This is a genomic window from Paenibacillus polymyxa M1 (assembly GCF_000237325.1).
Taxonomy (GTDB): Bacteria; Bacillota; Bacilli; order Paenibacillales; family Paenibacillaceae; genus Paenibacillus; species Paenibacillus polymyxa_C.
On the sequence record NC_017542.1, the window covers coordinates 1,341,199 to 1,398,869 of the forward strand.

Annotated in this window: 54 protein-coding genes and 1 riboswitch (1 of these 55 running past the window's edge); of the genes, 45 read left to right on the top strand and 9 right to left on the bottom strand. The window is 47.7% G+C overall.

The window, feature by feature from the left end:
• The 17 genes from PPM_RS05790 to PPM_RS05870 all read left to right on the top strand — a co-directional run.
• Positions 1-510, top strand: partial view of a CpsD/CapB family tyrosine-protein kinase gene (locus tag PPM_RS05790; RefSeq protein ID WP_013369813.1) — the 3' portion only. The gene continues 129 nt to the left of window position 1, outside the view; the window shows 510 of its 639 coding nt (coding positions 130-639); the start codon falls outside the window, past its left edge; it ends in the stop codon at positions 508-510.
• Between the two features lie 41 nt (positions 511-551).
• A complete protein-coding gene (gene galU / locus PPM_RS05795; protein WP_170973153.1) occupies positions 552-1,442 on the top strand; it encodes a UTP--glucose-1-phosphate uridylyltransferase GalU in 891 nt (296 codons plus the stop codon).
• A gap of 16 nt (positions 1,443-1,458) precedes the next feature.
• Positions 1,459-2,157, top strand: coding sequence for a sugar transferase (locus PPM_RS05800; protein ID WP_013369815.1), 699 nt, complete (start codon positions 1,459-1,461; stop codon positions 2,155-2,157).
• A complete protein-coding gene (locus PPM_RS05805; protein WP_013369816.1) occupies positions 2,157-3,092 on the top strand; it encodes a glycosyltransferase in 936 nt (311 codons plus the stop codon). Before PPM_RS05800 ends, PPM_RS05805 begins: the two co-directional genes overlap by 1 nt.
• Positions 3,093-3,102: 10 nt before the next feature.
• Positions 3,103-4,440 carry an O-antigen ligase family protein gene (locus tag PPM_RS05810; RefSeq protein ID WP_013369817.1) on the top strand — a complete coding sequence of 446 codons (1,338 nt, stop codon included), beginning with the start codon at positions 3,103-3,105 and terminating at the stop codon, positions 4,438-4,440.
• 4 nt (positions 4,441-4,444) lie between these two features.
• Positions 4,445-5,215: a WecB/TagA/CpsF family glycosyltransferase gene (locus tag PPM_RS05815; RefSeq protein ID WP_014599532.1), complete on the top strand. Its 771-nt coding sequence runs from the start codon at positions 4,445-4,447 to the stop codon at positions 5,213-5,215.
• Between the two features lie 5 nt (positions 5,216-5,220).
• Positions 5,221-6,663, top strand: a complete 1,443-nt coding sequence (locus PPM_RS05820) for an O-antigen ligase family protein (protein ID WP_013369819.1) — start codon at positions 5,221-5,223, stop codon at positions 6,661-6,663.
• A gap of 5 nt (positions 6,664-6,668) precedes the next feature.
• A complete protein-coding gene (locus tag PPM_RS05825; protein ID WP_014599533.1) occupies positions 6,669-8,048 on the top strand; it encodes a lipopolysaccharide biosynthesis protein in 1,380 nt (459 codons plus the stop codon).
• Positions 8,049-8,070: 22 nt separating this feature from the next.
• Positions 8,071-8,910 (top strand): glycosyltransferase family 2 protein, encoded by an 840-nt coding sequence (locus tag PPM_RS05830; protein ID WP_013369821.1) that lies wholly within the window; start codon positions 8,071-8,073, stop codon positions 8,908-8,910.
• Positions 8,897-10,084, top strand: a complete 1,188-nt coding sequence (locus tag PPM_RS05835) for a glycosyltransferase family 4 protein (RefSeq protein WP_013369822.1) — start codon at positions 8,897-8,899, stop codon at positions 10,082-10,084. The genes PPM_RS05830 and PPM_RS05835 overlap by 14 nt, the downstream gene beginning before the upstream one ends.
• Complete coding sequence (locus tag PPM_RS05840) at positions 10,081-11,229, top strand: glycosyltransferase family 4 protein (protein ID WP_013369823.1); 1,149 nt, start codon at positions 10,081-10,083, stop codon at positions 11,227-11,229. Before PPM_RS05835 ends, PPM_RS05840 begins: the two co-directional genes overlap by 4 nt.
• Before the next feature lie 28 nt (positions 11,230-11,257).
• Positions 11,258-12,358, top strand: coding sequence for a glycosyltransferase (locus PPM_RS05845; protein WP_013369824.1), 1,101 nt, complete (start codon positions 11,258-11,260; stop codon positions 12,356-12,358).
• 5 nt (positions 12,359-12,363) lie between these two features.
• Complete coding sequence (locus PPM_RS05850) at positions 12,364-13,692, top strand: UDP-glucose dehydrogenase family protein (protein WP_013369825.1); 1,329 nt, start codon at positions 12,364-12,366, stop codon at positions 13,690-13,692.
• A gap of 665 nt (positions 13,693-14,357) precedes the next feature.
• A complete protein-coding gene (locus tag PPM_RS05855; RefSeq protein WP_013369826.1) occupies positions 14,358-15,734 on the top strand; it encodes a sugar phosphate nucleotidyltransferase in 1,377 nt (458 codons plus the stop codon).
• A gap of 155 nt (positions 15,735-15,889) precedes the next feature.
• Positions 15,890-15,971, top strand: a riboswitch (cyclic di-GMP riboswitch).
• 13 nt (positions 15,972-15,984) lie between these two features.
• Entirely contained in the window at positions 15,985-17,586 is a 1,602-nt protein-coding gene (locus PPM_RS05860; protein WP_013369827.1) for a glycosyl hydrolase, read from the top strand.
• Positions 17,587-17,634: 48 nt separating this feature from the next.
• Positions 17,635-19,929, top strand: a complete 2,295-nt coding sequence (locus tag PPM_RS05865) for a hypothetical protein (protein WP_014599535.1) — start codon at positions 17,635-17,637, stop codon at positions 19,927-19,929.
• Positions 19,930-20,238: 309 nt separating this feature from the next.
• Positions 20,239-20,421, top strand: coding sequence for a hypothetical protein (locus PPM_RS05870; RefSeq protein ID WP_013369830.1), 183 nt, complete (start codon positions 20,239-20,241; stop codon positions 20,419-20,421).
• Positions 20,422-20,472: 51 nt separating this feature from the next.
• Here PPM_RS05870 and PPM_RS05875 read toward each other — a convergent pair whose 3' ends face one another.
• The gene (locus PPM_RS05875; RefSeq protein ID WP_013369831.1) at positions 20,473-20,841 is read right to left on the bottom strand and encodes a helix-turn-helix domain-containing protein; all 369 of its coding nucleotides are present in this window, start codon (positions 20,839-20,841) and stop codon (positions 20,473-20,475) included.
• A 328-nt stretch (positions 20,842-21,169) separates the two neighbouring features.
• Between PPM_RS05875 and PPM_RS05880 the strand changes: the two genes are divergently transcribed.
• The 16 genes from PPM_RS05880 to PPM_RS05955 all read left to right on the top strand — a co-directional run bounded on the left by PPM_RS05880 (position 21,170) and on the right by PPM_RS05955 (position 38,165).
• Positions 21,170-21,919, top strand: a complete 750-nt coding sequence (locus PPM_RS05880) for a YveK family protein (protein WP_013369832.1) — start codon at positions 21,170-21,172, stop codon at positions 21,917-21,919.
• Positions 21,900-22,577 (top strand): CpsD/CapB family tyrosine-protein kinase, encoded by a 678-nt coding sequence (locus PPM_RS05885; protein WP_013369833.1) that lies wholly within the window; start codon positions 21,900-21,902, stop codon positions 22,575-22,577. Before PPM_RS05880 ends, PPM_RS05885 begins: the two co-directional genes overlap by 20 nt.
• A gap of 84 nt (positions 22,578-22,661) precedes the next feature.
• Positions 22,662-23,360, top strand: coding sequence for a sugar transferase (locus tag PPM_RS05890; protein ID WP_013369834.1), 699 nt, complete (start codon positions 22,662-22,664; stop codon positions 23,358-23,360).
• A 33-nt stretch (positions 23,361-23,393) separates the two neighbouring features.
• On the top strand, positions 23,394-24,332 hold the full coding sequence (locus PPM_RS05895) for a GDP-L-fucose synthase family protein (RefSeq protein ID WP_013369835.1): 939 nt from the start codon (positions 23,394-23,396) through the stop codon (positions 24,330-24,332).
• Between the two features lie 20 nt (positions 24,333-24,352).
• Positions 24,353-25,342, top strand: coding sequence for a GDP-mannose 4,6-dehydratase (gene gmd, locus PPM_RS05900; protein ID WP_013369836.1), 990 nt, complete (start codon positions 24,353-24,355; stop codon positions 25,340-25,342).
• A 122-nt stretch (positions 25,343-25,464) separates the two neighbouring features.
• Positions 25,465-26,808, top strand: a complete 1,344-nt coding sequence (locus PPM_RS05905) for a flippase (RefSeq protein ID WP_013369837.1) — start codon at positions 25,465-25,467, stop codon at positions 26,806-26,808.
• Entirely contained in the window at positions 26,795-28,063 is a 1,269-nt protein-coding gene (locus tag PPM_RS05910; protein ID WP_014599536.1) for a hypothetical protein, read from the top strand. The genes PPM_RS05905 and PPM_RS05910 overlap by 14 nt, the downstream gene beginning before the upstream one ends.
• A 746-nt stretch (positions 28,064-28,809) precedes the next feature.
• Positions 28,810-30,024 (top strand): glycosyltransferase family 4 protein, encoded by a 1,215-nt coding sequence (locus PPM_RS05915; RefSeq protein ID WP_013369839.1) that lies wholly within the window; start codon positions 28,810-28,812, stop codon positions 30,022-30,024.
• Positions 30,021-31,262, top strand: a complete 1,242-nt coding sequence (locus tag PPM_RS05920; protein ID WP_014599539.1) for a glycosyltransferase family 4 protein — start codon at positions 30,021-30,023, stop codon at positions 31,260-31,262. Before PPM_RS05915 ends, PPM_RS05920 begins: the two co-directional genes overlap by 4 nt.
• On the top strand, positions 31,237-32,049 hold the full coding sequence (locus PPM_RS05925) for a WecB/TagA/CpsF family glycosyltransferase (RefSeq protein ID WP_013369841.1): 813 nt from the start codon (positions 31,237-31,239) through the stop codon (positions 32,047-32,049). Before PPM_RS05920 ends, PPM_RS05925 begins: the two co-directional genes overlap by 26 nt.
• Before the next feature lie 53 nt (positions 32,050-32,102).
• Positions 32,103-33,443: a UDP-glucose dehydrogenase family protein gene (locus tag PPM_RS05930; protein WP_013369842.1), complete on the top strand. Its 1,341-nt coding sequence runs from the start codon at positions 32,103-32,105 to the stop codon at positions 33,441-33,443.
• Positions 33,444-33,456: 13 nt separating this feature from the next.
• On the top strand, positions 33,457-34,434 hold the full coding sequence (locus tag PPM_RS05935; protein WP_013369843.1) for an LCP family protein: 978 nt from the start codon (positions 33,457-33,459) through the stop codon (positions 34,432-34,434).
• Between the two features lie 118 nt (positions 34,435-34,552).
• Entirely contained in the window at positions 34,553-35,050 is a 498-nt protein-coding gene (locus PPM_RS05940) for a hypothetical protein (RefSeq protein WP_013369844.1), read from the top strand.
• 115 nt (positions 35,051-35,165) lie between these two features.
• Positions 35,166-36,086 carry an ABC transporter ATP-binding protein gene (locus PPM_RS05945; RefSeq protein ID WP_013369845.1) on the top strand — a complete coding sequence of 307 codons (921 nt, stop codon included), beginning with the start codon at positions 35,166-35,168 and terminating at the stop codon, positions 36,084-36,086.
• Positions 36,079-36,861 (top strand): ABC transporter permease, encoded by a 783-nt coding sequence (locus PPM_RS05950; protein ID WP_013369846.1) that lies wholly within the window; start codon positions 36,079-36,081, stop codon positions 36,859-36,861. Before PPM_RS05945 ends, PPM_RS05950 begins: the two co-directional genes overlap by 8 nt.
• A gap of 218 nt (positions 36,862-37,079) precedes the next feature.
• Positions 37,080-38,165 (top strand): AI-2E family transporter, encoded by a 1,086-nt coding sequence (locus PPM_RS05955; RefSeq protein ID WP_013369847.1) that lies wholly within the window; start codon positions 37,080-37,082, stop codon positions 38,163-38,165.
• Between the two features lie 39 nt (positions 38,166-38,204).
• On the opposite strand, the gene PPM_RS05960 is transcribed toward PPM_RS05955, so the two are convergent.
• Positions 38,205-38,666: a bactofilin family protein gene (locus tag PPM_RS05960; RefSeq protein ID WP_013369848.1), complete on the bottom strand. Its 462-nt coding sequence runs from the start codon at positions 38,664-38,666 to the stop codon at positions 38,205-38,207.
• 45 nt (positions 38,667-38,711) lie between these two features.
• Complete coding sequence (locus tag PPM_RS05965) at positions 38,712-39,743, bottom strand: M23 family metallopeptidase (protein ID WP_014599540.1); 1,032 nt, start codon at positions 39,741-39,743, stop codon at positions 38,712-38,714.
• Between the two features lie 122 nt (positions 39,744-39,865).
• On the opposite strand from PPM_RS05965, the gene cls reads away from it, so the two are divergent.
• A complete protein-coding gene (cls, locus tag PPM_RS05970) occupies positions 39,866-41,296 on the top strand; it encodes a cardiolipin synthase (protein ID WP_013369851.1) in 1,431 nt (476 codons plus the stop codon).
• A gap of 194 nt (positions 41,297-41,490) precedes the next feature.
• Positions 41,491-42,435 (top strand): YitT family protein, encoded by a 945-nt coding sequence (locus tag PPM_RS05975; RefSeq protein ID WP_013369852.1) that lies wholly within the window; start codon positions 41,491-41,493, stop codon positions 42,433-42,435.
• Between the two features lie 68 nt (positions 42,436-42,503).
• On the opposite strand, the gene ligD is transcribed toward PPM_RS05975, so the two are convergent.
• Positions 42,504-43,406 carry a non-homologous end-joining DNA ligase gene (gene ligD, locus PPM_RS05980; protein WP_013369853.1) on the bottom strand — a complete coding sequence of 301 codons (903 nt, stop codon included), beginning with the start codon at positions 43,404-43,406 and terminating at the stop codon, positions 42,504-42,506.
• 206 nt (positions 43,407-43,612) lie between these two features.
• Here ligD and PPM_RS05985 point away from each other — a divergent pair, with 206 nt between their 5' ends.
• From PPM_RS05985 to PPM_RS06015, 8 genes are all read left to right on the top strand, one after another.
• On the top strand, positions 43,613-44,884 hold the full coding sequence (locus PPM_RS05985; RefSeq protein ID WP_014599541.1) for a sulfotransferase family protein: 1,272 nt from the start codon (positions 43,613-43,615) through the stop codon (positions 44,882-44,884).
• Positions 44,881-46,806 (top strand): asparagine synthase-related protein, encoded by a 1,926-nt coding sequence (locus tag PPM_RS05990; protein ID WP_013369855.1) that lies wholly within the window; start codon positions 44,881-44,883, stop codon positions 46,804-46,806. The genes PPM_RS05985 and PPM_RS05990 overlap by 4 nt, the downstream gene beginning before the upstream one ends.
• 52 nt (positions 46,807-46,858) lie before the next feature.
• Positions 46,859-46,987: a paeninodin family lasso peptide gene (locus tag PPM_RS29155; protein WP_013369856.1), complete on the top strand. Its 129-nt coding sequence runs from the start codon at positions 46,859-46,861 to the stop codon at positions 46,985-46,987.
• A 137-nt stretch (positions 46,988-47,124) separates the two neighbouring features.
• Positions 47,125-48,168 carry an HPr kinase gene (locus PPM_RS05995; RefSeq protein WP_013369857.1) on the top strand — a complete coding sequence of 348 codons (1,044 nt, stop codon included), beginning with the start codon at positions 47,125-47,127 and terminating at the stop codon, positions 48,166-48,168.
• Positions 48,155-48,457, top strand: a complete 303-nt coding sequence (locus PPM_RS06000; RefSeq protein WP_013369858.1) for a lasso peptide biosynthesis PqqD family chaperone — start codon at positions 48,155-48,157, stop codon at positions 48,455-48,457. Before PPM_RS05995 ends, PPM_RS06000 begins: the two co-directional genes overlap by 14 nt.
• A 1-nt stretch (position 48,458) precedes the next feature.
• On the top strand, positions 48,459-48,944 hold the full coding sequence (locus PPM_RS06005; protein ID WP_013369859.1) for a lasso peptide biosynthesis B2 protein: 486 nt from the start codon (positions 48,459-48,461) through the stop codon (positions 48,942-48,944).
• A gap of 44 nt (positions 48,945-48,988) precedes the next feature.
• Positions 48,989-50,515 (top strand): nucleotidyltransferase family protein, encoded by a 1,527-nt coding sequence (locus PPM_RS06010; protein WP_013369860.1) that lies wholly within the window; start codon positions 48,989-48,991, stop codon positions 50,513-50,515.
• A 20-nt stretch (positions 50,516-50,535) separates the two neighbouring features.
• Positions 50,536-52,395: an ABC transporter ATP-binding protein gene (locus PPM_RS06015; RefSeq protein ID WP_013369861.1), complete on the top strand. Its 1,860-nt coding sequence runs from the start codon at positions 50,536-50,538 to the stop codon at positions 52,393-52,395.
• A gap of 19 nt (positions 52,396-52,414) precedes the next feature.
• Here PPM_RS06015 and PPM_RS06020 read toward each other — a convergent pair whose 3' ends face one another.
• Positions 52,415-53,329: a Ku protein gene (locus PPM_RS06020; RefSeq protein WP_013369862.1), complete on the bottom strand. Its 915-nt coding sequence runs from the start codon at positions 53,327-53,329 to the stop codon at positions 52,415-52,417.
• A gap of 209 nt (positions 53,330-53,538) precedes the next feature.
• Between PPM_RS06020 and PPM_RS06025 the strand changes: the two genes are divergently transcribed.
• Both PPM_RS06025 and PPM_RS06030 read left to right on the top strand, forming a co-directional pair.
• Entirely contained in the window at positions 53,539-53,778 is a 240-nt protein-coding gene (locus PPM_RS06025) for a hypothetical protein (RefSeq protein WP_013369863.1), read from the top strand.
• A 51-nt stretch (positions 53,779-53,829) separates the two neighbouring features.
• Positions 53,830-54,009, top strand: coding sequence for an H-type small acid-soluble spore protein (locus tag PPM_RS06030; protein ID WP_013369864.1), 180 nt, complete (start codon positions 53,830-53,832; stop codon positions 54,007-54,009).
• Positions 54,010-54,141: 132 nt separating this feature from the next.
• Here the strand turns inward: PPM_RS06030 and PPM_RS06035 are convergent, their stop codons facing one another.
• The 4 genes from PPM_RS06035 to PPM_RS06050 are packed head-to-tail and all read right to left on the bottom strand — an operon-like array spanning position 54,142 to position 57,475.
• Positions 54,142-54,798, bottom strand: coding sequence for a 3-oxoacid CoA-transferase subunit B (locus PPM_RS06035; protein WP_013369865.1), 657 nt, complete (start codon positions 54,796-54,798; stop codon positions 54,142-54,144).
• The gene (locus PPM_RS06040) at positions 54,791-55,459 is read right to left on the bottom strand and encodes a CoA transferase subunit A (protein ID WP_013369866.1); all 669 of its coding nucleotides are present in this window, start codon (positions 55,457-55,459) and stop codon (positions 54,791-54,793) included. The genes PPM_RS06035 and PPM_RS06040 overlap by 8 nt, the downstream gene beginning before the upstream one ends.
• A gap of 37 nt (positions 55,460-55,496) precedes the next feature.
• Positions 55,497-56,237, bottom strand: a complete 741-nt coding sequence (locus PPM_RS06045) for an acetoacetate decarboxylase (protein WP_013369867.1) — start codon at positions 56,235-56,237, stop codon at positions 55,497-55,499.
• Between the two features lie 53 nt (positions 56,238-56,290).
• Positions 56,291-57,475, bottom strand: a complete 1,185-nt coding sequence (locus PPM_RS06050; protein WP_013369868.1) for an acetyl-CoA C-acetyltransferase — start codon at positions 57,473-57,475, stop codon at positions 56,291-56,293.
• Positions 57,476-57,671: the final 196 nt, after the last annotated feature.

A 57,671-nucleotide genomic window follows, 5' to 3' on the forward strand; every position in this document is an offset into this window, starting at 1 on the left:
TTGTTAACCTCGCCGGAAAGCGGAGCGGGAAAAACAACAATGATCGCCAACATCGGAGTTTCCTTTGCTCAAGAAGGCAAGAAGGTGGCTCTGGTGGATTGCAATCTGCATAGACCAGCGCTGCACGAGATATTCGGTATGGAGAATACCGGAGGTCTATCGGCTTATTTGCGCGGTGGGGCTTCTTCCAAATCTATCGTTAGGCATGGTGGACTGGAGCTATCGGTTGTTCCTGGTGGGGACAGTCTGTATAACGCAGCAGATTTACTCGGTAGCGAACGTATGGCAGAGCTGATGGAAGAGCTTAAACGTGAATATGACATCATCTTACTTGATTCGGCGCCAGCGCTGAATTATACGGATGCTCGTCTGATTGCAGGCTTGACGGATGGTGTGATTCTCGTTGCCAAGCATGGCCGGACCAAACGGGAAGATCTACGCAAAACAAAGCAACTCATGGAGCAGGCTAGCGCGACGCTGGTTGGAATTGTGATGAATCAGGTGAAGTAAGCAACACCAAATTCGATGAAGCAAGGAGAATGAGTGCGATGATGAAAAAAGTGAAAAAGGCCATTATTCCAGCAGCAGGATTGGGAACGCGCTTCCTCCCTGCTACCAAAGCAATGCCTAAGGAAATGCTTCCGATTATCAATAAGCCTACGATTCAATATATCGTGGAAGAAGCGATTGCTTCTGGTATCGAGGACATTATTATCGTTACGGGTAAAGGTAAACGTGCCATTGAGGACCACTTTGACAACGCATTTGAGTTGGAATCAAAGCTGCTCGAGGACGGTAAGCTGAAGCTTCTGGAGGAAGTACAGCGTTCTTCGGGAGTGGAAATCCATTACATTCGCCAGAAAGAACCGAAAGGTCTGGGACATGCGGTGTGGTGCGCAAGACGCTTTATCGGGGACGAGCCATTTGGTGTGCTGTTGGGCGACGATATCGTAACAGGTCAAAAACCTTGTCTGCGCCAGCTGATGGATCAATATGAGGAAACACAAAATTCTGTGATCGGCGTGCAGCGGGTACCACAGGAATTCACGAACCGGTATGGCATCATTGAACCGGACCAACAGGACGGACGATTGTACCGAGTGAATAATTTTATTGAAAAACCGGCTCCAGGCACAGCCCCATCCGATCTGGCTATTATGGGTCGTTATGTGTTCTCACCGAAAATTTTCAAATATCTTGATCTTCAGGAAAAAGGAGCTGGCGGCGAAATTCAGTTGACGGATGCGATCCAAAAGCTGAATCAGAGTGAACGCGTATACGCCTATGACTTTGAAGGCACGCGTTATGACGTAGGTGAACGTCTTGGATATATTTTAACCACTCTTGAATTTGCACTTGCCAGCGATGATTTGAAGTATCCGGTTATGGAGGCCATGAATGAATGGCTGAAAAAGACCGAGAAAGCAACCACAGTGGGTTGAGAGGAGGTACGTCAGCATGAGCATGGAAAATTTACCGGAGGATGGCGAGGCTGTCATGTCAGGTAAAGCGTTTTACATGCCATACGGAAATACACAAATTCAGGATAAAACGTCCTACCTGGTCACAAAACGCCTCCTTGATATGCTGCTGTCTTTCGTGGGCTTAATCGTCTTGCTCCCGCTGTTTGCAGTGGTGGCCATTCTGATTAAGCTCGAAGACCCAAAGGGAAGTGTGTTTTTCAAGCAAACTCGGGTGGGCAAGAATGAGAAGTTATTCGATATGTATAAATTCCGTTCAATGGTGTCCAATGCCGAGGAACTGAAAAAGGACTTGATGGAGCTGAATGAAGTGAGCGGCGCCATGTTCAAAATTAAAAACGATCCTCGGATCACGAAAATTGGCAGTTTTCTACGCAAGACGAGTATTGATGAGATTCCGCAGCTGTGGAATGTGTTGGTTGGAGATATGACTTTAGTCGGTCCGCGCCCGCCGTTGCCCAGCGAGGTTGAGCAATACTCCGATTATGACAAGCAGCGTCTGATTGTAACGCCGGGATGTACGGGTTACTGGCAGGTGAGCGCACGTAACAGTGTAGGCTTCGAAGAAATGGTGCAAATGGATTTGAAGTATATTCATGTTCGCAATACGTGGCTCGATCTGAAAATTATCATGAAAACAGGCGTTAAGATGCTGTTCTCCAAGGATGCTTACTGATGGATGCATTTAAGCGATGTCCCGCAGTGTCCGTCGTTATTTGCACCTATAACCGGGCGGACCTGCTGGAGAAAACGTTAATGTCTCTGCTGAAGCTGGAAGACCTTGCACTGGCTGAGATCATTGTGGTCGATAATCGATCTACCGATCATACAGCAGCAACGATCAAAAGATTTACCGTTGCACATGGCCAAGACATTCATCTTCGGTATCATTATGAGCGCGAACAAGGACTGTCTGCCGCTCGTAATGCCGGCATTACGTTATCAAAAGCAGACGTCATTGCTTTTCTGGATGATGATGCAATTCCGTGTGTTACATGGCTGCAAACGATTATGTCGGCCTTTGGGAACAATCCCGAGCTGACGGCTATGGGTGGGAAAATTGATCCTAAGTTTGAAACGGAACGGCCGAACTGGTTGACAGGGCCACTTGAACTGCCTTACACGATTATTGATTTGGGGAAATCCGTTCGTGAATATCCGGCGGGACTGAATCCATTTGGAGCGAATATGGCTATGCGCAAAACGGCTTTCGCCGCCGTCATGTTCCCGCTTCACTTGGGCAGAAAGGGAGATATCCTACTATCTGGTGAAGAATCGTGGGTATTCGAGCAAATCCGTAAAAATGGTGGAACGATTATGTATCATCCACACATGGCTGTAGAACATTTTGTTCCGGCTTCACGCTTAACGAGAGAATGGATTATGAATCGCTACTATTGTCAGGGTATGTCTAATGCTGCTCAGGCTGCAGGTCTGCGCGGCAACGCGATGCTGATGGCAAAAGTGGCAGCCAAAGTGTTATACATCACGGTGGATTCCCTGCTGGCACGTACTGAGGGCAGGAAGCTGTTGAACCGGTGCAGGCTTGAAAATATCCGCGGAACGCTGGATACACTGCGCAACCGGAAAAGCGAGTCAGCTGCGGGGTGAAAGATTGAACATGAGTAACTATCCTTGGACTTCCAGAATAAACACCATACAGCATGTTTTTATTTTTCTACTAGGCGCTCTTGCTGTAGGAATTGCAGCTACCTATCAACCTGTGGTCAGTATTGCAGCGGTATGCTTACTGCTTTTGTTGGCTGTCTCTATCCATCATCCAGAGCGCATCAGCTATGCAGTTTTGCTAAGCACAGCGGTCTCGGTCGATTCTCTGTATCAGGGTGGCGTGTTCGGCATTGAGATATTGTCATTGTACAAATTGGGCATCTTGGCTCTGCTAGTGCCTTGCATGCTCGTATATGGCATTCGTCTCAAGTTCAGCTATCCAGTCTGGGCATTGGTGATCATGCTGGGGATTACATTTGGATTTTCAGCATGGCTGCCTTTGTTAACGACCTCGATTGCCGTCAAGGCGTTCGTGGGACTATCACTGCCCTTCTTTTTTTTACTGATCCAGTGGAAAAAGGATGTGGCGGAAAAGCATATTCGGTTGATCAGCCTGTTGCCGATTATTAGTGTGGTCATTGGATTAGGCTTGCAGGTTTTAGGGTTGCATTCATTTACGGATGTGGAATTTACGGGCGCAGTCAGAGTACAAGGAGCGAATATACCGCCGCATTTGGCAATGCTCTCCTTTCTCGGAATTGCCGTCTCGCTGATTGAGGTCAAGCGCAAACCTAGGCAAGCTGCCTTTTATTACACGGTGTTGGCACTGAACTTTTTAATCCTGATCGCCACCGGTACACGTGGGCCGATTCTGGCATTGTTATTAATGTTTGCTGTGTATCTGTTTGATATTGCCCGTCAATACCTCAAGGGAAAAGTCAATTATTTGCTACCGCTGGCCGGATCGTTTTTGGTTGCTCTGGGGGCGGTGGCCCTGCAATGGAACAATTTAAAAAAACGCTCCTTCGAACGGGAGACCGACACAGGCATTGACCTATCGGGACGCTCGGAGGCATGGGAATATTTTTTGAACAGAGTACATGATTACCCTTGGTCAGGCAGAGGACTTGGCGCGGTAACGGTTGCGAACGACGGGACTTTATTCAATGGTTTTGTTGTACCGCATAACGAGTATATACGCTTTTATTTTGATACCGGATATATCGGTTGCGGGCTCTTAATGCTTTCATTACTGATTGTGTTCGCTCTTATTTACCGGTCACTTGCCAAGTCTATTAAACCTTATTTTGCAACTTTAATTGCAGGTTTTTTGATCTACTCGTTTTCAGATAATACGTTGTCGACGGTTCAGATGATTATTCCGTTTTGCTGGTATTTGAATGCATTATACCAAACATCTACTCAAACCGATTTTCGCAAAGAGAAGTGATACGATGAGCAGAGTGAACATGTTCGATGTCAACTTTGATAATTACGATTTTAATGATCTACTCGAATTTATAGATACTTCTATTGAGCATCAGCGTCATTCCTACATTTTGACCTGTAATGTCGATCATGTGATCAAGCTTCGCAAGGATGATGAATTCCGCAAGGTATATTCGGATGCCGGAGCTGTAGTGGCTGATGGAATGCCTATCATTTGGGCGTCTAAGTTACTGAAAAAGCCCCTCAAACAAAAGGTGTCAGGCTCCGATTTGTTCACCCGGCTGGGAGAGGCATTTGAGGATCGAGGCTATCGTTTATTTTTTCTGGGTGCAGCTGACGGTATTCCTGAGAAGGCTATGCTTAATCTCCAGGAATCCTATCCAAACATGAATGTGGTGGGCTGCTATTCTCCTTCTTATGGCTTTGAGAAAAACGAAGAGGAGAACAGATACATTATCCAGTTGCTCCAAGAGGCTCGCCCAGACATCGTTTTTGTAGGTGTAGGAGCACCAAAGCAGGAAAAATGGATTTACAGATATTATGAGACTTACCGCGCTCCAGTTTCGATTGGGGTGGGAGCGACCTTTGATTTCCTGTCGGGGAATGTAAAGAGAGCACCGGAGCTGATGCAGAAGACAGGATTTGAATGGTTTTGGAGGTTGTCTCAGGAGCCTAAACGATTGTGGAAAAGATATTTGATTGAGGATTCCCAGTTCCTCGTTCTGCTGTTTAAAGAGATGTTCAAGCGGAAGCGGATGAAGGGAGGCCAGGGGTGAGAAACATGAGTCGGTTGGCAGATCAGCAGATTTCCTTCTGGCTAGGAAGTCGGCGTGGAATCGGCATGATTGGTATGGGGGTGCTGGCTTGTATGCTGCCACTCGCCATCGGATTTGTCAGCGCCAAGATGAATCCCACCACGAGCCAGCAGGGAGCCATATTGCTGGCGATCGTTTTTCCGGCCTTCCTGCTGGCGATCTTGCAATCACGGCTACTGATTTCTTACACACTGGTGGTGTGGGCAGTAGGCCCGGAAATCCGCCGCATTGCAGATTGGTTGGAGGGAACGTATCACTCGGTTTCCTTGTTGAGCGTGGCGCCGCTGCTGGTAAGCAGCATGCTGATCATTCCTGTGCTGCGGGGTATTCATCTGGCGGAAAAGCCATTAACCCGAATTGCTGTATTTTTCGGCATAGAATTGGCCTACGGAAGTGTGGTCGGGTTATTCAAAAATGGTATTGTTTTTGCTTATGATTTGGCCAATTATGTGGTTCCATTGCTTCTATTGCCTTATCTTGCGATTAAGCCAATGAAAGCAAAGGAGCTGGACCGACTGCTGTATTCATACGCCAACATTGCTGTTCTTGTAGCGATATACGGCATTATTCAGTACTTGACGGTGCCTCCTTGGGATGCATTTTGGATGAATCATGTGGAAATGAATTCCATTGGGATGCCAGAACCGCTTCAAATCAGAGTGTTTTCTTCCATGAACTCGCCCGGCCCATGCGCTATTTTCCTGGCAATGGCACTTGTACCGATGCTGATGGAGAAACGGTGGCGAGGCACTTTGGGATGGATTGGAGTCCTGCTAACAGTTGTTTGTCTTTTGGTCACGCTCGTACGTTCAGCCTGGCTGATTGCATTCGTCATGTTGCTGGCTTACATTCTCAGCTCATCCTCCAAAGGAAAGTGGAAGACTCTGTTTCAACTTGCTATCGTCGGCCTTCTTCTCTACATCATCGTTCCAAAACTTCCGGGGGCAGAAGGTTTGGTGGCTCGCATGCAGACGTTGACAGATATTCAACAGGATCATTCGTACAATGAACGTTTGGATCTACTGCATACAATGCTTCCGGCGATTACTAGCAATCCGGTCGGGCAGGGGATCGGGAGTGTAGGAATCGGAACCAAGCTTGATAACGGCGGCGATCTCGGTGAACTTGGGATTATGGATAATGGATATATTGCCATTTTCCTCACCTTCGGTATTTGCGGAGCATTCTTTTTCTTCGGTGGTCTGATCGTTATCATCAAGCGCCTTCTCGTCCGTATTGCCGAACGGAATTCCAGTCAGCCTTATATCAGACTGGCGTTGGCTACATGGGCCGGAGCTGTAGCCAGTCTCATATCGGATAATGGTTTCCCCGGTATGCGCGGCTATTTGATCTGGATGATGATCGGAATAGGACTATGGGCAAAAGATGTCATCGCGGAAAGAAGGTAAAGGCTGTGCAAAACTTACAAGCATTATCCGCACCTGTCCGGACACTATGGTCCACGGTGATTCGGTTTGCCAAAAGCAAGGATAACAGCTCTGCAGCAGTAAAAACGATGATATTCAGTATGCTGATTCTCGTTGTGAATATGCTGACTGGTGTGCTGACGGCACGATTCTTGGGTCCTACTGGACGCGGAGAACAGACAGCGATGGTGAACTGGTCCCAATTTCTTGCCTTCTGCATGAGCTTCGGTGTTCCATCTGCATTGATTTACAATGCCAAAAGGAAGCCTGAGGAAACGGGTAAGCTGTATGGTCTGGCCTTGCTGCTGGCTACGGTGTTCGGGGGGATGGCGACACTCATCGGAGTATTTCTAATTCCTTATTGGCTGCGCTCTTTTTCTTCATCGGTCATACTTTTCGCGCAGTGCTCCATGATGATGTGTCCGCTCATAGCGATTTCACAGATCAATAATGCATTGCTTCAAGTTCGCTCGGAATATAAACAGTACAATTTATTTCGGTATCTGGTACCACTAAGTACGCTGCTTGGACTGGCGATTCTGATCCTGACGGGGACGATGAATCCGTACACCTCAGCATTGGCCTACTTACTGCCAGGCTTGCCGATCTATATCGGTGTCACGATACGAATGATTCGGCTGTACAAACCAAAGGTGAAGAACAGCTGGACGCAATTTAAAAATCTCTTTACCTACGGTATGGGTTCATACGGGAATGATCTCATGGGGCAGGTTTCCACTTACATTGACCAGATTTTGATTGCGGGTCTGCTCAGACCCGCTGATCTCGGTTTATATGCGGTAGCGGTCAGCCTGGCCCGGATGGTAAATGTATTTTCAACCTCGATCATTGTTGTGCTGTTTCCCAAAGCCTCCGGGCTGGATAAGGAAGAGGCGGTGGCCATAACATTTCGGGCATTTCGAGTGACTTCAACGGCAACCTTTTTGGCTGCAGTGATGTTAATGCTGGTTGCTCCGTTCGTATTCACATTGTTATATGGTCAAGAGTTTAAACAAGCGCTTACGGTATTCCGGTTTCTGGTGCTTGAGGTTGCTATCAGTGGAGGTACCATGGTGCTGGCACAACAATTTATGGCGTTGGGTAAGCCCAAACTGGTTACCATTCTACAGGGTGTCGGATTGGCGCTCGTCATTCCATTGCTGTCCATACTCGTGCCGAGATATGGATTGACGGGTGCAGGGATAGCAATGCTGTCTTCGGGGATTTTACGGTTCGTTTTCATTTTATGTAATGTTAAGTTCGTTCTGAAAATGAAAATTCCAAGACTGGTTATTTCCAAACAAGATTTTCAATGGCTCCGATCAACGATGTCACACTACATCCGGAAAAAGCCAGTTAACGGTTAGATAAAGAAGGAGGCACCCGCTAATGAACCACATGTCTAGCGTTCCCGCGGACAACCGGATATCCGTAGTTATTATCGCTCAGGATGATGGCATTCGAATTACTGCTGCCATTAAATCCTGCCAGCCCTTTGCGGACGATATCGTCGTCATTGACGGAGGGAGCAAGGACAATACGATTCAGGTAGCTGAATCATTGGGCTGTCGGGTGTTTTCCAACCCATGGCCCGGTTATGCCAAACAGCGCATGTTTGGTGTTGATAAAGCGGAATTTGATTGGATTTTCCTGATTGATACAGACGAAGTAGTGGATGCAGAGTTGCTTGGTGACTTATTGAAAGTAAAGGAAACGCTCCACGATCCGGCCAAAGCCTATTCCGTATTTCGCATTGGCGATTTTCTCGGCAAATGGATGAACAAAGGCGAGTATTTGGTTCGTTTGTACAATCGGCGAATTTATGGCATTACGAATAGTCTTGTTCATGAAATGCCAGATGTAGCCTCTTCCCAGATCATCAATCTGGAGGGCGTGTTATGGCACTATGGATTCCGCAGCATCAGTGATCATATGACCCGTTTTAACAAATATACAGATCTGGAAGCAGAGACGGCATTTAACAAAGGAAGATCCTTTCGGATTACCAGACTGTTGTGGAGACCTCCCGCCCGCTTTGTACAGAAGTATTTTGTTCAAGGCTTATACCGTAAGGGGTTGGCGGGTTTTGCCGTAGCTGTTTTCTGGGTGATGTATGAGTTTCTCGTCTGTTTCAAGCATTATGAGTTAACCAAGCGGCGAAAAAAGATAGAAGTCGTGGATGGCGGACAGACCGAGCAGAAAGGAGAAACCAGCTATGTCGTACAATAACGGATTTCGTATCGCGGCAACGGGATTGAGCTGGCCGTCCTTACAGCCAGGAGGTCTCAACACATATTTCAAATCCATCTGTGAGCAGCTTACGCTAGAGCGCAATACGCTGGATGCTCTAATTTGTAGTGATGAGCAGCCTCAGGCGCCTGAACGTATTCGTATTCATTCGATTGGCAGCAAGCAGCAATCCATCTGGAAGCGCCGAGAGCTGATGCAAAAATATGCAGCAGAACTGTTCGACAAGCAACCGATCGATGTGCTGTATTCCCATTTTGCTCCCTATAGTGTCGGACCGGCACTGGAGGCGAAAAAAAGAGGAATCCCTGTCGTTACCACCTTCCACGGACCGTGGACGGAAGAAATGAAGATTGAAGGACAGGGAATTAAGCATTTTCTTAAAACGACGTTGGCCAAATCCATTGAAATGAAAGCTTATGGTCTGGCGGATAAATTTATAGTGCTAAGCGAGACTTTTCGGGATATTTTGCACGAGCACTATAAAGTACCACTTAGCAAAATTCATATTATTCCTGGTGCGGCGAATGTAGAAAGATTCCATCCGGCAGAGGATCAGGAGGCCGTACGTAAGCGGCTGAATTTGCCGCAAAATGCGACGATTGTGCTAACCGTTCGTCGTCTTGTTAATCGCATGGGACTGCTACAGCTACTCGAAGCATGGCGACGAGTAACCGAGCGACACCCTGATCATCTGCTGCTGATTGGTGGAAAGGGTCCCTTGATGGAGGAATTGGCTTCCAAGGTGGCGGAATACAATCTTCATAACCATGTAAGGTTGCTTGGTTATGTGTCGGATGAGGAGCTACCCCTGTACCATCAAGCCTCGAACTTGTTTGTTGTGCCAACACAGGCACTAGAGGGTTTCGGTCTGATCACAGTTGAGGCGATGGCCTCGGGCCTACCGGTGTTGGCCACTCCTGTAGGCGGCAACAAGGAAATCTTAAGAGGATTCCGTCCTGAGCTATTGTTCCAAGGGACCGACAGTGAAGCTATTGCTGCAGGGTTGTTGCGTGTGCTGGATCATCGTGAACTTCTACCGAATGCACGGGAATGCCGGGACCATGTCCTGAGCAGATATACATGGGGACATGTAGCGGAACAGGTAGAAGAGGTGTTCCGACAGGTCCTTGACAGAAAGGCGGCGGCGAAATGATGAGAGTAGCTTATATTGACCATACGGCAAGATGGAGCGGCGGCGAAGTTGCTTTGTATAACATACTGACGAATATCGGGGAACATATCGACCCGCTCGTTATTTTGGCGGAGGAGGGCGATTTGGCGGATCGGCTTCGGCAGCGTGATATTGATGTGCGCATTGTTCCACTAGATGATTCGATTCGTAATCGGGGACGAAATGCCGTCAATCTGGGTGCGCCTGCAGCAGCCTTTCGTTTGCTAGCTTACGGCAGGAAACTCGCGCCATTGTTGCGCGAGGAAAAAGTCGTGTGTGTGCACACGAACTCACTCAAATCTGCACTGTATGGTGCAGTAGCCGCCAAATCGGCGAAGCTACCGTTGATATGGCATATCCGTGACCACATCGGTCCGCCGTATCTGAAGCCGATTGTAGCCAAAGGGATTCGGCTCATGTCCCGCTTTTTGCCTAACGGTGTGATTGCCAATTCCAAATCCACGCTGAGTGCATTGGAATTACCCCCGGACAAAAAGACGCTCGTCGTCTACTCCGCTTTTGCCAAAGCGATTACGGCTCGTGATTCGGCTGCGCAATTGCGTGGCGATGACTCGTTTAACGTCGTGTTGGTCGGCAGATTGGCGGAATGGAAAGGACAACATATTTTACTGGAAGCGGCACGTTCTTTTTTACCAGATCAGCGTGTGAAATTCTGGCTGGCTGGAGATGCGTTGTTCGGAGAAGAGGAATATAAACAACGATTGGAATCCACGATGCGCGAATATGGGTTGACCAACGTCAATCTGATGGGACACGTCGATGACATTCAGGGTCTGATGCAGCGCTGTGATCTGCTAATTCATACCTCCATTACACCGGAGCCATTCGGTCAGGTCATTATTGAGGGCATGGCTGCAGGTTTGCCAGTAATCGCTTCAAACGAAGGTGGTCCCAAGGAAACGGTGGTACCCAATGAAACCGGGCTGCTCATTGAACCGGGAGACCCTGCCAAGCTGGAAGAAGCCATCCGCTGGATGCTGGAGCATCCACAGGAACGTCAGCAGATGGGTGAGAGAGGAATGGAACGGGTCAAGAAGCATTTTGTCATCGAGAACACTGTTAAGGATATAGTTCATTACTATAAGGGTTTGTTGGCAGGAGTCTGACCGACATTCGCGTTAAAGGATGATTCAGATGAAAATAGCGATAGCACATGATTACTTAATCCAAATGGGCGGAGCGGAAAGGGTAGTAGAGGTATTCCATGATATGTATCCGGAGGCTCCCATCTTCACAACGGTGTTCAGCGACGAGCGTCTGTCGCGCAACTTGAAGGATGCGGATATTAGAGCCACTTGGCTACAAAACATCCCAGGAGTGAAGGCCAACTTCAAAGGAGTGCTGCCGCTGTATCCCATCGCTATCCGTGATTTTGATTTTAGGGATTTCGACATTGTTTTAAGCTCTAGCAGCGCATTTATGAAAAGCATCCAGGTACCCAAACATACGTTTCACATTTGTTACTGTCACACACCGATGCGGTTTGCCTGGGATTACGATACATATATGGCCCGGCAGTCCAAATCCAACCTGCTCAAAAATATGCTAAAGCTGTACATGAACAGGCTGAAAACATGGGATGCCAAAACTTCTCGCAACGTAGACCAGTTTGTCGCCAATTCTTCCGTCGTTAAGCGGAGAATTCTGCACTATTACCAACGGGAGGCAGATGTTATTTTCCCTCCTATCAATACATCCCGTTTTAAACGTGCTACAAGCATCGGTGACTATTATCTGATCGTATCTCGTTTGGTGTCCTACAAGCGCATTGATCTCGCGATTGAGGCATTCAAACGTAACGGTCTTAAGCTACGCATCGTTGGCGAAGGACCGGATCGTAAACGACTCGAAGCCATGGCTGCCCCGAACATTGAGTTCCTCGGCAGGCTTGAAGACGAAGAGGTTAACAAGCTGATGGCCGAATGCCGGGCACTTGTCTTTCCGGGGGAAGAGGACTTCGGTATTACGCCTTTGGAGGCGAATGCGGCCGGACGGCCCGTTATCGCTTTTCAGGGTGGGGGAGCGCTGGATACGATTGTTCCTCATGTGAACGGCGTATTTTTCCGCAAGCATCAAGTAGACGATGTGTTGGAGGCCGTCGCAAAGGTTGAGCAACATGCATGGAATGTGGACGATATCATTACCCATGCCCGCAAATTTGATGAAGATAACTTCAAGGATCAATTGAAAAAGTATGTAGAACAAGCCTATGTGAACTTTCTAAAAGGAGGATGAACGGAATGAAACTGGCTGTAATCGGTACTGGATACGTTGGACTCGTCTCAGGTGTATGTTTTGCGCAAAAAGGTAATGAGGTAATTTGTGTCGATCTGGAGCAGTACAAAATCGATATGTTGAACCGTGCGGAATCTCCGATTTATGAACCAGGTATTGAGGAATTGATCGCGTTGAATCTGGAAGCTGGCCGTTTAGAGTTCACCTCGGATTTGGCCGATGCGGTACGTCGCTCGGATATCGTCATTTTAGCAGTAGGTACGCCTTCACTGGCTAACGGCGAGGCGAATTTGTCCTACATTGAACAGGCGGCCGCCGATGTCGGGAAAGCCATGAACGGGTACAAGATTATTATGACTAAGAGTACCGTACCTGTCGGAACGAACGAAAAGATTAAGGACGTAGTGGCTCGTCATACGAGTTTGTCTTTTGATATTGTATCCGCGCCGGAGTTCCTGAGAGAAGGCTCAGCCATCAATGATACGCTTCATCCAGATCGCGTCATTATTGGTTTGGACAATACAGGTTTGCGTGAAACAATGGTCACTCTGCATCAGGTATTCACGGATAAAATCTATGTGACGGATATCCGCAGTGCTGAAATGATCAAATATGCCTCCAATGCGTTCCTGGCAACTAAAATTTCGTTTATTAACGAGATTGCTAATATTTGTGAAAAGGTTGGCGCGGACGTTACCTGTGTGGCTGAAGGTATGGGCATGGACAAACGGATTGGTTCCTCTTTCCTGCAAGCAGGGATCGGATACGGGGGCTCTTGCTTCCCGAAAGATACGAATGCGCTCATCCAAATTGCGGGTAATGTAGACTATGAATTTAAGTTGTTAAAATCGGTGGTAGAGGTAAATACCGACCAGCGCTTTATGATTGTATCCAAGCTGCGTGAATCGCTGGGTCAGCTAAACGGCGTATCGATTGGCATTTGGGGCCTCGCCTTCAAGCCCAATACAGATGATATCCGCGAAGCTCCAGCACTGGAAATCGTAGAAACGCTCATTCAGGCAGGTGCTATTGTCAAGCTGTATGATCCCATTGCGATGGATAAATTCAAGGAGCGCGTAGATCACCCGAATATTATATGGTGCTCCTCCCCGCAGCAAGCCGCCGAAAGAAGCGATGCTGTGTGCCTGCTGACGGATTGGGAAGAGTTCAAAGAAGTTGATCTCGTGCAATTGGGCTCCATTCTACACAAGCCAGTTCTGATTGACGGTCGCAACGTATTCACCGAGGAACAGATCCAAGGCTCCGGGCTGGAATACTACTCCGTGGGTCGTCCGCGGATGAGTGGGTGGAACAGAGATAAAGTGGAAGTTTAAAAGTGACAGATTAAAAAGTGACTGTGGTGATGTGGGAGGCGCTGAAGGCGCTGCGCGTGCAGATTGTTCTTCCGATTGCTGTTATTCCCGGATTTTCTAGATTGTATAAAACATTCAAAGGTTAAAATCCGGGGATAAAGGCAAACGCTGACGCTTCTTCAGAACAATTCTGTCCGCTCCGCTGCTTTTGCCGCACCAAGTCACGATGTTTAATCTCCCACCTTATGGGATGGGAGTAGAAGGGCGTATCGGAAGGAGCGGCATAGTTGAGCCGCTCCTTCCGATTAAGACGCCATTGCGGTTGTCGCAGCAATCTTGGCAAGGCGTTACGAAACCTCGATTACTAGAAGCTTGCAAGCACAGCGGGCAAGCGCCGAAAGCGTGAAATTTTTACAGGCTGACCGGACTTAATAATGTCCGGTCGTGCCTTTTGCACCACAAGGTATGATCGATATGATGCATTTTTTGAGTAGCGCAGGAATGGATTTGAATCTGGAGAAGCGATAGCGTTCGCCTTTGGACCGGGATTCAAACCTTGATACGATTTTATACAATCGAATGAATCCCGATCCAACAGCGATCGAAAGATCAAATCGAGCCCGTAGCGGGTCACTCAACCTTGCCCCATTCGATCACCAACCAATATAGAGAGGAAGTGGAGATTTATGAAGCTCGTACTTTTGTCTGGTGGTTCCGGTAAAAGATTATGGCCGTTATCCAACGATTCCCGTTCCAAACAATTTTTGAAGGTACTGGAGAGCCCGGAAGGGATTTCGGAATCCATGGTACAGCGGGTATGGAGACAATTGGGAGACAACGGATTATCCGAATCCTCGTTTATTGCGACAGGGAGAGCGCAGGTCGAAATGATCCAGAGTCAAATCGGATCGAATACGCGCATCATTGTTGAGCCGGAACGCAGAGATACCTTTCCTGCGATTGCGCTGACAGCGACTTATCTATATTCCATTGCGGGTGTTTCGCCTGATGAAATTATAGCTATATTGCCTGTAGATCCTTATGTAGAGGATGCTTTCTTTGCTTCCGTAGCCCAACTCGAACATACACTTCAGGAGAGTGAAGGAAAGCTTGCACTAATCGGGGTTGTCCCTTCCTATCCTTCAGAGAAATACGGTTATATTATTCCGAAAAACGATGCCACTCAAGGTAGCACAGGCTACCGCGAAGTGAGCCATTTTCAAGAGAAACCCGACCGGGAGCAGGCGGAGCGTCTAATGGAACGCAATGCTCTATGGAACTGCGGGGTTTTTGCATTCAAATTAAGCTATTTGCTGGATATTTTGGCATCCAAGGGCCTGCCGCTGAATTATGAAGAAATGCAAAAACAATATGCGTCTCTGGAAAAAATCAGCTTTGACTACGAAGTAGTCGAGAAGGAAAAAGACATCGTGGTGCTTCCGTACGATGGTTTTTGGAAGGATCTAGGAACCTGGAATACACTCACAGAAGAGATGTCTCATCAGCAAGTGGGTAGAGGGGTAGTAACGGAAGATTGCGTCAATACGAGTCTTATTAATGAGTTGGACATTCCTGTGGCGATCATTGGAACGAATGATCTGATTGTAGCCGCTAGCCCAGATGGCATTCTTGTGACCAATAAGGCAGAAAGTCCACGCATCAAGGAAGTGCTCAAGGCTCATGATCAGCGTCCAATGTATGAAGAACGTCGTTGGGGACAGTATCGGGTTGTAGACTATGTAAAGTATGACGAGGGTAATGAGGTACTGACCAAACGAATCCGCGTACACAAAGGTAAAAATATCAGCTACCAGCTTCACTTCAAACGAAGTGAAATCTGGACCATTATTAGCGGCGAAGCGGAAATTATTTTGAATGAGAAGCTGCATAAAGTAAAGGCCGGTGACGTAGTTCGCATCCCTGAAGGGACGAAGCATAGCATTTTGGCTGTAACCGATGTGGATTTGATTGAAGTTCAGACTGGCTCTGAGTTGGTTGAAGAGGATATTGTACGCTTTTGTATGGATTGGAATGAAATTTCTCGTCATCAATTTATCTCGTAATTATTTGCGTAAAAACGTAAAAAAGAAGATTTGATGAAAAATAATGTCCCAAACTGTCGAAATTGGGCGAAAACCTGTAAATTCATGAACATGACCTATTAAATTTTGGTAAAAAAAAGTCGATACTTAGGGTAAGAAGGAATCCAAACTCCTTCCAACGATAAACGCAGCCCTGTCGAAAGACTGGTACGCAAAGCTAAAGGGCCTTCCCGTAAGGATGGCAGCCTGGCTACCGAAAGGAAGAGCTAAAGTGAGATTCAATTTTATTCCTCTGTATCGACTGATACGTCATGTACTCCCCGTTGTTATACTTTTTTCTTTGTTTCCCGTCGGCTTTGGTGATTCTCTGTCTGTGGTGAATGCCGCTTCATTACAACCTGTTAATTCGGACGCTTCTACTCAGGCCCGTGAACTATACAATTATTTACTCAGCATCTCTGGAAAGAAAACAGTCACTGGTCAGCATGATTATTTGGAAAGTCCAGATGAATTAAGCAACAAGGTCCAAAAAATCAGCCAGGCGTATGTGGGTCTGCACGGCTATGAGATGGGAGCCATCTCTGGTCAATCCGACACTACAGAAGCAGCACAACGTAAAAATGTTGTCGATAGCGCTATTCGTTGGAGCAGAGCTGGTGGCATTGTGACGATGACTTTTCATGAAGCGTTGCCGGGTAGACCGCTGACTTGGGCCAATGTGCAGGCGAAAGTAAGTCAGGCGGAGTTCAATAAATACGTGACACCAGGCACTACGCAGTATAACCTCTTCATTGCCGATCTGGATAAGGTCGCTGTATCGTTAAAGCAGCTTCGTGATGCAGGTGTTCCAGTATTGTGGAGACCTTATCATGAAATGAATGGTGACTGGTTCTGGTGGGGAAACAAAAACAATTTCAATCAGCTATGGAATATCATGTACGACCGTTTTGTAAACACGCATCAGTTGAACAATCTGCTGTGGGTGTGGAGTCCCAATGCTCCCAATTCCTACACTGTCCCGTATACCCCGAAATATCCGGGGGATGACAAAGTGGATATTTTGGCAGTAGACATCTACAACAATGATTTTAAGCAAAGTCATTATGAAGGACTGCTCGGGTTGGCACGGAATAAGCCGATTGCCATTGGCGAGCATGGTGAGATGCCTAGCTCTGAGGTGTTGCAGGCACAGCCCAAATGGGTGTATTCCATGACTTGGGGCAAGATGCTGACTGAGAATAACACAACCAATCAAATACAGGATTATATGAACGATTCGAGGAGTTTGACACGGGATGATGTGAAAAATGGGCTGGCAGCAATCCAACAACCTGGGGCAGATGTGCCGACTTTACCGGATGAGGGACAAAGTGAGCCTATCCCGGTTCCGCCAGTAGTAATCGTACCTCCAGCTCCGACTCCTCCTTCTGTTCCTGATGTAGTATATGTGAACGGGCTGCGGGGCGAATATTTTAACAATATGAATGTGAACGGCAGTCCTGTTTTGATCCGTACAGACAGCAAGCTGGATTATAACTGGCGCGCCGTTGCTGCTGATCCCAAGGTAAATGCCGACCAGTTCTCGGTTCGCTGGACAGGTAAAATCAAACCACAATACAGCGAGACCTATACATTTACAACGATATCCGATGATGGTATTCGCGTATGGGTAGACGGCAAGCTGGTGATTGACAGTTGGTTCAAACAAAGCTGGACAGAGCGTAAAGGCAGTATTGCTTTGGAAGCAGGTAAAATGGTAGATCTAAAAGTGGAATACTATGATGAAAAAGGCGATGCGATGGCTCGTCTGATGTGGGAAAGTCAGCATGAAGCGAAAGCGGTGGTTCCCGGAAACGCTTTGTTTCTTCCTTGATAGATACTCTTTCCCGGTCATAAATTTTGAGGAGAGAGGGTGTATCATATGATGAAAAAATGGTTGACCCATAGGTATACGGTCGTATTATCCGGATTACTAGGTGTCGCAGCTCTAACCATGATCGCTTGGTTTATATACACGCCTTCAAAAAGTGCAGAATTGCAGACGGATAAGGTAGCGGCGGCCAGTCCAGTATGGAAGCTGGGCCAGAGGGATGACTCTTCAGCTGAATTTAAAGGAGTGGTCGGTAGGGATAATATCGAAATTTCTGGAGCAGCAGCTTCTACTGAATCCTCTGCTAAAGGAACATTCTCGGCGTTGTCGGAAGCAGAGAGTACAACAGTTCCGGTATTGCTCAGCAGTGGAGATATTCCTCCAGGTTTGAATGCATCCACGAATCCAGAACTGTCACTTCAGTATAAACTGAATCAGGTTCCTCCCAATGGTATGATATTCCGTGTTCGGATTTTGGATGCGGGCAAAGCGGTGCCGCAGATGGCTGTCTTTTCAAATCACCAGCTGTCTGGAATTATTCAGATTGCCGGGGTATCCGGTACTGGGAGTACCTATAACTTCAAAAATAACTACGAGCTGTATATCCCCAAAGAACAATTGCAAAGCGGTGTTAACGTACTCAAGCTAAAGACAGCGCGCTGCCTATACTGCTCCTCTGCAGAAGATAAAAATGTGTGGTGGACTTGGGATGACTTGAGCTTGGAGACGTTAGCTTCCCCTGCGGCCGAACCAGTACATGGGAAATATATACTGACCGGTACGAATGTGAATAATAAAGAATTTTATTATGATCAGGGTGCAGTTAAGCATCTACCTTACGTTCTCAAATGGCTGGGAATTGCTTATAGTGGCAACGTCATGAGGGTAACTTGTGCCAGTAATGTAGGCAAGGCATGCACAGATGTGGATGATTACTATCAAACGTTAAAGCAGTATAATATGCAATCGTCTGCTTTGTATCTATACACAGGTGATATCAAGCTGCAAAAAGACGGTGCTCTGCCAGAGACGGCCAAGCAAAAGTTGCGTGATTATGTAAAAAAATACGGTTCATACCTTCAATATTATGAAGTAGATAACGAACCTGGATTGTTTAACCGTTCCAAGGCGGTAGACCTGGCTGTGGCTAAGTGGTTGAATACGGAAGGCAAGCAATTGGCACCGCATCTCAAAACCGTAGCGCCGGGTTGGGCCTACTGGCCGACATACTCTACCAAGGCGTGCAAAAATCAAACCGGAGGTACGCAAAAATGCGGTGATCCGGATGGATGGGAACGGGACCCGGCGCAGCGTAAACAGCTGGAAGAAGTCACCGACCTGACCAACGGACATGCCTACGGTGAATCGTATAATGAAGAGGGCGGGGGCAGCTTCGTTCAGAATTTGAAAACCTTCGGTGGTTCGAGCAACGGACTGGCGAAAAAGATGCTAAACACGGAGTTTGGTACTAACGATACGCATCGAGACAATCCTGATTACGGGGCTAGTCAGCCACAAGCAGCTGCATTCGATCGGATTATGCGATCGCAAATCGGGTTTGCCGATATGTTTATCCAGCACGCTGCTTTTTATAAGGATTATACGCTGTTTAAAACGGGCTTTGATCTGCAAAGTCACAACCCGGCTAACACGGAAATTTATCCGTTTGGGCAAGGACAGGACACTCGCGTTAAGATCATGAGACGCTTGAGTCTAGCGTATGCTACGCATGGTAAACCGCTGACTTATACCATACTGAATCCAGAGGAGACGAAGGATAAGATGGTCTATGTTCGCGCGGTGGATACATCCAAGCTTAAACCACTGTCAGGTAGCGGCGCTACCTCGAACAAATTGCTGGTGAACCTAGTGAATTTTGAATCCACAACGCAGACCGTTCGTGTGCGGGTAACGATGCCGAAAGCTGGCTTGTACACGGGGGAACGTTTCGGAGCGGGTTCCACCTACTCTCAGGCGCAGCGATCCATATCAGGTCTCAAGGCTTCTCCTGCCCTTGATTTCGAAGAAAAGCTGGGTCCTGGCGAATCGGTACAATATATTTTGGAACTAAAAAGTACAGATCAAACCACGGCCTCTGCCCCAACAGAGGTAAAAGCAGCCTCAATTCAGGATGGGGCGGTAAAGATTAATTGGCTTCAAGCAGAAGGCATATCATCCTATGATGTGCTGCGTGCTGACCGTACAGACGGTGCCTATCAGGTGATTGCCTCGCAAGTAGAAGGAAGCACGTATACGGACCGCACCGTAAAAGCTGGAAGTCATTATGTCTACAAAGTCCGAGCGACCGGAGGTACTCAGGTTTCTCAGGCAGCCGAGGTTGCTTAGTTACACCGGAATGCATATAGGACCTTACCTCATGAATATCTAACATCATTCCGAAAGAAAGCAAAAAAGAACCTATCAGGAGAAAATAGGACCTGACAGGTTCTTTTTTATTTGTAAATCGTTCTGAATTGCCAATACTTTACGTATAATGGAGAAAAAAATAAGAAAATCCTTTTATATTCTCGTCATAAGACGACAACATTGCAGGTATGTATTCATATATAATAGTTTTGTTCATGACTATACATACATGGTTTGTAGGGAATTTCTTTCCGGTGACCAAGACTAATAAAGTGAGGTTAGTGCTGAATGAACAAGGAAACAGAATTAGGGGGGAATGGCCCTCTTCTTCGAGACAACGCACGGAAAGCAGGCAAAGCAGCCATCCACTTGGACATCCGGAACATTTTGCTCCAATGTGGGATCACGACACCAGAATGGCTGGAGGGCGATGCTGATAGAACGAAGTACCGGAAAGACAAGCGCGTGTAATTTTCAGTTGCTGGTCCTACTTGAGCAAAACATCAAGCAGCGGCGCGTTCCTTATTCCATCATTCGTTCCATTCGAACAAACGCGATAAAACGTTTGGCTTCTTCCTCAGACAAGGTGCGTCCGTCAATCGTCAGGTTAAAACGTTGCAGGATATTCTCGTCGGACAGTTCAAGCTGATCCACAAATTCCCTCACATCTGAATCCAATATTGCTGTCGGGTGGCTCGTACGTCCCACCAAATAATCGATGGTTACCTCGAAAATATCAGCGAGCTTGGTCAGGGTCTCAAAGTCTGGCTTGCGTCTATTTTTTTCATAGTGAGAAAGAGCCGCCCGCGTAATTCCGAGGGATTGCGCTAATTCCTCTTGTTTTAGTCCCTTATGTTCTCGTAATTCAGCGATGCGGGTTCCATAATTCATCTGTTTTTCCTCCTGAAGGCAAGGTTAAGAGAGGTAAGAAAAGCAATTTTGCGCTTGACAAGATACAATTTGTATCATAAATTAATTATGTAAGTTACATAACGTATCTGTATTTCATAGTTTTCACTGATATCTTCATTTATATACCCTTAAGAGGCCAACGATGATTGAGCATTTTGTGCTTATTCGCTGGCTAGACCTTCTATGCGCTATTATACAACATTTTACTATAGATTAGAGGGTCATGCATCGTTCTTTTCCCCGTCATGCAGAGGATCAGTACAAGCGTTATTCATCGAAAACAAGTCAAGCAGGGAGGACTGGTCTTGTGCAGTTGAAAGAGTACATCCGTTTGATCCGCAAAAGAATGTGGTTGATTGGTAGCATTGTACTGCTGGTGTGTACTGTAGTAGGCATAAAAAATGTATATTTTACCCCGCAGGTTTATGAAGCTACCGCCAAGCTCATTATTAATCAGACGCCACGACCGGACCGTGCAGGTGTCGTCGATTACAGTGTGGTGCAAACCAACATAGCCTTAACGAACTCCTATAAGCAAATTATGATCTCCTCGGCGATTATGGACCAGGTGGTCGCCAGCTTCCCCGATCTTAAGGTTACTCCGTCAGCTTTGGCGCAAAAATTGAGAGTGAACACCGCAGGTGACTCACAGGTCATGGATGTAACAGTCCGCGACTTGTCGTATACAAAGGCTGTGAAAACCGTCAATGCGGTAGCCAAAGTATTCAAACGGCAAATCCCCTCTATCATGAAAATGGACAATGTCACCATCCTAAGCGAAGCCAGCCTGAATGATCCAGCAGTTCCCGTGAACAATAATCCCGCTATACAGATTTTTATTGCTTTTGCCATTTCTTTATTGCTGGGAATAGGCTTGGCGTTTTTGCTGGAGGTATTGGATGATACATTTAAAAATGAGGAAGATATTGAAAAAGAACTTGGTCTGCCTACCCTATCCCTGATTACAAAAATGAAAAAAGAAGATAGACGCTCTGACAGCTCTACTACAACTCCTAAACAGGTAGGTGAGGGACAATATGCCGCGATTAATCAATAATCAGCTCGTTACATCCTTGCATGCTCAGTCTTCCGTGTCGGAGGAGTACCGCATGCTCCGCACTAACATCCAGTTTTCTTCTATAGACGAGCCGATTGAGGTGATGATGGTGGCGTCCGCTCAGGCGGGTGAAGGCAGAACAGTCACGATTAGCAATTTAGCTGTAACCTATGCACAAGAAGGAAAAAAGGTGCTGGTTATGGACATGGATTTGCGTCGGTCCTCCTTGCATCATATGTTTGGTTTGCGCAATCATACAGGGCTTACACGGGTACTTGCCAATCAACAGACATGGCAGGATGTGGTTCAGGAAACCGGGATTGATCATCTGCATGCGATCACGGCTGGACCGAATCCACCCAATCCGTCCGAGATGCTCAGTTCCCGTAGAATGAAGGCTCTACTAGTTGAGCTCAAAGAACATTATGATGTGATTCTGATGGATACGCCACCCCTGCTGTCTTTTCCGGATGGCCTCATTGTAAGTGCCATGTGTGATGGTGTCATTTTGGTAGTGCAGGCAGGGAAGGTCAAAAAGGATGTCGTTAAGAAGGCGAAGGCAAATTTGGAAAGAGTAAAGGCCCGCATTTTGGGTGTAGTGCTCAATAACGTGAAGCGCCGCGCCGAGCGTGGTGTGGAGGAACGCAATCTGACATGAATAAATCGGGGGAAATAAGAGTATATAAAATTCTTTTAACAATGAATAAATAATATTTATCAATAAAGAGTGAGGTGATGAGACGTGTCTTCTTCCCGCTCGAACAAGGCCAAAGTGCTGAGCGCGTCAGTAGATGTATATTCGGTCGCTCATGGGCTTGAACGACGACAAGGATGGAGCGTATATCCGTTCGTGAAGCGAAGTATGGACATTATACTGTCTTTTATTGGAATCATCGTACTGTGCCCGGTATTTCTGCTCGTCATTTTGTTGATCAAGCTGGAGGACCCCAAAGGAAGTGCATTATTTTATCAAATCCGTATTGGTAAACATGAGCGACCGTTTCGCATGATCAAATTTCGTTCCATGGTGTCTGATGCCGAGGCCAGATTGTCTGCATTGCTGGTGGAAAATGAAATTGAGGGTGCGATGTTCAAAATGCGGGACGATCCCCGAATTACCCGTGTGGGCCGCTTTCTTCGCAGAACGAGCATCGACGAACTACCGCAACTCTTCAATGTACTGCGTGGGCATATGAGCCTTGTAGGACCCAGACCCCCATTGCCAAGAGAAGTTCATGATTACACCATGAGGGATAAGCTGCGTCTGACGGTCACACCGGGCTGCACCGGACTATGGCAGATCAGCGGTCGTAATCATCTAAGCTTTGACCAGATGGTAGAACTGGATTTGGAGTACATATCTAGACGCAGCTTCCGCACGGATATGATCATCATGCTGAAAACATTCCGTGTGCTGCTGGGCTCCAAGGATGCATATTAAAGTCATTTTAACAAAGAGGGGTAGGAGAGAAGGATGGAGTTTCATTCCAACATTTATGTAGCAGGGCACAATGGACTGGTAGGTTCCGCTATTGTCCGAGCGCTTCAGAAAGCGGGATATCGTCATATTATTACTCGCACAAGCCGTGAACTGGATCTGCGCAATAAAGAGGCCGTAGATCATTTTTTTGATACAGAGCCCGTGGATTATGTATTTCTGGCAGCAGCCAAGGTGGGCGGGATTTTGGCCAATAACGAATATCCGGCTGATTTTATCCGTGACAATCTGCTTATACAAACCAATGTGATTGATGCGGCATACCGGAAGAATGTAAGCAAGCTGTTATTCCTAGGCTCTACATGTATCTATCCCAAATTTGCTCCACAGCCGTTGCGAGAAGAATATCTGCTTACAGGTGAGCTTGAGCCTACCAACGAGGCCTATGCGGTTGCTAAAATTGCCGGGATCACAATGTGTCAGTCCTACAACCGTCAGTATGGAACCCGTTTTATTTCGGTGATGCCTACGAATTTATATGGTCCGGGCGACAATTTTGATCTCCAAACCTCTCATGTGCTACCTGCGCTGATCCGCAAGTTTCATGAGGCTAAGCTGAATCAATCTCCGACTGTAGAAGTATGGGGCTCCGGTACGCCTCGGCGAGAATTTCTTCATTCGGATGATTTGGCTGATGCCTGTCTATTCCTGATGAATAACTATGAGGGAAATGAGATTGTAAATATTGGTGTGGGTGAGGATATTTCCATCCGTGAGCTAGCTGAACGAGTCAAAAATGTAGTCGGCTATGAGGGCGAAATTACTTTTAATACTTCCGTTCCTGACGGAACGCCGCGCAAGTTGGTAGATGTATCTCGGATTTCCGGGCTGGGCTGGTCGGCGCGTATTTCACTAGAAGAAGGATTAAGGTCTGTATACCAGGCATTTCAAGGTCTGGATCTGGTTGAACAATAAATAACGGTGGGGGAATTGGAATGAAAAAAGCGCTGATCACTGGGATTACCGGACAAGACGGGTCTTATCTGGCTGAGTTGCTGCTGTCCAAGGATTACGAGGTGTACGGGGTGCGCAGACGAACCAGCACACCGAACTTTGAAAATGTAGCGCATATCCAGAATGACATTCACTGGCTTTCTGGTGATATGACCGATCTGGCTTCGCTGATCGAAGCCGTCCGTCAGTCCAACCCGGATGAAGTCTACAACTTGGCTGCTCAATCCTTTGTAGCGGCCTCATGGCCGCAGCCCTTGGCTACAGGGCAAATTACAGCATTATCTGTCACCAATATGCTGGAGGCGGTTCGAATTGCCAAGCCGGAGGCGCGCTTTTATCAGGCTTCAAGCAGCGAGATGTTCGGTAAGGTACTGGAGACGCCGCAGACAGAAATGACCCCGTTTTACCCACGTAGTCCTTATGGTGTCGCCAAGGTGTACGGCCATTGGATTACAGTCAACTACCGCGAAAGCTTTGATATGTTTGCTTGCTCCGGTATATTGTTCAATCACGAATCGCCCCGCCGAGGGTTGGAGTTTGTAACACGCAAAGTGTCGGATGCAGTAGCTCGTATCAAGCTGGGATTGCAGCAGGAGCTGCGTATGGGGAATTTGGATTCCCTGCGAGACTGGGGTTTTGCAGGGGATTATGTAAAGGCGATGTGGCTGATGCTTCAGCAGGATCGACCAGATGATTACGTGATTTCCACGGGAGAAATGCATTCTGTGCGTGAACTGCTGCAAATTGCTTTTTCTCATGTAGGTTTAAATTACGAGGATTACGTCGTGATTGATCCGCAATTTGTTCGACCGGCAGAGGTAGATCTATTGCTTGGCGATTGTGCCAAGGCGAAGGAAAAGCTGGGCTGGCGATTGGAAGTCGGCTTCGAGCAGCTTGTTCGTATGATGGTGGATGCAGATTTGGAGCGTGTAAAAAGGCAGGCTGCAGTCGAAGCTTCTGTCGTCGTGTAAGAGGTGGAGAGGCCACCCGCCTGGCCGGGGGGTCTCTTCGTTGTACATGATTTCAGCTGTATGACAGCTCAACAGATCATAAGGCAATGCTTAAGGTCATTTTTCAAGATGGAGTAGAACATATGACATTAGTCAAGAAACGTGCCAAACCGCGCAGAAGTTTGCTGGTGAATACATCCTGGCTGTTCGGTGACAAAATGATTCGCATGGTATTCGGGCTGGCGGTTAGCATCATCATGGCGAGAGTGTTGGGACCAGAGGAACTGGGAAAATGGAATTATGCGGAATCCTTTTTCGGGATGTTCCTGATTTTCACGACCCTTGGCTTTGATTCTATATTAGTACGCGATCTTGTCAAACACCCTAAGGATGAGCACGAGCTATTGGGTACGGCGGTTCTGCTGAAGTTGTTAGGTACTTTGGTAGCCATTGTACTGTCCTATTCCTTTATTTCACTGCTCAGACCGGAAGACAGTTCAGTACGGTTAATTAATCTGATTCTGGCTACGGCCTCGGTATTTCAGTTGTTTGATATTATCGACTACTGGTTTCGTGCACAGATGTTGTCCAAATATACGGTTGTTGCCAAGAATACCGCCTTTGTCCTCGGTTCCACCGTCAAAATCATTCTATTGTTGTCCGGTATTCCAATCTGGGCAGTGGCGTTGTGTGCTCATGGAGAGTTTCTGCTGGGAAGCCTGCTGCTGCTGTATTTCTTCCATAAGGAAGGACGGCGTGTGAACAAGTGGACGTTCCGCTTCACAACTGCTCGGCGAATCATGAATCACAGCTGGCCGCTTATTTTGTCCTCCTCCGCTGTATATGTACAGGCACGGATTGATCAGGTCATTATCGGTGAATTGTTGGGAAACGAAGCAGTCGGGCAATACTCCGTTGCACTCCGACTCATCGAGGTGCTGGGCTTTATCCCGGTGGTGCTAACGACAGCCTATGCCCCGGTGGTGACGCGTTCCAAGCAGAAAGGAAGCGACGAATACAGACGGACGTTGTCTAACGTGTATCGGCTGATGTTTATATGCTTTCTTGTGACATCAGTCCCCTTATTTTTTCTATCCCAATGGGTAGTAGTTGTGCTGTATGGGAGAGAGTTTGCTGAAGCAGGCTCGCTGTTGTCATTGTTTGCGATTCGTCTATTTTTCACCAACTTTAGTGTCGCCAAAAGCTTGTTTATCACCAATGAAAATTTGTTCAAATACACGTTGCTGACCTCGGTAATAGGTGCGGTTACGAATATCGCCTTCAATTACGCGCTGATCCCATGGCTTGGGGTTAGAGGGTCCTTAGTGGCGACGATATTGTCCTTTACGATATCTGTATTTCTAATGGATTTGTTGTTTAAGGAAGTCAAAGCCAATTTGGGTTGGATGATGAAGTCAATCCTGACCTTCTGGCATGTTCATATTACAGTACCGAAAGTTGGAGAGAACAATCATGATACCGATTAAACCATTTGTTCGGCATGAGGAACAGTGCCCGCATTGTGGAGACACGTTACGTGGGGGAGAGGTACTGTGGCAGGGAATCCACGTATGTGTCAGTACTAAGTGTGAGGGTTGCGGACGTGAATATCTTGAGGATATGAGGGTCGGTCATGCGACGTATTCACCTTATCGTGTAGAAATGCCTGACTATATCCTGACCGGTGATGCGAAGTCAAGAAAATGGCTCGGAGAGCCTTTGCGGCAATCCTTGATGAATCCTTCCTATGATTTAGCAGTCGGTATGACCGTGCATAAAAAGAAAGCTTCTTCGCGTGTGATCATTGTCAACACCATAGATTATTTGTATGGTCATGCGTTGCTTAAGCTGCTGAATGTTCAGCGCGAATACGAGCAATCACCGGAAATGGGGATCATCGTTATTGTGCAAAAGTCGCTGGAGTGGATGGTGCCGGCATATGTGTCTGAAATTTGGACGGTCGATGTGCCGTTCAGCAAGGCACGAAACTTTTATCCTCTGCTACATCATCGGATGATTGAGGAATTGATACGTTTTGATGAGGTGTATGTCAGCCCGGCATATTCACATCCCAGCCAGTTTGAAATTGAGCAATTTACAGGGGTCTCCCGTTATGACGAGGAAGTTGAGTCGGATCCACGCATCACCTTTGTATGGAGGGAAGACCGTTTGTGGAGCGGTAGCTATCATATTGCCAGAGCGGTGCAAAAATTCCCACAGCTCAAACGTGGCCTGAAACCGCTAATTTATCACCAACGCAGCAAAATCATTGGACTGTTCCGCAGACTGAGAGAAAGCTTTCCTGATCATCGTTTTACAGTTGCGGGACTTGGACGCACGGGAAGCTTCCCGGCATGGATTTCTGACGAGCGCGTCTCACGCTTCGATCGGGATAGTGAAATGCGGGTATGTGAGGTGTACGCAGCCAGCCGATTAGTCATTGGCATTCACGGCTCCAATATGCTGCTGCCTTCTGCACATGCAGGTATGACGATTGATTTGATGCCTAAGGACCGATGGGGCAATTATGCCCAGGACATTTTATTTCACGAAACGGATCATCGGCTTACAGCCTACAAATATCGCTTTGTACCGATGGAATCGAGCGTGACTTTGGTAGCGGATATGGCAGCCGCCCAGCTTAAAGGGGCAGACCATTTTAATATGCAGATGATGGAGGAAAGACAGCGGCAGGGGGAACATTCAAGTTGGAGGGGGAAGGCCGCTTCGGGCAGGGCTTGATCTTGGAGCGTCTATTGTGGATGGAAGCCCGCTGCGGGATGGGTTTGATCTTCCGATCGCTGTTGACGTGGGATTCCTTGGTTTGAATAAGCCCTATAGAGGGCGGAATCCCACGTCAAAGGCGAACGCTGACGCTTCTCCAGATTCAAACCCTTACCCTCCGCTATCCACCGCCGCCCAAAAGAATTTCCCCCATCCTATAAGGTGGGGGAGGTAAAAGTCACCCGGCGATAGCTACGCCCTATCGCCGCGAACTTCACACCGAGCATGCAACCGGTGTAATTAATGCTCTGCTTAGTTCTCTCTCAAGGCGAAAGAACTTGGTGAATAGTACTCACGGCAAGCCACAGTCAAGCCTAGTTAAAGCATCTTGCTCAGCTTAGCGGTAGTATAGCCATGCTTGCTTGTGAGCGTGCCATAACGTGCCAAGCTTACAAGTTGTTTGACGAAACAACGCCCTGTATGTATTCGCACGCGTACATCGCGCAGCGATGGCACTTCATGCCCAGCATTCCCTTTTTTAAGATGGGGTGACTTTATGGAAACGGCGGTCAGCAGCGGAGTGGTCCATTTGAATCTGAAGAAGCGCTAACGTTCGCCTTTGCAGTGGGATTCCTACCTCGTAATGTTTTATATATCCAGGAATCCCACTGCAACAGCGATCGGAAGATCAAATGGAGCGTGCAGCGGTCTCTGAACCCCGCATGCCATAATTCACCCAATATGAAATGGCAGGAGTACTGATGATGATTCCAAAAATATTGTATCTTCGCAACTTTGCCAGCAAGGTGAATGGAGCCTCATACAATTTGCAGGAAGTCGGCTTGGGTAAAGCGCTCGTCCGTAAAGGCTACGATTGCGATATTGTTTACTACAATGATCGTAAGGAGACCCATCTGGAACAGGTCTACCGCCACGCAGGCTGCACCTTGCGCATTATCTGGCTGCACGGGTTCAAGTTCTTAAGCAACAGCATCTACAGAGATGTTCTCAAAGATTCTTTTCTGGCAGCTTATGATCTGGTCATTACTACAGAATACAACCAGATCATGACCTACCTGCTTTCCCGTAAATGTCCCGATAAGCTGGCGCTGTATCACGGTCCATACCGAGATAATACGCATGCGCTGATCCGCAAACTGTACGATGTTATGCTGCTGCCTAAGGTGACAAAGTCTCTACGCCGAACCTATGTCAAATCCGATCTTGCCAAGCGCTATCTGGAGAATAAAGGCTTTGACAACGTGATAACGATTGGGGTCGGACTGGATCGCAGCAATGTAGAGAGAGGATTCAACAGTGACGACAACAGTGGAGCGCGCGAGGAAAACCGTGAGGTTGCGAATGAGCTGCGTCGGATCGGAGATCGCCCGGTGCTGTTGTATGTCGGTGTGCTGGAGGAACGGAGAAATATACGTTTTATGCTGAGTACGTTCAAAAGAGTACTCCAAAAGCATCCTGGCTGCCTTTTGTTAATGGTTGGGAATGGACGGAAGATAGATACGGATCGTTATTGGGCATATGCCCAGCAACTGGGGTTGACGGATAGAATTATACATTTTCCAAGAGTGGAGCAACGTCATCTGTGGCAGATTTACGGAGCAGCGGATGTGATGCTGTTTCCGACCCAATACGATATTTTTGGCATGGTACTGCTGGAAAGCATGTTGTTCCGCGTCCCGATTATTTCTTCGGTGAACGGTGGCTCGGTTACCTTGATTGAGGACGGAGTAAGCGGAGTGATGCTGAGAAGCTTTTCGGAAGAGGAATGGGCTGGCCGTATAGGCACGTTGCTGGAGGATGCTGAGCTTAGACAAAGCCTAGCCGAGAAAGCATTTCTTACGATCGAGCGTATGTCGTGGGATCGGATTGCAGATGAAATCGTAAGCCAGCAACGGATCAAACCCATGAGCTCCAATCACGCTATGCAATCAACACAGGAAAGTGGGGCGGCCACGTGAGTCAACAGGTTAGCAGACGAATGACCCCGCCTGTAAGCAAAGTACTGATCATCCATAACTTTTATCAGCAAAGTGGGGGAGAAGACAAGGTTGTCGAGCAGGAATCGGCTATGCTGCGTTCCAGAGGAATAGAGACGGAGCATTACTATGTGCATAACGACAGCATTCAAAGCAAAGGATTGGCCAACATGGCAAAGCTGGCGGTAGAGGCAACCTGGTCCTTCCCAGAATTCAAAAGGATCAAAGGGTTGCTTTTGCGAGTGAAACCGGATGTGGTACATGTGCACAATTTTTTCCCGGTCATATCCCCTTCGGTCTATCATGCCTGTGAACGGCTGGGGATTCCGGTTGTCCAGACCCTGCATAATTACAGGCTGATCTGTCCGGCGGCAACCTTTATGCGAGGGAATGAAGTTTGTGAAAAATGCCTGCACGGCACGCTGCTGCACTCCATCCGTCATGGATGTTACCGAGGCTCGCAGCTGCAGACGATTCCGGTGGCGGCGATGATTAAGTTCAACGAGCTGATCGGCACATGGCAGCACAAGGTAAGTCGCTATATTGCGCTGACGGAGTTTGCACGGGACAAATTTGCCGAAAGCGGCATTCCGCTGGACCGCATCGCAGTAAAACCGAATTTTGTCCATCATCAAACAGTGAAAGCCAAGTATGATCCCAATGATCGTTATTTGTTGTTCGTGGGGCGGATTTCAGCTGAAAAAGGGGTTCGCAATCTACTGCAAGCCTGGTCACAGCTGGAAGATCGGGGCGGATTGAGACTGGTCATCATTGGAGAGGGTCCAGAAAAGGCTGAACTGGCGGCTGCTCATCAGCAGGAAGATATTCGGTTTCTCGGCAAGCAAGATGGAGACACGGTGCTGGACTGCATGAGCCGGGCCATGTATGTGATGGTGCCTTCTATTTGGTATGAAGGTTTTCCGATGACGATTGTAGAGTCCTATTCCGTGGGAACGCCGGTATTGTGCAGCCGAATCGGCGCATTGGAGGAAGTTGTGGAGGACGGGGTGACGGGTTTCCATTTTCAACATGATGATCTGGAAAATATTAAGACCGTGATTCGCCGTGCAGTAGCCTATGAGAACTATGCGGCTATGAGACAGAAGGTGGCGGAAAACTATGCTGCACACTATACGGAAGAAGTGAATGTGAAGCAACTGCTGGCGATATATAGCGAGGCTATGGAGGAATGCGATGATGAAGCAGCTGCCCCAGTATAGAGTCGGAAGGATTGCGAGCACAGATGTTGCAGCGCTGACGTTTCAGGAGACGGTACATACGCTGGAACAATGGGCAGTCGGACGAAAGGACAGCTATGTATGTATTTGCAACACCCATTCCATTGTCACGGCCGGGAATCAGCCCGAGTTCCACGAAGCGCTCACTCAAGCTGATTTGTGTACTCCAGACGGTATGCCACTGGTATGGGCGCTCAAGCTGTACGGATTCGAGCGTCAGGATCGAGTAGATGGCCCCAGTTTGATGCTCAAGTTGTGTGAACGTGCGCCACAGACGGAGGTGAGCGTATATTTTTACGGCAGTACGCCGGATACGCTGGATAGCTTAAAAGACAGGATAGGACAGGATTACCCTGGAATTCGTATCGCGGGCAGCTTTTCACCGCCATTTCGTGAACTGCAGCCAGATGAGGAGAAGCGGATCATTGAGGAAATCAATGCCTCAGGTGCGCATATCATATTCGTCAGTCTGGGCTGCCCCAAGCAGGAAGTCTGGATGCATCGCAACAAAGATCGTATCCGAGGCGTGATGATTGGAGTAGGGGCTGCCTTTGACTATATTACAGGTAAGGTTCGCAGGCCGCCGCTAATGATACAAAGGCTGGGACTGGAGTGGCTGTACCGTCTGATCTGTGAGCCAAAGCGTTTGTGGAAGAGGTATGCCTATAACAATCCAATGTATATCTATCGTTTTCTCAAATCCTATCGACATAATAAAAGGCTCACGCTCTATCATAATCGGCATACAGGGAGAGGCATAGAGAAGTAAAGCGGGGCAAAAGTACAGTGAAATAAGACAGCATGTAAAAAGGGGGAATTGCTTTGAAGCTATGTGTAATAGGTGCCGGGTATGTCGGACTGGTGTCAGGGGTCTGTTTTGCCGCGCTTGGCAATACCGTCGTCTGTATCGATCAGAATGAAGATAAAATTCGGCAGTTGCGTGCAGGCGGGGTACCGATTTATGAACCAGGCTTAAAGGCTCTAATTAAAGATAATGTGGAGCAGGGACGGTTGAGCTTTACAACAGATACCGCAGCTTCGGTGCAGGCAGCTGATATTGTTATTTTGGCGGTAGGTACGCCTTCATTGCCGAGCGGGGAAGCCAACTTGTCCTATATTGAAGAAGCAGCGTGCGAGGTGGCAGATGCCATGAATGGCTACAAGATCATTGTTACCAAAAGCACGGTGCCTGTCGGAACGAACGAGCGTATTCAAAATTGGATTGCTAGTCGCACGAACTATCCTTTTGGTGTTGCTTCGGTTCCTGAATTTTTACGAGAAGGCTCGGCGGTCATGGATACCCTACAGCCAGATCGAATCGTCATTGGAGCTTCCGATCCGCATGTATCCGCAGTACTAACTACTCTGCATGAGCCGCTGACCACGAATATCTTAACCACGGATATCCATTCGGCCGAGATGATCAAGTACGCGTCGAATGCTTTTTTGGCGACCAAAATTTCGTTTATTAATGAGATTGCAAATATTTGTGAAAAAGTGGGTGCAGACGTTACACGCGTGGCACACGGTATGGGGCTGGATCAGCGGATCGGTTCCTCCTTTTTGTCTGCTGGCATCGGCTATGGGGGTTCGTGTTTTCCCAAGGATACGCAGGCTTTAATTCAAATTGCAGGCAACGTGGACTATGAATTTAAGCTGCTGAAATCCGTGGTGGAGGTGAATCAGGGACAACGTTTTAACGTGATTCGCAAGCTGAAAGAGGCACTGGGTGAGCTGGAAGGAGCTACGATTGGCATATGGGGGCTGGCATTTAAACCGAACACAGATGATGTAAGAGATGCCCCGGCACTGGATATTATGCAGTCGCTGTTGGAGGCAGGGGCGCATATTCGTGCATATGACCCGATTGCTACTGCTAACTTCCGCCGATTGCTGGACAGCCCGGAAATAAAGTGGGCCGATAGCGCGCGGGAAGCAGCAGAAGGATGCGATGCATTGTGTCTTTTGACGGAATGGGAGGAGTTTGGTGAGGTCGGACTGGGTGAACTGAATGAGCTGATGAAGTATCCCATTATGATTGACGGGCGCAATGTGTATAGGGAAGAACAAATTAGACAATCTGCCTTTGCATACTATTCTGTTGGCAGACCACAGATGAACAATCTGGATATAGATCGTCATCAGTCTGTAGTGAATCCGTAAAGGGAGGCTGACTATGAAACGATGGCTGAAGATGACATTGGGGACTGTGGCGTTATTGGTTGTAGGAGGTGCTGCCTATACCGTCTATGTGTATCATTCCTTTAAAACAGCGGCTGATGCGATGTATCATCCGCGCAGCATCGTGCAGCCCGGAGTGGTCTCTACCCTTGCGACAGGCGGAGCAGGGCGCTCCGCAGGAACAAACACTGGAACAAGTACACCCAATCCGGCAGCCATCTCTCAGTTTAAGCCGTTCACCGTGCTGGTGCTGGGTGTAGATCGGCGACCGCACGATCCAGGACGATCCGATACGATGATCGTTCTATCTATGAATCCCGCCAAGGGTTCGATGTTAATGTTCAACATTCCGCGTGATACACGAACAGAGTTGATCGGTAGAGGGCGTGAGGACAAAATCAATCACGCGTTTGCTTTTGGGGGCGTGGATATGTCGATCCGTACGGTAGAGCATTTTTTGAACCATCCGATAGATTACTATGTACAAATGAATATGGAAGGGTTTGCGAAAATGGTGGATCTTGTGGGGGGAGTGGAGGTCTACAATCCACTTGATTTTCAGTATGAGGGGCATCATTTTGCGCAGGGGAATTTGAACTTGAACGGAGCAGAAGCATTGGCCTATGCCCGTATGCGATTTGATGATCCGCGTGGAGATCTCGGGAGAAATGCTCGCCAGCGAGAGCTGCTCAAGCAAATTCTTGCCCAGTCCATCAGCAAGGAAGGGCTGTTGCGAGTAAAACCGCTACTGGAGGCAGCGGGGGAGCAGATTCGCACAGACATTACCTTTGATGATATGACGACCTTTCTGACCCGGATCGGCCCGTCCCTTAAGCAGATGGATACCGTTGAGGTGAAGGGACATGGGAGCAAAATCAACGGCGTGTATTATTACATCGTAGATGAGCAGGAACGCCAACGTATCCATGGAGTGCTGGAGAAACATTTGGTCACCACTTCTGCATCGCCTTAGACATCCCTTATGCAGGCAAATGTCCTATAGGGAGGACCCGCTATTCTCTTCTAAACTCACCTTGTCCTACATACATCTGTAGAGTATTCGGTATAGTCCAACAGAGGGAGGGACATATGTGCTGCTTAGAAGGAGAGCGGCTTCGGCGTTCGTCCGTAAGCTACTGTATTTTGCAATCCTATGTGGATTGCTATGGCTGCTGTGGATGGGTCTGCGTGGGGTGATGTCTACGGGGGAAGGGGATCAAGCCGTAGAAGCGCTGAACGAGTTCTACACAATGGAGCAATCGGGGAATTTTGGCGGCTCCTGGGAGCTTTTTCATTCACAAATGAAGAAGAAATTCGAGAAGTCCACGTATGTACAGCAGCGTGCGCACGTTTTTATGCAGGATATGGGGACGGATACGTTTACGTTTGAACTGGGGGAGCCGCAGGCTGAATATGACATTCGTACCGATCCGAATGGGGAAGATTTAGGGAAGGTTTACCGTATTACGGTCACTCAGCATTACAAGACCCGATTCGGTAATTTTGATATCGTACAGCCTTGTTATGTGACGCAGGAAGATGAGGAGTGGAGGGTGCTTTGGATATACAAGGAAAAGGAACAGACGTGATATGGTGTTCCCAAAGGTGTTTCTGAAAGGATAAATATGGTACAATACTTCCAAAACCGGAAATGTACAGTAAAATGGATGACAGCTTCACTCCGGATGGAAGGAGTTTCATAGCATGCAGCAAGCGACAGGGCAGGTTCCCGTCATACGTATGGAGGGTGTGAGTAAAATCATTTCCTCAAAAGCGATCGTGGACAATCTGACACTGGAGGTTCCGGCCGGACAGGTATTTGGTTTTCTCGGACCCAACGGTGCGGGAAAAACGACCACCATTCGTATGATGGTTGGCCTGATTTCGATCAGCAAGGGTGATATTCATATTTGCGGAGACAGCATCAATACCGATTTTGAAAAGGCTGTTTCCCATGTCGGTGCGATTGTTGAGAACCCGGAGATGTACAAGTTTTTGACAGGCTATCAAAATTTGCAGCATTTTGCGCGCATGTCTCCAGGGGTGACCCAAGAGCGTATAGATGAAGCGATTCGTCTGGTGGGACTCGGAAACCGAATTCACGATAAAGTCAAAACCTACTCGCTCGGGATGCGACAGCGACTCGGAGTAGCTCAGGCGATTTTGCATCGTCCGAAGCTGCTCGTGCTGGATGAGCCGACCAATGGCTTGGACCCGCAGGGTATTCGTGAACTGCGGGATTATTTGCGTCAATTAACCCGTACGGAAGGAATTACGGTGTTTGTATCGAGTCATTTGTTATCCGAAATGGAGCTGATGTGCGACCGCGTGGCTATTATTCAGAGCGGACGGTTGGTCGATATTAAGCAGTTGAAGAATACAGAGGGAGAAGTGCAGACGGCGGAAATTGCTTTTGAAGTCAATGATGCCGAGCAAGCTTATACGCTTGCTGGAGCAGGGCGCGTCGAAGGCAATCAACTACTGCTTCACCTGGAGCGGGAACAGATTGCAGAGATGAACAGTCTGCTGGCTGCAAATGGAGTCAAGGTGTACGCCATTAGCCCGGTTGCCCGTACGTTGGAAGATCAATTTTTGGAAGTGACGGGAGGCGGGTCCATTGGCTGATTTCTTCAAGCTGGTACATAATGAAAATCTCAAAATCTACTTGCGTGTGCGCACATGGATCATGCTGGGGCTGCTGGCAGTCATCACCGCTGTGATTCCGATGCTGATTTCTCTGGTTTCCGATCAGGTCAGTGTGTGGGATGGCATCGCATTGACAACGTTATTTACATTTTTCCTCAATACGACGTTTACGGTCATTGTAGCTGCTGATTCGGTGGCTGGTGAATTTACATGGGGAACGATTAAGCTACTGCTCATTCGTCCTTGGACTCGCAGCAAAATTCTGTTGTCCAAGTATATATCGGTGATTTTGTTCAGCTTGCTCGGAACGATCGTTTTGGTTTTGATGGTTACGCTGTCCTCCTGGCTGATGTTATCGAAGGATGCACCAGCGGGCTCTGTTCCGCTGTTCAGTGATCCGGTATCTTACGTAACGCTGAACTTTTTGTATAGCTATATCGCCCTATTCGTGACCATGGCTTTTGCATTTATGTTATCTGCGGTGTTTCGTTCGAGCGCCTTGGCGATTGGTTTGTCTTTGTTTATGATGTTCACCAAAACAGTGTATAACTCGATTGGTTTGTTCAGCACAGATCGTTTTGAATGGACCCAATACGTACTCTTTACGCATATGGATCTGAAAAAATATCTAGATATGCCGCCGGGTACAGTAACTTCCGATCTAACCTTTTCGCTCACCGTGCTGGCTGCTTATTATGTGGTTTTTATCGCAATTGCCTGGGTGGTTTTCGTAAAACGCGATGTTTCAACCTAAACACGTATCTCTTAGAATGTGTGATTTAATCATACGAGGATTTTGGCAAAATGCTAAGATCACAAAAAGGAAGTCCAATGCCTAGCCATTTGGACTTCCTTTTTTGCTACATATTCTGTAAGTGTGGGTATATTGTAATCTATTTTCAGCAAGAATCAATCAATAGGGTCGGTTTGCGTTTAAAGAAGTAGAGAGAAACAGAACAGGGGGCGCATGATATGCTGCAAAATAATCGTTTTTTTCGTCTGACTTCAGGAATCGTCATGCTATTGCTCATCATTTACTTGGGCACCAAAGTAAGCTTTATATTCAGTCCTCTCGTATCCTTGGTCAGCCTGCTGATAGTACCGCTGATGCTATCTTTTTTCCTCTATTATTTATTGAGACCGATCGTAGATGTCATGGAACGAAGAAAAATCAAACGATCGATTTCCATATTACTGATTTATTTGGTCATTGGCGTGTTACTGTTCCTCTTCTCATGGGGAGTATGGCCTACGCTCCGTGATCAGGTGACCAATTTATTTGAGAATGCGCCGAAGCTCATTAAAAGTCTGGTTGATCAATTAAGCCAATGGCGGCATAATCAATCCTTGAGACAAGTGCTGCCTCCGGGTGAAGACCCGCTGTCACAACTGTCAGATACGTTAAACGAAGCTTTTTCAACGCTGTCAGATTATTCGGTAAAGCTGGTATCGTTCGTATCCTACTTTTTTATCGTATTGGCTACCTTTCCCATATTGCTCTACTACATGCTGAAGGAAGGAAGCAAGTTTGGTCCTAAAATGCTCAACTTCTTTCCTAAAAAATATCATAAGGACGCGCTGGAAGTGATGGAGGATATTGATAGTGCACTCAGCAGCTTTATCGTCAGTCGAGTGCTGATCAATGTCGCGTTGGGCTTGATGATGTTCCTTGGATTTTTGATTATTGGTTTGCCTTATGCTTTGCTACTTGCCGTTATTTCGATTTTCCTTAATTTTATTCCCTATGTGGGGGCAGTAGCTGCTTCTATACCTGTGGTTATCATTGGATTTCTCGAATCGCCTTCCATGGCGCTCTGGTCGCTGGTGGTGGTGATCGTTGCACAGCAAATTCAGGATAATTGGCTGTCACCGATTGTCTTTGGCAAGCAACTGGACATTCATCCGTTGACTGTCGTCATTTTATTGCTAGTTGGTGGCGATCTACTTGGGATCTTGGGTATCATTTTGGTTATTCCATTGTATATGTGTGGCAAAATCGTCATACGCAAGGTATACCATTTATTTTTGGAACGCAGAGTGGAGGATATTATGGAGTAAATGAAGGCTTTGCTAGAAATATAAGGAGTGTAAGCCGCCCTATCCCGCTTCGGGTTGTAGGGAGGCTTGGCTGTCCTCATTGTCTTGGCTGAAACTGGATTGATTTTCATCATATGATTTCTCTATAGCAGCTGGCGACTCTGCCTCCATAGTTTGGTTCATTTGACTCGTGCCGTTCAGTATGCCGCCTTCAGAAATGACCAATGTAGGGGTCGCCGTATTTCCATATAGTTCGCCTGTCGGTGTAATGGTCAGCCGTCCTTCCGCGGTGATGCTGCCGAATACCTTGCCGGCAAGAATGACGTCCCGTGCAATGATGTCCGAACGTACAACTGCTGATTCTCCAATGACGACAGTACGAGTGCTGTAGATATCGCCCTGAAAATGACCGTCAATGCGAATGTTGGCCTCTGCCTCAATCGTACCTTCAAAGCTAGTGCCGTTAGCGAGCAGTGTATCCGTCGCCGGGGTGGAGAGCTTTTTTTTGGATTCCTTGAACATGAACGTTTTCCTCCAATCCTTTATGGTAAGTATTTTGCAAAATCCTTATTGTACATACAGCAATGGATCGACAGGTTGGTTATGCTTGACGATCTGAAAATGAAGATGAGGTCCCGTGCTTCTCCCTGTACTTCCCAGCAGGCCAATGGTCTGTCCTTTGTGAACACGGTCCCCGGGAGCTACCTGCATCCCGCTTAGGTGCATATACCAGCTTTGGAGTCCGTCAGGATGCTGAATGATGATGCAATTGCCACGGGCTCCGCTGGAAGCGGCCTCCAGCACAGTGCCTGCCCCTGCCGCATAGACAGGATCACCGGATTGACCGGCAATGTCCACGCCGGAGTGAAAAGCGGATCTACCTGTAAATGGGTCGCTGCGGTAGCCGAAGCTGGAGGTCATGCGCCGCGAACCAACAGGCCAAATGGAGGGCCTCCCTTGTTCAGCAAGTGCCAGTCTGCGGGTCTGGAGCAGCTGTGCGGCTTGTTGGCGCTCCAGGTTCTGCTGGACGGCGTTTGCCTGTTGAATAGAGCGCGGAACCGTACGCTCCACAGTGTCTAGCAGAGCTTCGATTTCCTGAAAATCATCCATGACCTGGCGGGCTAGAAGAGCTGTATTTTCATGCACTGCGATCAATTCACCCCCGGTATGGCCGGAAGTATCCCAGGAGAGCGGAGTTATGGTTGATTTATTGCTGCTTGCGCTGGAGGAATTTCCGTGTTTACGAATGAATTGCTGCATTTGTTGTTCCAGCTCTGTTACACGCTGGAGACGTTCGCGAATACTGGTGGCTTGATTCGTCAGCTCCATGACTTCCTGCCGCAGTCGCCCAATGGCTGCGTCTTTGTCTGCTACTGTGACCTCCATCTGCAAACTCTGGACAGCAAGATTGGTTTCCATTTGGGAAATAATATGGGAAGAACGGATTTGCAGCCCGATCACGAGCGTAGAGATTGATGCGATCACAAGGGTCGGGACGAGAATGACAGCGGCTGCGGAGCATTGTAGCTGCTTGGGCGGTTGCTGTGCATCCCGAATGACAAGCAGGGTCATCCGGCGATTTAGGCTTCCTTTTTTCATAATCGCTCCTTTCCGGACATCGCTCCTATAGTGCTTGGTTACTATCTATTCAGCTTAAGAGGCAAACATGTCAAAAAAATTGGAGCTTTGTATAAAACGTAGATATATAAGGAGGCTTAGATATGCTGTGGTTGCTGTTGGTTTTAATTATTTTTATTTTTCAGACCGGGACGATTCTGCTCTTTGAATTTCGCAAGCCGTCCAAAGCGGTAGCCTGGCTCTTTATTTTGTTTTGCTTCCCGCTTATTGGTTTTGTGGTGTACTATTTTGTTGCACAGGATTACCAGAAGCGCAAAGTGGTTCGTAAAGCAGGATCGCAGCTATTTCGTGAATTCCGTGAACGTCTGTGGGCGCAAACCAAGGTGATTGAAAATGTAGAGCAAATGCACAATCCCCATTTTAAGCATCAGGAGCGTCTGTTTAATCAGTTAATTCGTATGTCGGAAAACCCGTTGACAGGCTGCAACCGTACACGTGTGCTGACGAACGGGGAAGAAACCTTTGAGGCTATGCTGACAGCGATGGAACAGGCACAACATCATATCCATGTGGAGTTTTACATATTTCGGGCAGACGAAATCGGAAAAAAATTTCAGGAGGTCATGATCCGTAAGGCACGCGAGGGAGTTAAGGTACGATTCATTGTGGACGGCGTAGGGAGCTACAATTTACCCTATTCATTTATTCGTACCTGTAATGAGGCTGGGGTCGAATTTCATTATTTTCTACCGCCGTTTTTCGCCACGCTAGACCGCCGGATTAACTATCGTAATCACCGGAAAATCGTAGTGGTGGACGGCACGATCGGATTTGTGGGGGGAATCAATGTAGGCGACGATTATCTCGGAAAGTACCCCAAAGTGGGGTTTTGGAGGGATACGCATTTGCAGATTGAAGGAGATGGCGTCTATTTTCTGCAAAATGTGTTTCTTAGCGATTGGAAGCTGGCTTCGGGAGAGAGGCTGATGGACGTGAATTTATTTCCTCCACATACCTGCACAGGGGATGAGGAAGTACAGATTTTGAGCAGTGGTCCCGATCAGGTATGGGACACGATTCAGGAATTGTGCTTTGGAGCGCTCACGGTTGCCAAAAAGCGGATTTGGATAACGACGCCGTATTTTATTCCCGATCCGGGGATTTATGAGGCGCTGAAGCTGGCGGCCGTCAGTGGCATAGATGTGAAAATTATTATTCCCTACCAATCAGATTCAAAACTGGTTCACCTGGCGTCACTGTCCTATGTACAAGATTTGCTTGAGGCGGGAGTGGAGTTCTACCAATATCGAAAAGGATTTATCCACGCCAAAGTGGTAATTGTGGACGATTTGCTCGGCTCGGTTGGGACCGCTAATATGGACATGCGAAGCTTTTTCTATAATTTTGAGTTGACCGCTGTACTTTTTGCGACTTCGGCGTTAAAACGGCTTTCGGCAGATTTTGTAGAGGACATTTCCAACTCTTCAAAAATAGATTTGAACGTGTTCCGCAGACGTCCTCGATCTCAAAAAATAGCTGAAATTCTAACTCGCATGCTCTCTCCCCTCCTTTAGAGGCGGTTTTCGCCGTTTTTATCAATATAATCCCGCTTTATTGTGATTTATGTGCTCTTTGCTAACTTTTTTGCGCAAAATCACAGTTTTATGATATACTAATCATATAACTAAGCGCCGTAAAGGAGAGGGGACTGCGGAGAGCAGCCCCTTTTTCGGTCTAATATACCATACTGTAACGGGGGGATTTATATATGAGTGTAGTGAGCAAGGAAGTCCAAAATCTGTCTGAGATCACAGATGTAACCGGAGAGTTGACCAAGATCAGCAAAATTCCAGCTAATCCAAAGAACAAAGTAAAACGCTTATTACAGCGTGCAGCCATGATCGTGGTTGGTGCAGCGCTGATGGCAGTGGGATTGGAAATATTCCTGGTTCCTAATGGCGTTATTGACGGAGGCGTTACAGGTATCTCCATTATGGCCTCCAAGATTACTGGTTATCCGCTCGGTATTTTCCTGACCCTGTTGAACCTTCCATTTTTACTTATCGGTTACAAACAAATCGGTAAAACCTTCGCTTTATCCACATTATTCGGCATCGTCGTTATGTCCATCGGAACTGCGTTACTTCACAATGTAAGTGCATTGACTCCTGGGGAACCGCTGCTTGGCGCTATCTTTGGGGGTGTCATTCTCGGCGTTGGGGTAGGTCTTGTGATTCGGTCCGGCGGCTCGCTGGATGGGACAGAGATCGTAGCTATTCTCGTCAGTGAAAAAACTCCTTTTTCGGTCGGTGAGATCGTACTGTTTGTTAATATTTTCATTCTGGGAAGTGCGGGTTTTGTGTTCGGTTGGCCGAATGCCCTGTATTCCATGATTGCTTATTATATTGCTATGAAAATGATTGATATTACGATTGAGGGTCTGGATCAGTCCAAATCGGTCTGGATTATTAGTGATAAATACCGTGATATCGGAGATGCCCTGACGGACCGTCTTGGACGGGGTGTAACTTATCTGGAAGGTGAAGGCGGCTTTACAGGCGAGAGCAAGAAAGTGATTTTCGTCGTCATTACCCGACTGGAGGAAGCGAAGCTCAAGAGCATCGTTGAGGATTGGGACCCGCACGCCTTCATTGCGATTGGTAATATTCACGATGTGAAGGGCGGACGTTTTAAGAAAAAAGGAATACACTAGCGCAAGGGGACAATTTCTCAGCCTATGGCTGCGGGGTTCGTCCCCTTTTTTGTGCTTCAAAGCATGGATTAGGTTGGGTGTGTTTTGGAACGCATATGCTTGAGGAGGTCCTCTACAGGCTGGGGAGGAACCTTGTCGATCAAGTCGCCTATCTGGTTTAACCGTTCTTCAATATTCAGCAAATGGTAATCCAGTGGTGACACATCCTGCCGTACCTCTTCCCAGGTTAGTGGAGTGGAGACCGTAGCGCCGGGACGTGCCCGTGGAGTATAAGGAGCGGCTAAGGTTTTTCCCTGATAATGCTGCAAATAATCAAAATAAATGGCTGTTCCGCGATCCTTCTTTAATCGTTCCAGTGTGAATAGATGCGGGTGCTTTTCCGTTACAAATTGTCCAACCAACAGTCCGATGCTGCGAAGCTCGTCAAAGGTTATGCCTGGACGGATCGGGACGATAATTTGTACACCCGTGGCCCCGGAGGTTTTGGGGACAGAGTCCAACCCAAGCGAAGCTAATACTTCGCCTACAATGGAGGCAGCCTCCATAATGCGTGGCTCGACCTCTCTGGATGGATCAAGATCAATCATCCATTCACAGGGCAGTTGGCTTCCTGCTAGGTGCAGAGAGGGATGAAATTCCAACGCAGCTTGATTACCGAGCCAGAGTAGTTGGGGCAGCTTTCCAAGCACGATATACTCAATGCCATCATGCAGAGCGGTTTCAATGTAGTCTGGCCGAGGATGTGGGGCATTTTTCTGATAAAAAAAGTCCCCATGAATCCCATGTGGCCAACGGATGACAGTCAGTAGACGCTGATGGCAATATTTGAGCAGGAAGGGGGCCAATACCGCAAGCTTGCGAAGATATAGCGCCTTAGTTACACCTGCTTCGGGCCACAGCGGTTTATCCGGGTTTGTGATCGCAATTTCGTGACCTTCAATCGTAATCGTACCTTTAACAGCTCGTCCCATAGTGCTATGCTCCTTTGGCTAACATGCAGCAAGATCATTATTTACAGACAGCTGGCTGCACTTCTAAATCTACATAAGGTTTAACATGAACGTGCAGCACAGAATTTATCCATTAAAAGGATTGACAAGATACACTATGTATCATAAATTATAATAAAAATACGATGTGTATCTATTAAAACGTCTTGAGCAGAGGTAGAGGAGGAATGTGCTTGATTGAAAAGCAAGGCGGAAAGCTAGTATTTTTGTTGAGTGTCCCTCGAAGTGGAAGCTCGCTGCTAACCGCCATTTTGCAAAACCATTCCCGTCTGTTTGCCACGCAGGAAATGTGGTTTCTGCTCAGTTTATATGATCTTCCTCAGTCACATGCCCGGCCATATGGAGGAACAGGAATACTCCGGCAATTTTTTAAAGGCATGGTCCCTCCACAGGTATTGGAGCAGGCCTCTCGTTCGTATGCACTTGAAATATATAATGGCCTGCTTGAAGGGACGACCGCTGATATGCTTATCGACAAATCACCGCGTTACTATACAGTGCTTGAATTTTTAGACCGTTTGTTCCCGGCTGCCCGCCGAGTATGGCTTATCCGCAATCCTTTAGCCATCGTCGCCTCGTTTAAAAAGGTTAATCAGCTCCGGGGCGGACACTTTCACCTGCTGAAGGAACTGGGGAGTCCGCATTTTAATATGAAAATGACAGATATTACGGTTGGTTTGTTCCGTTACGCTCATTATTTTGCCACACCTCATCCACTTGCATACCCGCTGATGTATGAACAGCTCGTAGCCAATCCAAGGATGGAGATCGAGAAGCTGTGTCATTTTCTGGGGATCCATTATGAGTCGGGAATGGAAAGGTACGGGAACTTTGCGAATACGCCTCAATCTAGTCTTTTTTATAGCATGGGAGCGGGTGATCCGTTTGTCATGGAGCATGAACAGGCGCATCAGAATTCGGTACATAGCTGGCAACATCTGTTGAGTACATTGGAAATTGAACTGTATTGCAGAAGTATTGGAGCTCGCTTGTTTAGGCAGCTTGGTTACGGGGAGGCGCTGGAACAGGCTGAGCAGATGACTGGAGTCCGTTTTGAAGATGATCCGGATGTAGAGCTGTTGAGTCGACGTACACACCAATTCCTCCAACAAAGTGGCTTTGAATGGAAGGCAGCTTATCGGATGCTGGAAGAACATGATGCAGATAACAGAGTATTCATGACAAATGCAACCCGTCATGCAGCACCTCACAACCTGGCAAGGATGGATATATCACAGGTCGTGAGTGATAGACGAATTCAATCGCTGGAAAACAGACTGGCACATAGCTTTGAAGAGCGGAACCGGCTTATCGAGCAGCTCCAAAGCTATCAGCGCCCTAGCCAAGGTATCGGATCCCGCCTATTTGCCCGTAAGCTCGGGCGCTGGGCGTCTGTAGTGTTATCAAGTATCGGAAAAGAAAAAGGGGGGAGAACGTGAGTGCAATTGCCGGAATCTATAGATTTGGGCATGAGTCTGTATATGCTGAAGAAGGCGAGAGAATGATGCAAACTCTGCAAAAATATCCCGCTGACCGCGTGTGCACTTGGTGTGAAGGTTCCATTTTTTTGGGATGTCATGCCCAGCATGTGACCCCCGAATCTGTCCATGAGCGTCTTCCCTTCTATGATGAGCTGAGAGATTTGGCCATTACGGCCGATGCGATCATTGACAATCGTTCTGAGCTGTTTGAACGGCTAGCAGTTGAGCAGGGGCGGCGACAAGGTATCACGGACAGCGAGCTGATTTTGCTGGCATATGACAAATGGGGTGTAGATGCAGCAAGCTTTCTGATAGGTGATTTTGCCTTTGTCATTTGGGATGCTACGAAACATCGGTTATATGGTGCTAGAGATATGACAGGCAATCGTACGCTGTACACCTACCAATATGACGGAGGATTTGCGTTTAGCACGGTAGTCGCTCCGCTATGGGTTCTGTCCTCTCTGCGAAAAGAACTGCATGAACCATGGCTGGCCGAATTCTTATCGATCCGTGCAATGCAGGAATCCGTCGATATCGGAACGACCGCCTACAAGCATATCAATCAGTTGCCTCCTGCACATTGGTTCACCATGGAAGAGGGAAAGCAATTGCTCCGTAAATATGCATGTCTGGATGAGGTAGAGCCGCTGCGGTTCAAAACAGGGGGCGAATACATAGAAGCTTTCCGCGAGGTGTTCTCACAGGCGGTAACTGCCCGATTACGGACGCATCGCGCCGTAGGGGCTGCCCTGAGTGGGGGATTGGATTCTGGAGCGGTTGCCAGCTTTGCCGCACCAGCGCTGCACTTACAACACAAGCCGCTACATGCCTACAGCTATGTACCTGTTCAAGATTTTACAGATTGGACACCGCCTACATTACTGGCGAACGAACGCAGCTATATACAGTCCACAGCTCGCTATGTGGGCAACATTCATGAAAATTATATGGATTTTGAGGGGAAAAGTCCGTTTTCTGAAATTGATATTTGGCTGGAGCTGATGGAGGCTCCCTACAAATATTTTGAGAACTCCTTTTGGATCAGAGGTTTTTATGAGAAAGCACAGGAACATAATGTCGGTGTTCTGTTGACTGGGGCACGTGGTAATTTTACCGTATCGTGGGGACCTGCAATGGATTATTACGCCCGTCAGTTTCGTCGTTTACATTGGCTGCAATCCTTGCAGGGGGTGTGGCGATACAGCAAGCTTACGGGCAATCGTATGTCTCATCTACTACCTGTGATGTTGAAAAAAGCCACTTCACTTGAAGCTCGTACATGGTTGCGACGCGGCAATCGAAGTCCGATTCCTTCACTGATTCACCCGGAGTTTGCCAAACGGATGAATGTAGAAGATATTCCTGTATTGAGTGGAACAGGTTGGAGGAAAAATGCCGATCAGACAAGAAAAGAGAAGTTTTCGAATTTGGCGATTGCCAACAAAAATGGTGTTATGGCGACCAAACTTTCACTTCGTTATGGCCTGTGGGAACGTGATCCGACCGGGGACAGCCGTGTAATTCGCTTTTGCTTATCGGTGCCTTTTGAACAATATGTACAAAACGGTCGGGACAGGGCCCTCATTCGTAAAGCTATGCGTGATCATCTCCCTGATGATGTTCGGTTGAACCAGCGGGTACGCGGCGTACAGCCTGCTGATTGGCTACATCGTATGCTCCCTTGCTGGGACACGTTTATGGGAGAACTGCAAGTGATGTGTCATGATTTGCGAGCTGCCGAATATCTCAATATGGACTACATTAAGACGGCTATGGCGAACTACCGACATCCCCGTCCGGAGCAGGCCTCTGATCCGAATATACGACTGTTCATGCACAGCTTGATCGTGTACCGTTTTCTCTGTGGATTGAACTGATTCTTTTTTATCTGGTCAGACGGGTGCCATTCGTGGGAGGGGAGGTGATGAGATGAGTAAAAAAGAATGGCAGGAACCTACGATTGAGGTACTGGATATTAACCAGACTATGGCGGGTAAAGGCTGGAAGCAGATTGACTGGGTGTCAGACCACGATGCCGATTTGTATAATCCTAGCTAATCGATCATTATACATGGGCCGATGCTGGACTGAGAGCCGAATAGCTTTATGATCACGAGCCGTCTTTATTTCTTTGGGGGTAGGTTGGACCCAAAGAAATAAAGACGGGATTTTAAGAACAGGGGAGTGGTTCTAGCGTGCATGACAGGAGTACCCATATCCGTCGGGTGAAATACACAGCCTTTGGACTCAGGATTGCCAGTGAGCTGACCTTACCAGAGTTAATCCCGGCAAAGCAGGGAGTGGGAGAGGATGTGGTCATTCGACAGGCTGATTTGTCAGCATGGAGGGACCAACTGGAGCAGACCAATTTTGTAATGCAGGGTGAACGCTTTATGTTCCTAATACCGGGCACGGCCATTTATGCCATCAGGGGAGGCCAGGAAATCGAGGTAAGTATGTTACCTGGGGCTGATCCTGACACCGTGCGGCTGTTTGTACTGGGCACATGCATGGGTGTTCTACTGTTGCAAAAACGGATTTTGCCTATTCACGGAAGTGCGGTTGCCATCGGAGGTCGGGCCTACGCATTTGTAGGTGAATCCGGCACGGGAAAATCGACGCTGGCTGCTGCCTTTAGACAGGCTGGCTATCAGATGATCAGTGATGACGTGATTGCTATAAATATTACAGCTTCCGCAGCCATCGTATATCCGGCATATCCGCAGCAGAAGCTGGGGCTGGAAAGCTTGCTTCAACTGGAGGCATTACGGGAGAACAGGCATGTACGACAAAGAAAGCACGTTCTTTCCCTAACTGACGACAATCCTGTAAGGGCACAATACCGAGATTTGCGTAGGATCGCAGGTGAGTTCAATAAATATGCCGTGCCTACTGTGGACGAATTTTATAACGATCCGCTTCCCCTGGGCGGCGTATTCGAGCTTGTGAGCGATTCTCCCAACCGTGAGTTGATGCGGGAAGGGGAGCCAGTGGCCGTTACGGAACAGCCCTTGAACAAACTGGAGTGCTTGCATACTTTACTACAGCATACATATCGTAGGGTGATCATTCCGCGAATGGGTTTGGGTGAATGGTATTTTGATACAGCGGCCCGGATGGCTCGGAAAGTGGAAGGCTGGCGACTGCTGAGGGATAGCTCCTTTTTTACGGCGTCCGAGGTTGTACAACGGGTACTTGAACTCATTCATAAGGAGGAAAAGAGTTATGGCAGCCACTAATCCAGCTAAGGATCATTATCGCGTCACGTATGGTGAAGAGGTCTATGTAAGTGATATGGACGGAGAAAAAGTGATGATGAGTATTCATACTGGAAAGTATTATAATTTGGGCTTCACCGGAGGACGGATCTGGGAACTGGCAGAATCCAGTCCTTCACTTGGAGATATTGTAACTGTCCTGATGAATGAATATGAAGTGGACGAGGAACAGTGCAGACAGCAGGTACATACCTTTGTAGCTGAATTGGAGCGGGAAGGATTGCTGAGACTCCTGCGGGAGTTGGACTAACATGCGGATACAACGGCTTCTTCTCTTGCCTCCAGAGGTCAGGAGATTGTTCCCGGAAGCCTGGCTGGAGCTGGGATGCGCGAGATTTCGCCAGCGTCGTTCTTTTGGAGATTACTCGGGGGCTTGGGGAAAATGCATGGAAGAAACTCCCTGGCAGTGTGAGATCGGGCAGGAGAAGTCTATCCGTCACATTTCACAAGCTGTGGATTTGGCCAGCCGTTATACTCCTTGGCGCAGTAGCTGTCTTGTACAAGCCGCTGCCGCTATGACGTTGCTGGTACGCAGAAAACTGGACTGCACACTGTATCTGGGCACAGCCAAAAATGCTGCGGGACAACTGGCCGCACATGCATGGGTACGCAGTGGGCCGATCTATGTTACGGGAGAACGGGAGATGGGGGCGTTTACCGTAGTGGGAATATTCGGGAGACGTGCTGGGACAGCTACAAATACGAAGACAGCGGATAAAGGCAGTTCTTTGTTTTAGTGTGAGAAAAAAAGAGTGTTCAAAGAATCGAAGGAGAAGAATCCATGACTACCAAGTCTATTTTGGAACTTGCGAATTGGAATGAGGATCAAGAATTCACGTTATTACTCTCTCTACTTCGTAAAGACGTCAATCTATGGCAGGATACGACGACTGCTTTCCAGCTGCAGGAGATGGATTGGTCCCGCTTGCTGCGTCTGATAGAACACCATCGTGTGGTACCTACAGTGTATCTCCAGCTGAAAACGTTGAATCACCCGTTCATCCCCGCAGAATTGCTGCGAAACCTTCAGGCACAATATCAACGAAACACGCTACGCATGCTCCAGCTTCAAGCAGAAGCCGAGCGTCTGACCAGGCTGCTCACAGCTCATGGAATCCGTGTGCTGATGCTGAAGGGTCCTGCTCTGGCGCAGCAATTATACGGGGATGTTTCCCTGCGTACCTCTAAAGACATTGATTTACTTATTGCCCCGGATGACATGGATGAAGCGGAGCATTGGATGGAGGAAGCCGGATATGCGTCCAAAAGCGGAGAAGTACGCGTCCTTGGTAGCTGGAAGTGGAAGGATCATCATGCCTCCTTCCTACATCTGCAAAAGAGGGTAGAAATCGAGTTGCACTGGCGGCTTCATCCGGATGGAGGGCGGGAGCCCTCCTTTGACGAGCTTTGGGACTGTCGGCAAATGGGGAAGGCCGCAGGAGTTCGAGCCAGTCAGATGGCACCGGCGACTTCTGCCGACAACAGGAATGTGATGACATCCTGTATGTATACGCTTGGCAGCGAGCATCAATTTCTATACTTGAGCGCACACGGAGCGCGTCACGGCTGGTTCAGGCTGCGCTGGTTAGTAGACATCGACAGGCTTGCGGTACGCGCTGTCAATTGGGGGGCGCTACTGCCGCTAATGCGCCGTTACGGGGGCCTGCCTGCGGGCGGGCAGGCTTGGGCGCTGGCCGCTGCGCTGTTGGGTACGCCGATCCCGGAGCCGATGCGTCCGATATCGGCTACCCGGCAGGCGCACAGGCTTGCGCTGAGCGCGCTGGCCTTTATGCAGGCCAGCGTCCCCGCGCCGTACCCGGTTGCCAATCGGGCGGGTACAGGCAGACTCGTTCGGTCAGAGCTGTTGCCCAGCGTAGCTTTGACCGAGTCGATGAATACCGCCCCTTTGAGTGGCGGTATTTCAGCCAGTGGAGCCGCAGGCGAAGCTGTTCTGTACGCCGTCAAGGATGCTGCTGACATACCGAAAGATGCCAGCAGTATCCTTAGTGACCCGGTGAATACAGTGAACACTGCTGTAAGCAGCCTTTCCAAGCCTGTAGGTGCTACTACAGTCGCCCCCAGTCCAGCCATTGCTGGAGCTACAACAACAGCGTTTACCCCTCAGCCGGTTAGTCGCGCTTACTTGCTTTCCTTAAAGGAGCCAAGGCACAGACTATGGTATCTCATCAGCCGTTTGTTTCCTTCTACGAGGGATTCAGTCGTTTTTCCACTGCCTCGCCAGCTGCATTTTTTGTATATTCCTTTACGTCCATTTCTTTGGCTGAAGCGGCGATTTACAAAGCACTGACCCGATAAGGAGTGTACATTATGACTCACCTGCGAATATATATGACCAAGCTGTATGCTGTGAACGGCGGGGCGTTAATTCTTAATATTGGATGTATGATCATCGTCAGCTTACTGGAAGGTGTCGGCATTTATATGCTTATTCCTATGCTGGCGGCCATCGGTGTATTTGGTGGTCATTCAGAAATGCCATTTCTGTCGGATGGATTTGATTATTTTTTGCCGTACATTCCTAAAAGCTGGCTGTTGCCGGGGATGTTAATGCTTTTCGTAGTGCTGCTTACAGGGCAGGCTTGGCTTCAGCGTTACCAGTCCATTCTCAGCTCGCGGATTCAGCAGCGTTTTATGCGTTGCCTTCGCATAGACGTATACACTTCCTTTATGAAGGCGCAGTGGGCTTTTTATTTGCGTCAGCGTAAATCTGATTTTAGCCATGTGATGACGACCGAGCTGGCGCGTGTCAGTCAGGGAACGAATTTGCTCCTCCAACTGACCACAGCCGTCATGTTTACGCTAATCCAGATTGCGCTGGCTTTTTGGTTGTCCCCTTCTTTAACCGGGCTGGTGTTTTTGAGTGGACTGGTGTTGTTTGTCGTGTTCCGTCGCTCCATCCGAAATGCCAAACAATTAGGTGATCGTACCACTGAACTGTCACAGGCTTATTTTGCCGGAATTACGGATCATATGAACGGGATGAAAGATATTAAAAGCAATCTGCTGGAAGCGGCGAATATCCATTGGTTTCGATCTCTGACACAGCGTATGGAGGATAATACGACTCAGTTTGTTCGACAAAATGCGACCACGCAGTTTTTTCATCGCATAGCGGCAGCTGTTTTTGTCGTTAGTGTCCTATTTGTGTCGCTCCAGTGGCTGCATGTTACACCTGAAAGATTGATTGTGCTCATCCTTATATTTTCCCGCTTATGGCCAAGGTTTGCCCTTATTCAAGCGAGCCTGGAATACATCATGTCTATGATCTCTGCTTTTGAGAGTGTAACCAAAGTGCAACGAGAATGCGAGGCTTTCTCAGACCCCTCGTTGATCGGGCTTACATCTTCTAAGGCTCTTGTCCCATTCGATTCATCGGTATATCATCTACCATCTATATCTGCACGGCAACCCCTATCCCTTGGTAATGGAATAGAATGCAGCCATTTGGATTATTGTTACGAGGGTGCGGCAGAACCTGCACTACGTCATATTAATTTGTTCATACCCGCCCGGGGAATGACCGCCATTGTAGGCAAATCAGGAGCAGGCAAAAGCACCTTGGTTGATGTCCTGATGGGTTTTTTACGCCCAACTGAGGGACAGATTAAAATCGATGGTCATGTGCTGGATGACGAATTGCTGCCGCTGTGGCGGCAGTCGTTTGGTTACGTGTCACAGGACCCATTTCTGTTCCATGCGACCGTCCGCGAAAATTTGAAGCTGGCTGATAAGGATGCCAGTGAACAGCAGCTATGGGAGGCGCTACATTTTGCAGCCGCAGACAACTTTGTATCCAGACTGCCTGAAGGGCTGGACACGGTCATTGGTGATCGCGGGATCCGTCTGTCCGGGGGAGAGCGTCAACGGCTGGTATTAGCGCGGGCCATTTTGCATCATCCTCCTGTACTTATTTTGGATGAAGCGACAAGTGCGCTGGATGGTGAGCATGAGGCTGCAATTCAGGCAGCATTGGAACGGATGAAAGGTCAAATGACGTTGATCGTGATCGCTCACCGTCTGTCAACGATCAGACATGCGGATCAAATTGTTGTAATGGATCAAGGTGAGGTCATACAGCAGGGGAACTACCGCCAATTGGAAGAAGAGGAGCGGGGGGCGTTTAGTCAGCTACTATCGTATCAAAGCAGTATCAGCGCCGCCCCTTAATCAGACTTTTCTGTAAAGCTCAAGTTTCTTTACGTTTGGTGGTGCTTCTTCTCTTTTTGACTGGAGTCGGAGAGAGGGCGTCGCCTGCCACAGCCTGCTGTGCTGTCACGGCTGCTGGTTTACGCGTAGGACGTTTTTTCGCAGCAGGACCAGGATCGGTAACGACAGGCTTCACTGCCTCAATACTGGCTTGAAGGGCAGCCATTAAGTCAACCACATTGGTCTGAGGCTGTGTTGGGGCAATTCGCACCTCTTCACCAGCCACTTTATGCTGGATAAGATCCAGCAGACGTTCGCGATACTGATCCGTATACTTTGCTGCATCAAAAGGGGTAGATAGCTGCTCAATCAGCATTTTTGCCATGGTCAGCTCTTTCTCTTTAACCTCCTCCTGTCCAGGTAAGTTGGGAACTTGAGCAATGGGACGGATTTCGTCCGGATAAAACATGGTCTCCACCGCCAAGCATTCATCCAGCACGCGAATGGCTGCCAGACTACTTTTTGAGCGGATGGAGATTTGGGCAATCCCGATTTTCCCGGTATCTTTCATTGCATTCATGAGTAGCTTATACGCATTCGAGCCAGCCTGATCCGGGGACAAATAATACGTTTTTTGAAAGTAGATCGGATCAATTTCCTGTAAATCCACAAAGTCCAAAATTACGATATTTTTATCGGCTTGTCCGCTAACTTGCTCCAGTTCTTCCTTGTCGAACATGACAAATTTTCCTTTTTCATATTCGTACCCTTTTCCAATTTCCTCCCATTCAACCTCCTTATCACAAACAGGGCACTTCCGTACATAGCTTAGTGGACTCCCACACTCCTTGTGAATATAACGCATGGAAATGTCCTTGTCCTCAGTTGCTGAGAACATTTTAACTGGCACATGAACCAGCCCGAAGCTGATCGCGCCTTTCCAGACCGTATGCATACCGCCAGTCCTCCTTTTTTTAATCCGCATATTTCATATTTCGATTCCGGGCACCCGGGCTGTGAGCATTTCATTTTTCACTTAGTATGCTTCGTACAAAAGATTGTATGAGATGCAAATGAAGGCTCGAATTGCTTTCACTTGCGCATGGTTTCGGTTTTTTTGGTGAATGTTAAGCCATATCCGATTCAAAAGGAGGTATACAACTGATGCCTAGAAAACCCTATCCTCAGCAGATCAGTCATCGTGTGGGGCAAAGTCACATTGCCTTTCGAGGGCCTGCTGGAGGCGAACAGGATGCATTGCCGCCCGAGTTTGCTCTTTCACATGGAACGCCGCCGCCTTTTCCCGTAGCTGTTGCTCATGTGGATATGGAGGCTGTAGTTTCAACATCGCCTTCTCATAGCTTTCCTTCATTGGATGTGGAACGGATTATAGACGAAGACTAGGTGACCTATATTTTGAATTTTGCACAAAAAAAAGAGTAGGAGGAGAACAGCATGAACGTGGAACGAGCAAAAGCCATTTATGATTCATCCGAAACGATTGCCGTCCAATTGGATGGCAAACCGATTTGGATTGAGCATGTAGATGAAGCGAATGGTATGGCAACGGTACAGATCGGCAGCAGACCGGGTGATACACAAACCGTTCGTGTAGATCGATTGGAAGAACAATAGAAGAGAGGCTCCAACCTAAAAAGGCTCGCAATTGCTCAATGAGCAATTAGCGAACCTTATTTTATATAATGAATGCGATTGTGAAGACAAGTTAAACGCCAGACAAGTTAATTTGAAGGTGGAACTGATTTTTTACACTGCAATGGTCTTTAAATGTGGAGAAACCATCAACTCAGCCTCTGTCGCCATTTGAACATCTTCCACCGACAAACCTGGAGCAATTTCCTTGAGCATCAGCCCTTTACCCGGTATAACATCAATGACACCTTTTTCGGTTACAATGGTCTTTACCACATTTACAGCGGTTAGGGGCAGCTTGCATTGTTTCAGTATTTTCGGCGCCCCATTTTTGTTCACATGCTCCATGGCTACAATCACTCTCTTGGCTCCAACCACCAAATCCATGGCCCCACCCATGCCTGGCACCTTTTTCCCGGGGATCATCCAGTTTGCAAGGTTGCCTTTTTCATCGACCTCCAGGGCACCCAAAACGGTGACGTCCACATGCCCTCCACGTATGATGGAAAATGAAAGCGCACTGTCAATAAAGCAGGCTCCTTTCACGGTTGTAACGTAGTTTCCGCCTGAATCGATACAATCGAGTCTTTCTTTTCCCGGAGCTGCTTTGGGGCCAACGCCGACGATTCCGTTCTCCGCCTGCAGCATAATATTAACGTTTTCGGGGATGTAGTCCACCGCCATTGTAGGCAATCCAATACCAAGATTAACCACTTCACCATCTTTGAATTCTTGGGCTATTCTTCTAATAATCAATTCTCTATTATTCATTATCTCCACCCACCTTTACAATCGCGTCGACAAATATTCCGGGAACGTTGATATGATTGGGGTCGATTTCCCCCGCTTTCACGTATTCGTCTGTCTGAGCAACTACATACTCGGCTGCGGTAGCCATCACCAAATTGAAGTTGCGTGAAGAGCCGTTGATGACAAGGTTCCCTGCTTCATCAGCTTTATGGGCTCTGATAAGCGCCACATCGGCTTTGAGCGGTAGTTCGAGCAGATATTCTCTTTCGTCAATTTTGATTTTCTTTTTTCCTTCCTCTACAATGGTGCCTACACCTACGGGGGTTAAAATACCACCCAAACCAGCTCCGCCTGCGCGTATTTTTTCAGCGAGCGTCCCTTGCGGGAAGAGTTGAACATCCGCTTCTTTCGTCATCAGGAGTCTTCCCGTTTCCGGATTGGAGCCGATATAGGATGCAAAAATCCGCTTGACTCTGCCACTTTTCACAAGTCTATAAATAGATAATTCCGGTGTGCCTGTGTCATTGGAAATGATCGTAAGATTATCAGCGGAATTTGAGTCGACAAGCGCACGCACCAGCTCCTCCGGAATGCCTCCTTGCATAAAACCCCCAACCATCACCGTGTCTCCGTCTTTAATTTTCTTAATTGCTTCTTCAGCGGAGTTTACTTTTTTATTCATGGTTCCGTCTCCTTATCTATTTTTAGGAAAGCAAACTTTATTGGAGATAATCGTATAGGACTCTTCCATATGGAAGCGTTAAATCGGCAATAAAATGTTTTCCGCCAACATAAGTTTTAACCGGCAAATCTGCCACAGGAGCATTGACATGGGGGATCAAGCTTAATCTAGCAGGCCCTGACCAGGCTCCTTTTACAGTAATATTTTCAAGATTATATGCCACTAGCTGAGCAATTTTAGGAGTGCCGTCCACATCAGGAATTAATTTTAAATTAACTTGCGTTTTTGCGATGGCTTTAGCCGTTTCCTTTTCATCAAGCACGTTATATTTGAAAGGGGTGGTTCCCATAGCTACCAGGACGTTATTGTAATGCAATGTACCCGTCAGCGTCTCTGTATCCTCAACGACCAGGCGAGGCTTCGCCCATTTTTTCGGAAATCCCCAGATTTCACGTCCCCCCAGAATAGCAGGTGCATTATCCAAATACATTTGGGCAACAAAATTACACGGTTCTCCCTGAAAAGTACACGGAATGACAATACCGCTTTCCTCATAGCTTCCCAAACCGGATGAATCGGGCATTTTGATCCATTCATAGGAGACCGTATTACTTCCATCTGGCTGAAGTGGTTCCGGGACCGCCTGTCTTATCGCAGCGGGATCGGATTCATAGGTAATAATGAAGAATTCCCGGTTGATGAAGCGGCATGGCGGGCGTCCATAACTGCCGCTGGCCGCAGGCATGGATTGAAGTGAAAGTACATCTTTTTGATTCATAGCGATCTCCCTTCCTTTTTAAGAGGTATTTCAACAATCATTGAAAACGAACTTTAAATGAGTGCATTTTCAACCAGCATTGCTATTCCCATTCCCGTTCCGATGCATAACGAGACTACGCCGTAACGTGAAGATCTGCGCACCATTTCATGAACTAACGTAACCAATACCCTAGCACCGCTTGCACCAACAGGATGACCGATTGCGATCGCGCCGCCATTGACATTGACCTTTTCCGGACTGACTCCCAGCTCTTTTTGCACCGCTAGTGCTTGTGCAGCGAACGCTTCATTAATTTCAAAGAGATCAATGTCATCAATCGACATTCCCTGTTTCTTCAGCAGTGACGAAATGGCTTTTACCGGTCCCATTCCCATATATGCAGGGTCAACACCAACAAGCGAATAACCCTTGATATATGCCAACGGCTTTAACGCATGTTCCTTACATTTATCTTCCGACACGACTAACATAGCTGCCGCACCATCATTGATTCCCGAAGCATTTCCGGCAGTAACCGTTCCGTCCTCTTTAAACGCAGGCTTCAAGTTTGAAAGTTTTTCTTTCGTCGTATTTCCTCTTATGTGTTCGTCTTCTGTGAAATAAGTAGTTTCTTTTTTGTTTTTGATCATGACCGGAACAATTTGCTCTTCAAAAAACTTGTTGTTTTTTGCTTCGAAAGCCTTTATCTGGCTTTCATAGGCGAATGAATCTTGCTCCAGTCTTGAGATTCCATATTTTTCGGCAACATTTTCGGCAGTAATTCCCATATGGTAATGGTTGATTGGGCATGTTAGGCCGTCAGCCACCAGGGAGTCTACCAATTCACCGTTGCCAAGCTTATAGCCGTTTCTTGCATTTTTTAGCAGATAAGGGGCGTTCGACATGCTCTCCATGCCTCCAGCCAAGACGATGTTTCCTTGCTCCGCCAATATTGAATCGTAAGCTAACGCGACGGCATGAAGTCCTGAACCGCAAACCGTGTTTATCGTTGATTCGGGTACATCAATGGGGATACCCGCTTTTAGTGCCGCCTGTCTGGCAGGATTTTGACCATTGCCCGCTTGAAGAACATTTCCCATAAAAATTTGATCAATCAAAGAAGGCTCCAATTTACTTTGCTGCAGGCATGCTGTCATCACGGTTGCTCCCAATTCAGGAGCGCTTAGAGGCGCAAGGGTTTTGTTAAAAGAACCGACCGCTGTTCTCAACGGGCTTACTATAGCTACTTTTTTCATAAAAACTCACATTCCTTTCGCTGTGTTCGAGACACAATACATCCATGACTGCACTTCAATTCATACTTTCCGGTCCTAACCTACGAAACGTAGAAACTGCAAGATACATTTACATGCGGGCATATCATGGTGCCTAAGACAGTGAGTGTGACGGTCCGATCGCCTTCTTTCGTTGCTGGAAATTAAAACCAGAATT

Coding starts and splice junctions, on each gene's coding strand:
- galU (WP_170973153.1), top strand. CDS start 552: ATGAAAAAAGTGAAAAAGGCCATTATTCCAGCAGCAGGATTGGGAACG.
- PPM_RS05800 (WP_013369815.1), top strand. CDS start 1,459: ATGAGCATGGAAAATTTACCGGAGGATGGCGAGGCTGTCATGTCAGGT.
- PPM_RS05805 (WP_013369816.1), top strand. CDS start 2,157: ATGGATGCATTTAAGCGATGTCCCGCAGTGTCCGTCGTTATTTGCACC.
- PPM_RS05810 (WP_013369817.1), top strand. CDS start 3,103: ATGAGTAACTATCCTTGGACTTCCAGAATAAACACCATACAGCATGTT.
- PPM_RS05815 (WP_014599532.1), top strand. CDS start 4,445: ATGAGCAGAGTGAACATGTTCGATGTCAACTTTGATAATTACGATTTT.
- PPM_RS05820 (WP_013369819.1), top strand. CDS start 5,221: ATGAGTCGGTTGGCAGATCAGCAGATTTCCTTCTGGCTAGGAAGTCGG.
- PPM_RS05830 (WP_013369821.1), top strand. CDS start 8,071: ATGAACCACATGTCTAGCGTTCCCGCGGACAACCGGATATCCGTAGTT.
- PPM_RS05835 (WP_013369822.1), top strand. CDS start 8,897: ATGTCGTACAATAACGGATTTCGTATCGCGGCAACGGGATTGAGCTGG.
- PPM_RS05840 (WP_013369823.1), top strand. CDS start 10,081: ATGATGAGAGTAGCTTATATTGACCATACGGCAAGATGGAGCGGCGGC.
- PPM_RS05845 (WP_013369824.1), top strand. CDS start 11,258: ATGAAAATAGCGATAGCACATGATTACTTAATCCAAATGGGCGGAGCG.
- PPM_RS05850 (WP_013369825.1), top strand. CDS start 12,364: ATGAAACTGGCTGTAATCGGTACTGGATACGTTGGACTCGTCTCAGGT.
- PPM_RS05855 (WP_013369826.1), top strand. CDS start 14,358: ATGAAGCTCGTACTTTTGTCTGGTGGTTCCGGTAAAAGATTATGGCCG.
- PPM_RS05865 (WP_014599535.1), top strand. CDS start 17,635: ATGATGAAAAAATGGTTGACCCATAGGTATACGGTCGTATTATCCGGA.
- PPM_RS05870 (WP_013369830.1), top strand. CDS start 20,239: ATGAACAAGGAAACAGAATTAGGGGGGAATGGCCCTCTTCTTCGAGAC.
- PPM_RS05875 (WP_013369831.1), bottom strand. CDS start 20,841: ATGAATTATGGAACCCGCATCGCTGAATTACGAGAACATAAGGGACTA.
- PPM_RS05885 (WP_013369833.1), top strand. CDS start 21,900: ATGCCGCGATTAATCAATAATCAGCTCGTTACATCCTTGCATGCTCAG.
- PPM_RS05895 (WP_013369835.1), top strand. CDS start 23,394: ATGGAGTTTCATTCCAACATTTATGTAGCAGGGCACAATGGACTGGTA.
- gmd (WP_013369836.1), top strand. CDS start 24,353: ATGAAAAAAGCGCTGATCACTGGGATTACCGGACAAGACGGGTCTTAT.
- PPM_RS05905 (WP_013369837.1), top strand. CDS start 25,465: ATGACATTAGTCAAGAAACGTGCCAAACCGCGCAGAAGTTTGCTGGTG.
- PPM_RS05910 (WP_014599536.1), top strand. CDS start 26,795: ATGATACCGATTAAACCATTTGTTCGGCATGAGGAACAGTGCCCGCAT.
- PPM_RS05915 (WP_013369839.1), top strand. CDS start 28,810: ATGATTCCAAAAATATTGTATCTTCGCAACTTTGCCAGCAAGGTGAAT.
- PPM_RS05925 (WP_013369841.1), top strand. CDS start 31,237: ATGATGAAGCAGCTGCCCCAGTATAGAGTCGGAAGGATTGCGAGCACA.
- PPM_RS05935 (WP_013369843.1), top strand. CDS start 33,457: ATGAAACGATGGCTGAAGATGACATTGGGGACTGTGGCGTTATTGGTT.
- PPM_RS05945 (WP_013369845.1), top strand. CDS start 35,166: ATGCAGCAAGCGACAGGGCAGGTTCCCGTCATACGTATGGAGGGTGTG.
- PPM_RS05955 (WP_013369847.1), top strand. CDS start 37,080: ATGCTGCAAAATAATCGTTTTTTTCGTCTGACTTCAGGAATCGTCATG.
- PPM_RS05960 (WP_013369848.1), bottom strand. CDS start 38,666: ATGTTCAAGGAATCCAAAAAAAAGCTCTCCACCCCGGCGACGGATACA.
- PPM_RS05965 (WP_014599540.1), bottom strand. CDS start 39,743: ATGAAAAAAGGAAGCCTAAATCGCCGGATGACCCTGCTTGTCATTCGG.
- cls (WP_013369851.1), top strand. CDS start 39,866: ATGCTGTGGTTGCTGTTGGTTTTAATTATTTTTATTTTTCAGACCGGG.
- PPM_RS05975 (WP_013369852.1), top strand. CDS start 41,491: ATGAGTGTAGTGAGCAAGGAAGTCCAAAATCTGTCTGAGATCACAGAT.
- ligD (WP_013369853.1), bottom strand. CDS start 43,406: ATGGGACGAGCTGTTAAAGGTACGATTACGATTGAAGGTCACGAAATT.
- PPM_RS05985 (WP_014599541.1), top strand. CDS start 43,613: ATGTGCTTGATTGAAAAGCAAGGCGGAAAGCTAGTATTTTTGTTGAGT.
- PPM_RS29155 (WP_013369856.1), top strand. CDS start 46,859: ATGAGTAAAAAAGAATGGCAGGAACCTACGATTGAGGTACTGGATATT.
- PPM_RS06000 (WP_013369858.1), top strand. CDS start 48,155: ATGGCAGCCACTAATCCAGCTAAGGATCATTATCGCGTCACGTATGGT.
- PPM_RS06005 (WP_013369859.1), top strand. CDS start 48,459: ATGCGGATACAACGGCTTCTTCTCTTGCCTCCAGAGGTCAGGAGATTG.
- PPM_RS06010 (WP_013369860.1), top strand. CDS start 48,989: ATGACTACCAAGTCTATTTTGGAACTTGCGAATTGGAATGAGGATCAA.
- PPM_RS06015 (WP_013369861.1), top strand. CDS start 50,536: ATGACTCACCTGCGAATATATATGACCAAGCTGTATGCTGTGAACGGC.
- PPM_RS06020 (WP_013369862.1), bottom strand. CDS start 53,329: ATGCATACGGTCTGGAAAGGCGCGATCAGCTTCGGGCTGGTTCATGTG.
- PPM_RS06025 (WP_013369863.1), top strand. CDS start 53,539: ATGCCTAGAAAACCCTATCCTCAGCAGATCAGTCATCGTGTGGGGCAA.
- PPM_RS06030 (WP_013369864.1), top strand. CDS start 53,830: ATGAACGTGGAACGAGCAAAAGCCATTTATGATTCATCCGAAACGATT.
- PPM_RS06035 (WP_013369865.1), bottom strand. CDS start 54,798: ATGAATAATAGAGAATTGATTATTAGAAGAATAGCCCAAGAATTCAAA.
- PPM_RS06040 (WP_013369866.1), bottom strand. CDS start 55,459: ATGAATAAAAAAGTAAACTCCGCTGAAGAAGCAATTAAGAAAATTAAA.
- PPM_RS06045 (WP_013369867.1), bottom strand. CDS start 56,237: ATGAATCAAAAAGATGTACTTTCACTTCAATCCATGCCTGCGGCCAGC.
- PPM_RS06050 (WP_013369868.1), bottom strand. CDS start 57,475: ATGAAAAAAGTAGCTATAGTAAGCCCGTTGAGAACAGCGGTCGGTTCT.